54 protein-coding genes (1 of these 54 cut by a window edge) are annotated in these 57,487 nt (G+C 64.7%); 19 read left to right on the forward strand and 35 right to left on the reverse strand.

The genetic code is table 11. The features are described 5' to 3' along the window. The 5 genes from J7E83_RS16910 to pgl all read left to right on the forward strand — a co-directional run. Positions 1-289: transaldolase family protein (locus J7E83_RS16910; protein ID WP_285289364.1), on the forward strand; the 289-nt coding region annotated here is incomplete at its 5' end. A 6-nt stretch (positions 290-295) separates the two neighbouring features. Further along, entirely contained in the window at positions 296-1,930 is a 1,635-nt protein-coding gene (locus J7E83_RS16915; RefSeq protein WP_214964588.1) for a glucose-6-phosphate isomerase, read from the forward strand. Between the two features lie 15 nt (positions 1,931-1,945). Beyond that, positions 1,946-3,517: a glucose-6-phosphate dehydrogenase gene (zwf, locus tag J7E83_RS16920; protein ID WP_214964590.1), complete on the forward strand. Its 1,572-nt coding sequence runs from the start codon at positions 1,946-1,948 to the stop codon at positions 3,515-3,517. Continuing rightward, positions 3,514-4,455 carry a glucose-6-phosphate dehydrogenase assembly protein OpcA gene (locus tag J7E83_RS16925; protein ID WP_214964592.1) on the forward strand — a complete coding sequence of 314 codons (942 nt, stop codon included), beginning with the start codon at positions 3,514-3,516 and terminating at the stop codon, positions 4,453-4,455. The genes zwf and J7E83_RS16925 overlap by 4 nt, the downstream gene beginning before the upstream one ends. Beyond that, complete coding sequence (gene pgl, locus J7E83_RS16930) at positions 4,445-5,263, forward strand: 6-phosphogluconolactonase (RefSeq protein ID WP_214964600.1); 819 nt, start codon at positions 4,445-4,447, stop codon at positions 5,261-5,263. The genes J7E83_RS16925 and pgl overlap by 11 nt, the downstream gene beginning before the upstream one ends. Here pgl and J7E83_RS16935 read toward each other — a convergent pair. The 17 genes from J7E83_RS16935 to J7E83_RS17015 all read right to left on the reverse strand — a co-directional run bounded on the left by J7E83_RS16935 (position 5,216) and on the right by J7E83_RS17015 (position 24,668). Next, the gene (locus J7E83_RS16935) at positions 5,216-5,611 is read right to left on the reverse strand and encodes an RNA polymerase-binding protein RbpA (RefSeq protein WP_214964602.1); all 396 of its coding nucleotides are present in this window, start codon (positions 5,609-5,611) and stop codon (positions 5,216-5,218) included. The genes pgl and J7E83_RS16935 overlap by 48 nt on opposite strands. Before the next feature lie 108 nt (positions 5,612-5,719). Further along, positions 5,720-5,977, reverse strand: a complete 258-nt coding sequence (gene secG / locus J7E83_RS16940; RefSeq protein ID WP_214964604.1) for a preprotein translocase subunit SecG — start codon at positions 5,975-5,977, stop codon at positions 5,720-5,722. Positions 5,978-6,027: 50 nt separating this feature from the next. Continuing rightward, positions 6,028-6,843, reverse strand: coding sequence for a triose-phosphate isomerase (gene tpiA / locus J7E83_RS16945; protein WP_214964607.1), 816 nt, complete (start codon positions 6,841-6,843; stop codon positions 6,028-6,030). A gap of 86 nt (positions 6,844-6,929) precedes the next feature. Next, positions 6,930-8,156, reverse strand: a complete 1,227-nt coding sequence (locus J7E83_RS16950; RefSeq protein ID WP_214964609.1) for a phosphoglycerate kinase — start codon at positions 8,154-8,156, stop codon at positions 6,930-6,932. Positions 8,157-8,166: 10 nt separating this feature from the next. After that, a complete protein-coding gene (gene gap / locus J7E83_RS16955; RefSeq protein ID WP_214964611.1) occupies positions 8,167-9,177 on the reverse strand; it encodes a type I glyceraldehyde-3-phosphate dehydrogenase in 1,011 nt (336 codons plus the stop codon). Between the two features lie 263 nt (positions 9,178-9,440). Next, positions 9,441-10,067, reverse strand: a complete 627-nt coding sequence (locus J7E83_RS16960; protein WP_214964613.1) for a superoxide dismutase — start codon at positions 10,065-10,067, stop codon at positions 9,441-9,443. Between the two features lie 177 nt (positions 10,068-10,244). Next, positions 10,245-11,225: a DNA-binding protein WhiA gene (whiA, locus tag J7E83_RS16965; protein WP_214964615.1), complete on the reverse strand. Its 981-nt coding sequence runs from the start codon at positions 11,223-11,225 to the stop codon at positions 10,245-10,247. Positions 11,226-11,234: 9 nt separating this feature from the next. After that, positions 11,235-12,254, reverse strand: a complete 1,020-nt coding sequence (yvcK, locus tag J7E83_RS16970) for a uridine diphosphate-N-acetylglucosamine-binding protein YvcK (RefSeq protein WP_214964617.1) — start codon at positions 12,252-12,254, stop codon at positions 11,235-11,237. Next, positions 12,254-13,177: an RNase adapter RapZ gene (gene rapZ, locus J7E83_RS16975; protein WP_214964619.1), complete on the reverse strand. Its 924-nt coding sequence runs from the start codon at positions 13,175-13,177 to the stop codon at positions 12,254-12,256. The genes yvcK and rapZ overlap by 1 nt, the downstream gene beginning before the upstream one ends. 71 nt (positions 13,178-13,248) lie before the next feature. Beyond that, positions 13,249-15,255: an excinuclease ABC subunit UvrC gene (uvrC, locus tag J7E83_RS16980; protein WP_214964621.1), complete on the reverse strand. Its 2,007-nt coding sequence runs from the start codon at positions 15,253-15,255 to the stop codon at positions 13,249-13,251. Between the two features lie 42 nt (positions 15,256-15,297). Beyond that, complete coding sequence (locus J7E83_RS16985; protein WP_214964623.1) at positions 15,298-15,966, reverse strand: 1-acyl-sn-glycerol-3-phosphate acyltransferase; 669 nt, start codon at positions 15,964-15,966, stop codon at positions 15,298-15,300. Then, positions 15,953-16,669: an HAD hydrolase-like protein gene (locus tag J7E83_RS16990; RefSeq protein ID WP_214964625.1), complete on the reverse strand. Its 717-nt coding sequence runs from the start codon at positions 16,667-16,669 to the stop codon at positions 15,953-15,955. The genes J7E83_RS16985 and J7E83_RS16990 overlap by 14 nt, the downstream gene beginning before the upstream one ends. A 91-nt stretch (positions 16,670-16,760) precedes the next feature. Further along, positions 16,761-19,688, reverse strand: a complete 2,928-nt coding sequence (gene uvrA / locus J7E83_RS16995; RefSeq protein WP_214964628.1) for an excinuclease ABC subunit UvrA — start codon at positions 19,686-19,688, stop codon at positions 16,761-16,763. A 46-nt stretch (positions 19,689-19,734) separates the two neighbouring features. Further along, on the reverse strand, positions 19,735-20,115 hold the full coding sequence (locus J7E83_RS17000) for a GntR family transcriptional regulator (protein WP_214964629.1): 381 nt from the start codon (positions 20,113-20,115) through the stop codon (positions 19,735-19,737). Beyond that, positions 20,112-21,932, reverse strand: a complete 1,821-nt coding sequence (locus J7E83_RS17005; protein WP_251044002.1) for an ABC transporter ATP-binding protein — start codon at positions 21,930-21,932, stop codon at positions 20,112-20,114. Before J7E83_RS17005 ends, J7E83_RS17000 begins: the two co-directional genes overlap by 4 nt. After that, on the reverse strand, positions 21,929-23,695 hold the full coding sequence (locus tag J7E83_RS17010) for an ABC transporter ATP-binding protein (RefSeq protein WP_214964742.1): 1,767 nt from the start codon (positions 23,693-23,695) through the stop codon (positions 21,929-21,931). Before J7E83_RS17010 ends, J7E83_RS17005 begins: the two co-directional genes overlap by 4 nt. A gap of 193 nt (positions 23,696-23,888) precedes the next feature. Next, the gene (locus J7E83_RS17015) at positions 23,889-24,668 is read right to left on the reverse strand and encodes a trans-aconitate 2-methyltransferase (protein WP_214964630.1); all 780 of its coding nucleotides are present in this window, start codon (positions 24,666-24,668) and stop codon (positions 23,889-23,891) included. Positions 24,669-24,765: 97 nt separating this feature from the next. Between J7E83_RS17015 and J7E83_RS17020 the strand changes: the two genes are divergently transcribed. From J7E83_RS17020 to J7E83_RS17030, 3 genes are read left to right on the forward strand one after another with little or no spacing between them, the layout of a single operon-like run. After that, positions 24,766-27,312, forward strand: a complete 2,547-nt coding sequence (locus J7E83_RS17020; protein WP_214964631.1) for an RNA helicase — start codon at positions 24,766-24,768, stop codon at positions 27,310-27,312. Between the two features lie 19 nt (positions 27,313-27,331). Next, the gene (locus J7E83_RS17025) at positions 27,332-27,832 is read left to right on the forward strand and encodes a GNAT family N-acetyltransferase (RefSeq protein WP_214964632.1); all 501 of its coding nucleotides are present in this window, start codon (positions 27,332-27,334) and stop codon (positions 27,830-27,832) included. Beyond that, a complete protein-coding gene (locus J7E83_RS17030) occupies positions 27,825-29,207 on the forward strand; it encodes an alpha/beta fold hydrolase (protein WP_214964633.1) in 1,383 nt (460 codons plus the stop codon). Before J7E83_RS17025 ends, J7E83_RS17030 begins: the two co-directional genes overlap by 8 nt. On the opposite strand, the gene J7E83_RS17035 is transcribed toward J7E83_RS17030, so the two are convergent. From J7E83_RS17035 to coaE, 4 genes are all read right to left on the reverse strand, one after another. After that, on the reverse strand, positions 29,193-30,542 hold the full coding sequence (locus J7E83_RS17035; RefSeq protein ID WP_214964634.1) for an MFS transporter: 1,350 nt from the start codon (positions 30,540-30,542) through the stop codon (positions 29,193-29,195). The two genes, J7E83_RS17030 and J7E83_RS17035, sit on opposite strands and share 15 nt — an antisense overlap. A gap of 21 nt (positions 30,543-30,563) precedes the next feature. Next, entirely contained in the window at positions 30,564-31,592 is a 1,029-nt protein-coding gene (locus tag J7E83_RS17040) for a TerC family protein (RefSeq protein WP_214964636.1), read from the reverse strand. A 209-nt stretch (positions 31,593-31,801) separates the two neighbouring features. Then, the gene (gene uvrB, locus J7E83_RS17045; protein ID WP_214964638.1) at positions 31,802-33,901 is read right to left on the reverse strand and encodes an excinuclease ABC subunit UvrB; all 2,100 of its coding nucleotides are present in this window, start codon (positions 33,899-33,901) and stop codon (positions 31,802-31,804) included. Positions 33,902-33,972: 71 nt separating this feature from the next. Further along, on the reverse strand, positions 33,973-35,193 hold the full coding sequence (coaE, locus tag J7E83_RS17050; RefSeq protein ID WP_214964640.1) for a dephospho-CoA kinase: 1,221 nt from the start codon (positions 35,191-35,193) through the stop codon (positions 33,973-33,975). 22 nt (positions 35,194-35,215) lie between these two features. Here coaE and J7E83_RS17055 point away from each other — a divergent pair, with 22 nt between their 5' ends. Then, positions 35,216-35,917 (forward strand): YigZ family protein, encoded by a 702-nt coding sequence (locus J7E83_RS17055; protein ID WP_214964642.1) that lies wholly within the window; start codon positions 35,216-35,218, stop codon positions 35,915-35,917. Next, positions 35,901-36,410, forward strand: coding sequence for a GNAT family N-acetyltransferase (locus tag J7E83_RS17060; RefSeq protein WP_214964644.1), 510 nt, complete (start codon positions 35,901-35,903; stop codon positions 36,408-36,410). Before J7E83_RS17055 ends, J7E83_RS17060 begins: the two co-directional genes overlap by 17 nt. Before the next feature lie 190 nt (positions 36,411-36,600). Here the strand turns inward: J7E83_RS17060 and rpsA are convergent, their stop codons facing one another. Further along, on the reverse strand, positions 36,601-38,076 hold the full coding sequence (rpsA, locus tag J7E83_RS17065; RefSeq protein WP_214964646.1) for a 30S ribosomal protein S1: 1,476 nt from the start codon (positions 38,074-38,076) through the stop codon (positions 36,601-36,603). Positions 38,077-38,289: 213 nt separating this feature from the next. Next, the gene (locus tag J7E83_RS17070) at positions 38,290-39,585 is read right to left on the reverse strand and encodes a GNAT family N-acetyltransferase (protein ID WP_311379746.1); all 1,296 of its coding nucleotides are present in this window, start codon (positions 39,583-39,585) and stop codon (positions 38,290-38,292) included. Between the two features lie 155 nt (positions 39,586-39,740). On the opposite strand from J7E83_RS17070, the gene J7E83_RS17075 reads away from it, so the two are divergent. Together J7E83_RS17075 and J7E83_RS17080 are read left to right on the forward strand one after the other, a co-directional pair. Continuing rightward, the gene (locus J7E83_RS17075; protein ID WP_214964650.1) at positions 39,741-40,223 is read left to right on the forward strand and encodes an SRPBCC family protein; all 483 of its coding nucleotides are present in this window, start codon (positions 39,741-39,743) and stop codon (positions 40,221-40,223) included. Beyond that, positions 40,220-40,540: a metalloregulator ArsR/SmtB family transcription factor gene (locus tag J7E83_RS17080; protein ID WP_214964652.1), complete on the forward strand. Its 321-nt coding sequence runs from the start codon at positions 40,220-40,222 to the stop codon at positions 40,538-40,540. Before J7E83_RS17075 ends, J7E83_RS17080 begins: the two co-directional genes overlap by 4 nt. A gap of 72 nt (positions 40,541-40,612) precedes the next feature. Here J7E83_RS17080 and J7E83_RS17085 read toward each other — a convergent pair whose 3' ends face one another. Both J7E83_RS17085 and polA read right to left on the reverse strand, forming a co-directional pair. Further along, the gene (locus J7E83_RS17085) at positions 40,613-41,236 is read right to left on the reverse strand and encodes a DUF1349 domain-containing protein (RefSeq protein ID WP_214964654.1); all 624 of its coding nucleotides are present in this window, start codon (positions 41,234-41,236) and stop codon (positions 40,613-40,615) included. Between the two features lie 37 nt (positions 41,237-41,273). Beyond that, entirely contained in the window at positions 41,274-43,916 is a 2,643-nt protein-coding gene (gene polA / locus J7E83_RS17090; protein ID WP_251044026.1) for a DNA polymerase I, read from the reverse strand. A 214-nt stretch (positions 43,917-44,130) separates the two neighbouring features. Between polA and J7E83_RS17095 the strand changes: the two genes are divergently transcribed. Further along, positions 44,131-44,607: a hotdog fold thioesterase gene (locus tag J7E83_RS17095; RefSeq protein ID WP_214964658.1), complete on the forward strand. Its 477-nt coding sequence runs from the start codon at positions 44,131-44,133 to the stop codon at positions 44,605-44,607. A 31-nt stretch (positions 44,608-44,638) separates the two neighbouring features. Here the strand turns inward: J7E83_RS17095 and J7E83_RS17100 are convergent, their stop codons facing one another. From J7E83_RS17100 to J7E83_RS17130, 7 genes are all read right to left on the reverse strand, one after another. After that, a complete protein-coding gene (locus J7E83_RS17100) occupies positions 44,639-45,202 on the reverse strand; it encodes a dihydrofolate reductase family protein (RefSeq protein ID WP_214964660.1) in 564 nt (187 codons plus the stop codon). 56 nt (positions 45,203-45,258) lie between these two features. After that, positions 45,259-45,480 (reverse strand): hypothetical protein, encoded by a 222-nt coding sequence (locus J7E83_RS17105; RefSeq protein WP_214964661.1) that lies wholly within the window; start codon positions 45,478-45,480, stop codon positions 45,259-45,261. After that, positions 45,477-46,694: an inorganic phosphate transporter gene (locus J7E83_RS17110; protein ID WP_214964663.1), complete on the reverse strand. Its 1,218-nt coding sequence runs from the start codon at positions 46,692-46,694 to the stop codon at positions 45,477-45,479. Before J7E83_RS17110 ends, J7E83_RS17105 begins: the two co-directional genes overlap by 4 nt. A gap of 152 nt (positions 46,695-46,846) precedes the next feature. Beyond that, positions 46,847-47,356 (reverse strand): HAD domain-containing protein, encoded by a 510-nt coding sequence (locus J7E83_RS17115; protein WP_214964665.1) that lies wholly within the window; start codon positions 47,354-47,356, stop codon positions 46,847-46,849. A gap of 18 nt (positions 47,357-47,374) precedes the next feature. Further along, positions 47,375-48,058 carry a hypothetical protein gene (locus J7E83_RS17120; RefSeq protein WP_214964667.1) on the reverse strand — a complete coding sequence of 228 codons (684 nt, stop codon included), beginning with the start codon at positions 48,056-48,058 and terminating at the stop codon, positions 47,375-47,377. A 58-nt stretch (positions 48,059-48,116) separates the two neighbouring features. Beyond that, positions 48,117-49,367 (reverse strand): FAD-dependent oxidoreductase, encoded by a 1,251-nt coding sequence (locus J7E83_RS17125; protein WP_214964668.1) that lies wholly within the window; start codon positions 49,365-49,367, stop codon positions 48,117-48,119. Beyond that, positions 49,360-50,655: an aromatic acid/H+ symport family MFS transporter gene (locus J7E83_RS17130; protein WP_214964669.1), complete on the reverse strand. Its 1,296-nt coding sequence runs from the start codon at positions 50,653-50,655 to the stop codon at positions 49,360-49,362. Before J7E83_RS17130 ends, J7E83_RS17125 begins: the two co-directional genes overlap by 8 nt. Before the next feature lie 48 nt (positions 50,656-50,703). Between J7E83_RS17130 and J7E83_RS17135 the strand changes: the two genes are divergently transcribed. The 4 genes from J7E83_RS17135 (at position 50,704) to J7E83_RS17150 (ending at position 54,362) form a co-directional block, all read left to right on the forward strand. Further along, the gene (locus tag J7E83_RS17135) at positions 50,704-51,501 is read left to right on the forward strand and encodes an IclR family transcriptional regulator (RefSeq protein WP_214964670.1); all 798 of its coding nucleotides are present in this window, start codon (positions 50,704-50,706) and stop codon (positions 51,499-51,501) included. Between the two features lie 136 nt (positions 51,502-51,637). Then, complete coding sequence (locus J7E83_RS17140; RefSeq protein ID WP_214964671.1) at positions 51,638-52,771, forward strand: cupin domain-containing protein; 1,134 nt, start codon at positions 51,638-51,640, stop codon at positions 52,769-52,771. Beyond that, a complete protein-coding gene (locus J7E83_RS17145) occupies positions 52,768-53,604 on the forward strand; it encodes a fumarylacetoacetate hydrolase family protein (RefSeq protein WP_214964672.1) in 837 nt (278 codons plus the stop codon). The genes J7E83_RS17140 and J7E83_RS17145 overlap by 4 nt, the downstream gene beginning before the upstream one ends. Continuing rightward, on the forward strand, positions 53,604-54,362 hold the full coding sequence (locus J7E83_RS17150; RefSeq protein ID WP_214964673.1) for a maleylpyruvate isomerase family mycothiol-dependent enzyme: 759 nt from the start codon (positions 53,604-53,606) through the stop codon (positions 54,360-54,362). Before J7E83_RS17145 ends, J7E83_RS17150 begins: the two co-directional genes overlap by 1 nt. A 22-nt stretch (positions 54,363-54,384) precedes the next feature. On the opposite strand, the gene J7E83_RS17155 is transcribed toward J7E83_RS17150, so the two are convergent. After that, positions 54,385-54,816, reverse strand: coding sequence for a VOC family protein (locus tag J7E83_RS17155; protein ID WP_214964675.1), 432 nt, complete (start codon positions 54,814-54,816; stop codon positions 54,385-54,387). A 160-nt stretch (positions 54,817-54,976) separates the two neighbouring features. Between J7E83_RS17155 and J7E83_RS17160 the strand changes: the two genes are divergently transcribed. Then, the gene (locus tag J7E83_RS17160; RefSeq protein ID WP_214964677.1) at positions 54,977-55,597 is read left to right on the forward strand and encodes an L-threonylcarbamoyladenylate synthase; all 621 of its coding nucleotides are present in this window, start codon (positions 54,977-54,979) and stop codon (positions 55,595-55,597) included. A gap of 5 nt (positions 55,598-55,602) precedes the next feature. On the opposite strand, the gene ligD is transcribed toward J7E83_RS17160, so the two are convergent. Next, on the reverse strand, positions 55,603-56,625 hold the full coding sequence (gene ligD / locus J7E83_RS17165; protein WP_214964679.1) for a non-homologous end-joining DNA ligase: 1,023 nt from the start codon (positions 56,623-56,625) through the stop codon (positions 55,603-55,605). A gap of 97 nt (positions 56,626-56,722) precedes the next feature. Between ligD and J7E83_RS17170 the strand changes: the two genes are divergently transcribed. After that, positions 56,723-57,400: an alpha/beta family hydrolase gene (locus J7E83_RS17170; RefSeq protein WP_214964688.1), complete on the forward strand. Its 678-nt coding sequence runs from the start codon at positions 56,723-56,725 to the stop codon at positions 57,398-57,400. A gap of 8 nt (positions 57,401-57,408) precedes the next feature. Here the strand turns inward: J7E83_RS17170 and J7E83_RS17175 are convergent, their stop codons facing one another. Further along, positions 57,409-57,487, reverse strand: the end of a protein-coding gene (locus J7E83_RS17175) for an elongation factor G-like protein EF-G2 (RefSeq protein WP_214964690.1). The gene runs 2,102 nt beyond the window's last position; 79 of the gene's 2,181 nt are visible here — the last part of the coding sequence; its start codon lies beyond the right edge, outside the window; its stop codon occupies positions 57,409-57,411.

The following is a 57,487-nucleotide window of genomic DNA, read 5'->3' on the forward strand; positions in this document are numbered from 1 at the left end:
CCCGGACACCCTGTACGTCACGGAACTCGTGGCGCCGGGCGTCGTGAACACCATGCCGGAGAAGACCCTGGACGCCACATTCGACCACGGCGTTATCACCGGTGACACCGTCTCCGGGACGTATGCGGACGCCAACGCCACCCTGGACGCGCTTGACGCGCTCGGCATCTCCTACAACGATGTTGTGGCCATCCTCGAGTCCGAGGGCCTGGACAAGTTCGTGGCCAGCTGGAAGGAACTGCTGGCCGACGTCGAAGGTGCCCTCGCTTCCGCACGGAAGGCTTCCTAGTCCACGATGAGCACTCTCAGCTACGACGCCACCGGCGCCGCCCAGCAGGCACTCGAGCAGCACCTGCCCGTCCTCGTCAAGGACCGCATTGCCACCCGGATCTTCGCGAAGGACCATACGCTCTGGGGTCCCGATGCCGAGTCCGAGTCGGCTGTCCGCCTCGGCTGGGTGGAGGCGGCCACCGTCTCGCAGCAGCTAGTACCGGGAATCCTTGAGCTCCGCGATGCCCTGCGGTCCGAGGGCGTCACCCGGATCGTGCTTTGCGGCATGGGTGGCTCCTCGCTGGCCCCCGAGGTCATCGCCGGCACCGCTGGTGTCGAGCTGACTGTGCTCGACAGCACCGACCCAGACCAGGTCGCCGCTGCCCTTGCTGACCGGCTTGCCGAAACCGCCATCGTGGTTTCGTCCAAGTCAGGTTCCACGCTGGAGACTGACTCTCAGCGCAGGATCTTCGAGCACGCCTTCAATGAGGCCGGACTCGACGCGAAGAGCCGGATCATCATTGTCACGGATCCAGGTTCCCCGCTCGACAAGGCGTCCCGCGAAGCCGGCTACCGTGCAGTCTTCAACGCAGACCCCAACGTGGGCGGCCGCTACTCGGCCCTCACCGCCTTCGGCCTGGTCCCTTCGGGCCTGGCCGGCGTGGATATCCAGGCCTTCCTGGACGAGGCGGAGGAAGCGGCCGAGGTCCTGAACGACGACGCCCCCGAGAATATCGGGCTCGCCCTCGGAACGGCCCTCGGCGCAACGAATCCGCTGCGGAACAAGATCGTCATCGCGGAGGACGGTTCAGGGATCGTGGGCTTCGCGGACTGGGCAGAACAGCTCATCGCGGAGTCCACCGGCAAGCTCGGCACCGGGGTGCTGCCCGTTGTCGCTGGACCCTCATCCCCGGAGGTCTCCTCCGGTGCCGACGACGTCCTGGTGGTTCGGCTGGTAGCCGCCGATGCCGACGTCGAACTCGGCGAAAACGAAGTTGCCATCGCTGGTGGCCTGGCCACGCAGATGATGGTGTGGGAGTTCGCCACGGCTGTCGCCGGGCGCCTGCTGGGCATCAACCCGTTTGACCAGCCGGATGTGGAGGCTGCCAAGGTCGCCGCCCGCGGCCTGCTGGACGCACAGCCCGAACCGACTCCCGCAGCGTTTGTCGACGGCGCCATCGAGGTACGCGGCGGTGGCTGGCTCGGCGATGCATCCACGGCTGAGGACGCGGTGAACGCCCTGCTGGAGACTCTCGCAGGGGACGGCTACCTCAGCGTCCAGGCGTACTTCGACCGGCTCGCCTTTGCCCAGCTGGAAGGCATCAGGGATGAGCTGGCCGCGGTCAGCGGCCGTCCGGTCACCTTCGGCTGGGGCCCGCGCTTCCTGCATTCCACCGGCCAGTTCCACAAAGGCGGTCCGGCCATTGGGGTCTTCCTCCAGGTCACGGCCGCTCCCGCACACGACCTCGCGATTCCGGACCGTCCCTTCACCTTCGGGGAACTGATTTCCGCACAGGCGGCCGGTGATGCCCAGGTCCTGAGTGAGCACGGCCGTCCCGTGCTTCGTCTGCACCTGACCGACCGCGCCGCCGGCGTGGCACAGCTGCAGGGGATCATCGCAGCGCTTGCCACCCGGTCAGCATCCGTCACCGAAAGCTAAGGCACAACAGCAACCATGCCAGAAACCGAATACGGCAGGAAGTCCGCGACGCGTTCCGGAAGGTCGGGGCGTAATCCGCTCCGGGATCCGCGGGATCGTCGTTTGAACCGGATTGCCGGTCCTTCGTCGTTGGTGCTCTTCGGGGTGACCGGGGACCTTGCCCGCAAGAAGCTGATGCCGGCTGTTTATGATCTGGCGAACCGGGGGCTGCTGCCGCCGAGCTTCGCGCTGGTGGGTTTCGCCCGCCGGCAGTGGGACAACGAGGATTTCGCGGCGGAGGTGAAGGCCTCGGTGAAGGCGTATTCCCGGACTCCGTTTGATGAGGCGGTGTGGAACCAGCTCTCTGAGGGCATCCGTTTTGTCCAGGGTGAGTTTGATGACGACGGCGCCTTTGAGCGGCTCGGTGAGACCATTAAGGAACTCGACGACGTCCGCGGCACCCGGGGCAACCACGCGTTCTACCTCTCGATCCCGCCGAAGGCTTTCGAGCAGGTCTGCCGGCAGCTGTCCAAGCACGGCCTGGCCCAGGCTGACGGGGACAAGTGGCGCCGGGTGGTGATCGAGAAGCCGTTCGGGCATGACCTGGAGTCGGCGCGGCAGCTGAATGACATTGTGGAGTCGGTGTTCCCGCCCGACGCGGTGTTCCGGATCGATCATTACCTGGGCAAGGAGACGGTGCAGAACATCCTGGCGCTGCGTTTCGCGAACCAGTTGTTCGAGCCGTTGTGGAACGCGAACTATGTTGACCATGTCCAGATCACCATGGCCGAGGACATCGGCACGGGCGGCCGGGCGGGGTATTACGACGGTGTGGGCGCGGCCCGGGACGTGATCCAGAACCACCTGCTTCAGCTGTTGGCTTTGACGGCGATGGAGGAGCCCATTTCTTTCAACGCGGATGACCTGCGCGCGGAGAAGGAGAAGGTCCTGGCCGCGGTGAAGCTCCCGGATGATCTGTCTACGCATTCGGCGCGGGGGCAGTTCGCCGGCGGCTGGCAGGGCGGGGAGCAGGTTCAGGGGTACCTGGAAGAAGAGGGCATCCCGGCTGATTCGACCACAGAGACGTTCGCAGCGATCCGGGTGGACATTAACACCCGGCGCTGGAACGGCGTGCCGTTCTACCTCCGCGCGGGCAAGCGCCTGGGCCGGCGGGTGACCGAGATCGCCGTGGTCTTCAAGCGCGCCCCTAACCTGCTGTTCCGGGACCACGGCGAGGATGACTTCGGTCAGAACGCTGTGGTCATCAGGGTCCAGCCCGATGAGGGCGCCACGATCAGGTTCGGTTCCAAGGTCCCGGGCACGCAGATGGAAGTCCGTGACGTGACGATGGACTTCGGCTACGGGCACTCCTTCACCGAGTCCAGCCCGGAAGCCTACGAACGGCTGATCCTGGACGTCCTGCTGGGCGAGCCGCCGTTGTTCCCGCGGCACCAGGAAGTGGAACTGTCCTGGAAGATCCTGGACCCGTTTGAAGACTACTGGGCCGAGCAGAACGAACAGCCCGAGCCCTACGCCCCGGGCAGCTGGGGCCCTGCCTCGGCCGATGAGCTGCTGGCCCGCGACGGACGAACCTGGAGAAGGCCATGATTGTAGACCTGCCGGACACCACCACCTCCCAGATTTCCAAGAAGATCATGTCCCTGCGCGAGCAGGGCGGCGTGATCGCGCTCGGCCGGGTACTGACCCTGGTGGTGGTTACCAAGTCCGGGCTGGAAGAGGAAGCCATCGAGGCAGCCAACGAGGCCAGCCGCGAGCACCCCTGCCGGATCATCGTCCTGGCCGACGCCGGCGCAACGGCCCCGGACCGGCTGGACGCCCAGATCCGGGTCGGCGGCGACGCCGGGGCCTCCGAGGTCATCGTGCTGCGCGGCTACGGCGAGCTGTCCCACGAGAGCGAGTCCCTGGTCGCGGCACTGCTGCTCCCCGACGCACCGATCGTGGCCTGGTGGCCCCACGGAGCGCCTGAGAACGCCTGCGAAACCTCGATCGGGCGGATCGCGCACCGCAGGATCACGGACTCCGCCAACGAGGCCGATCCCCAGGCCGCGCTCGAGAACATCCGCGCCACCTACAGAGCCGGGGACACCGACCTCGCCTGGACCCGGCTGACCAACTGGCGGATCCAACTCGCGGCCGTCCTGGACCAGGTGGACCCCTCCCCCGTCACCGCCGTGGCCGTGGAAGGCGCCTCCGATTCACCCTCCACCATCCTGCTCGCGGCCTGGCTCACCCTGTCCCTGGACGCGCCGGTAACCATCGTCGCTGACCCCGCCGGCACCGGGATCCGCCGCGTACGGCTCACCCGGCCCGGCGGGGACGTGCAGCTGTTCCGCCCGGGACTGTCCGTCGCCGAACTCACCCAGCCAGGACAACCCGCCCAGCGCATCTCCCTCCCACGCCGCAGCCTCAAAGACTGCCTCGCCGAAGAACTCCGCCGTCTGGACCCCGACGAGGTCTTCGGAGAAGTGATTACTATTGGACTGCCACGTACCAATCTAAGGAGTGTCCGGCCCAGTGAGCGTTGACCCACGAGTAAGCATTCATCCTGATTCGTCCGTCCTGATGGCCGCCATCGCGGCCCGCCTCATCACCAAGCTGGTGGATGTGCAGGATAAATACGGGGAGGCCACGGTGGTGCTTACCGGCGGTACGGTCGGCATCGGCACGCTGAAGGCTGTTGCGGACTCTCCGGCGGCGCCGGCTGTGGAGTGGTCAAAAGTGAACTTCTGGTGGGGCGACGAAAGGTTCGTGCCCGCCAACGATCCGGACCGGAACACCGGGCAGGCGTTCGAAGCGCTGCTCTCGCACATCCCGGTGGATCCGGAGCGCATCCACCAGCCCGCGTCCTCGGATGATTTTGACACTCCGGAAGAGGCTGCAGACGACTACGCCCGCCGTCTGGGCGAGGCGGCCCAGGCAGAACATGCTGCGGACATGTCCGATGACCGGCCGGACAACCCGGGAATGCTTCCGCGGCTGGACGTCGTGTTGCTGGGCGTCGGCCCCGATGCCCACGTCGCGTCCCTGTTTCCCGAGCAGGGCGGGATCCGTGAAAAAGAGCGGATGGTAGTGGGGGTGCGCAATTCGCCCAAGCCGCCACCGCAGCGGATTTCACTGACACTGCCTGCCATCAATACTGCAGCCGAAGTCTGGATGGTGGTTGCCGGGGAGGATAAGGCCGGGGCTGTTGGCCTCGCGCTGGCCGGTGCGAACCCCGTCCAGGTGCCGGCAGCAGGTCCAAGCGGAACATCCCGCACTCTCTGGCTCATCGACGAAAACGCGGCCTCACGGGTCCCGCAGCAGCTCGTCCGGAAGGACGCCGCGGGCGCGTAACTTTTCCAGCGCTCCGGCCAGGACGTCCTCGGCGTCCTGGCCGGAGCGCCTTTCTTTGACGTATTCGAGATGGCTCTTGAAGCCCTCTTCCACAGGCTCGAGCAGCGCTGCCTCCTGACCGTCCCTGGACGCGGGAGTACCGCACCTGCGGCAATCCCAGACCAGCGGGATCTGGTTCTCCGGCAGCTTAAGAAAAACAGGCCGCGTCTCGTGTCCCCTGGCACACCAGTAGGAAACACGTATACGCGGCAGCCTCTCCCCCGGGAAATCGTCGGACTCGTTCCTGGGGCCGGCTCCTTCCGTGACACCCACACGGGTACCACGGAACCCTGACGCACTACGTACCATCGGCACTCCTGCTGCTTAAACTGGACTGTGGCTGTTGGGAGCCAACAGCCACAGTTTAGTTCGGAGTTTCCCTTCGCGGCAGTGCCGGCCCGGGATCAGTAGTAAGGGCTACGAGTCGCCCGCGCCTGTGAAGCGCATGATCAGGCCAAGGGCAATGATCACGATGCCCCACGTAACGCCGAGGATGATGGTGAACCTGTTCAGGTTGCGCTCGGCGACACCGGATGAGCTCAGGCCCGAACTCATGCCGCCGCCGAACATGTCCGACAGGCCGCCGCCCCGTCCTTTGTGGAGGAGGATGAGCAGAGTCAGCAGAAGGCTGGTGATACCCAGGAGAATCTGCAGAATGACATGAAGAACGTCCACGACGGCCTTTCAGAAGATTGGAATTACGGGAGTCTTGCGCTGCGTCCGGACTACTCCGTCAGCAGGTGACTCTCGAACCTGACAATACTAGCAAATTCGGCAGGGTCGAGGCTGGCCCCGCCCACCAACGCGCCGTCGACGTCCCGCTGGTTCAAAATCGCGGCCACATTGTTGGCCTTGACAGAGCCTCCGTAGAGCAGCCGGATCTTCGTTGCGACATCGTCACCGAAGATGGTGGAGAGTTCGGTCCGGATGGCTGCGCACATCTCCTGGGCATCTTCCGGTCCCGCCACTTCGCCGGTACCGATGGCCCAGACGGGTTCGTAAGCAACAACGAGTTCGGCGGCCTGCTCCGGGGTGAGTCCAGCGACGTCTGCGCGGAGCTGCGCGAGGGTGTGGTCCACATGGGTTCCGGCCTGGCGGATTTCCAGTCCTTCTCCAACGCAAAGCACCGGAGTCACGCCGTGCCTGTAGGCAGCCTTGACCTTGGCGTTGAGTACATCGTCGGCTTCGTGATGGACGGTGCGGCGTTCACTGTGCCCCACAAGCACGTACTTGCAGCCCAGCTTGCCGAGGAACTGGCCGGAAATGTCGCCAGTGTAGGCTCCGGAGTCGAACTGGGACAGGTCCTGGCCACCATACGCGATGTCCAGTTCGTCGCCCTGGACCAGGGTCTGCACGCCCCGAAGGTCGGTGAAGGGAGGGAAGACTGCCACCTCGACCCGGTTGTAGTCGTGCTTGGCGTCGGACAGGGTCCAGGCCAGCTTCTGCAGGAGGGTGATGCCCTGGACGTGGTCCATGTTCATCTTCCAGTTGCCCGCGATGAAGGGCGTGCGGTCAAAAGCGCCGTTCGTTGACGTAGTCACGTGTTCTCCAAAAGTATTTGATATATGTGCGGCCGGCAGGGCGCCCGCGGGCACCCTGCCGGCCGGAGACTTTACAGTCCGGATAGCTAGCGGTCCAGGACGCTCAGTCCCGGAAGTTCCTTGCCTTCGAGATATTCGAGGCTGGCACCTCCGCCGGTGGAAATGTGGCCGAACTCGTCGTCCGCGAAACCCAGCGTCCGTACGGCGGCGGCTGAATCGCCGCCACCCACTACGGTGAAGGCGTCGGCCGCGGTGAGGGCCTGGGCCACTGCACGGGTGCCGGCGGAGAATGCTTCGAACTCGAAGACTCCCATGGGTCCGTTCCAGAACACGGTCTTGGCACCCTTGATCCGGTCTGCAAAGGCGGCCGCCGATTCGGGACCGATGTCCAGGCCGATGCCCGAGGCGCCGAAGCTGCTGCCCTCGATGTTGTCCGCCGCTACGGTTTCGTGGGCGGAGTCGGCAGCAAACTTCGCCGCCACCACGACGTCGGTGGGTACAACGAATTCCGTGCCGGCCGCTGCGGCGCGCTGCAGGTAGTCCTTGACCACCGGGATCTGGTCCTCTTCGAGGAGGCTGCCGGCCACTTTATGGCCTTCTGCCGCCAGGAAGGTGAACAGCATGCCACCACCCACCAGAATGGTGTCTGCCTTGCCGATGAGGTTGTCGATGACCGCCAGCTTGTCCGAGACCTTCGAGCCGCCGAGCACCACGACGTAAGGGCGCTGGGTGTCAGCCGTCAGCTTCCGGAGCACCTCCACTTCAGTGCGCACCAGGTCGCCCTGGTAGGACGGGAGCCGGGTGGCGACGTCGTAAACACTGGCGTGCTTGCGGTGGACGGCACCGAAGGCGTCATCCACGAAGGCACCGTTGCTGCCCGTCAGGGCCACGAGCTCATCGGCGAATTCGCCGCGCTGGGCGTCGTCCTTGCTGGTCTCGCGGGCGTCGAACCGTACGTTCTCCAGAACGAGCACCTCGCCGTCCTGGAGGGAAGCAGCGAGCTCCTTTCCGGAGCTGCCCACGGTGTCCCCGGCAAGGTGAACCTTGAAGCCGGCGAGTTCCGCCAGCCGTGAGACGGCCGGCTTCAGCGAGTATTTTTCCTCCGGTGCACCCTTGGGGCGTCCGAGGTGGGCTGTTACCAGCACGCGGGCACCGGCGTCCGTGAGCTTTCCCAGGACCGGAAGCGAGGCCTTGATGCGGCCGTCGTCAGTCACTGTAGAGCCGTCGAGCGGTACGTTCAGGTCACTTCTGACCAGAACGTACCGCCCGCGGACACCTTCAGCGATCAGTTCGTTGAGGGTGTGAAATGTCATGTGTCTAACCCTAGCCCAGCTTGGATGCGACGAGCTCCGTCAGGTCCACCAGGCGGTTGGAGTAGCCCCATTCGTTGTCATACCAGGAAACAACCTTGACCTGGTTGCCGATGACCTTGGTCAGGCCGGAGTCGAAGATCGACGAGGCCGGGTCGCCCACGATGTCCGAGGAGACGATCGGTGCGTCTGTGTACGTGAGGATTCCCTGGAACTCGTCCGCTTCGGATGCCTTCTTGAGGGCGGCGTTGACTTCCTCCACGGTGGTCTCGCGTGAGACGGTCACCGTGAGGTCGGTGGCGGAGCCTGTGGGAACCGGAACGCGGATGGCGTAGCCGTCCAGCTTGCCCTTGAGCTCAGGCAGGACCAGGCCGATGGCCTTCGCAGCACCCGTGGAGGTGGGGACCATGTTGATGGCGGCAGCGCGGGCGCGGCGGAGGTCGTTGTGCGGGCCATCCTGGAGGTTCTGGTCCGCGGTGTAGGCATGGATAGTGGTCATCAGGCCGCGTTCGATGCCAAAGGTGTCGTTGATGACCTTGGCGAGCGGGCCGAGGCAGTTGGTGGTGCAGGATGCGTTGGAAATGATGTTGTGCGCTGCAGAGTCGTACAGTCCGTCGTTAACGCCCATCACGATGGTGATGTCCTCATCGGAGGCGGGAGCCGAGATCAGGACCTTCTTGGCGCCTGCGTCGATGTGCTTCTGAGCGGCGGCGGCCTTGGTGAAGAAGCCAGTGGACTCGATGACGATGTCAACGTTCAGGTCGGCCCAGGGAAGGTTGGCCGGATCGCGCTCGGCAAGAACCTTGATGATGTTGCCGTCAACAACGATGTTGCCATCCTTGACCTCAACAGTCTCTTTCAGGCGGCCGCCGACGGAGTCGTACTTGAGCAGGTGCGCCAGGGCCTCGGGGCTGGTGAGATCGTTGACGGCAACGATCTCTAGGTCGGCGCCCTGTGCGAGTGCTGCGCGGAAGTAGTTGCGGCCGATACGGCCAAAGCCGTTGATACCAATACGGGTCGTCACTTTTTCAGTCTCCTTGGTGCTTGTAGAAGCACAACTTAGTCGAGCAGGCGTTCAAGCCAACTAACAGATCCCGCACGCCATTGGGCAGAGATAATTACCAGATCGGAGGGCGACCAGCCACGTTGCTGAAGGCTAACCGCCTTCCGTGACCTATCTTACGTTTAACTGGGTCTGCCCCCGCAAGTGCGGGGGCAGACGGTCCACATTCCGGCCAAAATGCGGCTAAATGTGAAGTTTGTTACATTCGCGTGTACCGCAGATCACTACGGCAGGGTGATGAGGGCCGTCGCGCCGGAGCGGGCAGCATCGAAGCGCTTGGCAACATCCGCCCAGTTGACGATGTTCCAGAACGCCTTGACGTAGTCGGCCTTGACGTTGACGTAATCCAGGTAGAAAGCGTGCTCCCACATGTCCAGCATCAGCAGCGGCGTAGTACCGAGCGCCACGTTCCCCTGCTGGTCGTAGAGCTGCTCGATGACCAGGTTGCCACCAATAGGCTCGTAGGCCAGGAAGCCCCAGCCGGATCCCTGCAGGCCCAGGGCGGCGGCCGAGAACTGGGCGCGGAAAGCGTCAAACGAACCGAAAGCGTCGTCGATGGCCGCGGCCAGCTCACCCTCAGGCTTGTCGCCGCCGTCCGGGGACAGGTTGTTCCAGAACACGGAGTGGTTGACGTGGCCGCCGGTGTGGAACGCCAGGTCCTTGGACAGGCGGTTAATGTTGGCGAAGTCGCCCTTGTCACGTGCATCGGCCAGCTGGGCCAGGGCGTTGTTGGCGCCCGTTACGTAGGCTGCATGGTGCTTGCTGTGGTGCAGCTCCATGATCCGCGCCGAAATGTGCGGCTCAAGGGCTGCATAGTCGTAGTTGAGTTCTGGCAGTACGTACTCGGTCACAAAATCCTCCAATATCGTGGACGGTCTGTCCGGTTGGTAACTCTCGGATTGTGCATCCGGATGACAGGCACCCGGAAGATTGCGGTGGCGGAAACACCGGCGGCCAGGCCGCTACTGGCGCATAACCAGCAGTCCGGGCCGGGTATTCCGTCACATGGTTTGATTCTAGGGGCGCTGCTACTCGTCCAGCATTTCAGGCGTCACATTGGCGTCGGTGCCGGGGATCCCCAGGTCGATGGCGCGTTTGTCCGCCATGGCCAGCAGCCGACGGATACGGCCGGCGATCGCGTCCTTGGTCATCACAGGGTCAGCCAGTCGCCCAAGTTCATCCAGGCTGGCCTGCTTGTGTGCCACCCGCAGCTCACCGGCATATTTGAGGTGGTCCGGAACATCGTCGCCCAGGATCTCCAGGGCACGGTCAACACGTGCCCCGGCCGCGACGGCCGCTTGGGCGGAGCGGCGCAGGTTGGCATCGTCAAAGTTGGCAAGCCGATTGGCCGTGGCACGGACCTCCTTGCGCATCCGGCGCTCCTCCCAGACCATGAGGGCATCGTGGGCGCCCATGCGGGTCAGCAGCGCCGCGATCGTGTCGCCGTCGCGGATGACCACGCGGTCCACTCCCCTGACCTCCCGGGCTTTGGCCTGGATGCTGAGGCGGCGTGCGGCGCCCACCAGCGCCAGGGCCGACTCCGGGCCCGGGCAGGTGACCTCCAGTGAGGAGGAACGGCCCGGTTCCGTGAGCGAACCGTGGGCCAGGAACGCGCCGCGCCACACGGCCTCGGCGTCTGCGGCGGAGCCGTTCACGACTGCGGACGGAAGTCCCCGCACGGGCCGGCCGCGGCCATCGAGGAGTCCTGTCTGGCGGGCCAGGGCCTCGCCGTCGCGGACCACCCGCACCACGTAACGGCTCCCCCGGCGCAGCCCTCCCCCGGAGACCACGATAATTTCACTCTGGTGCCCGTAAACTTCGGCAATTGCCGCCCTCAGGCGGCGCGCTGTGGATGCCAGGTCCACTTCGGCCTCGATCACGATCCGGCCCGAGATGATGTGCAGGCCGCCGGCGAACCGGAGCATCGCGGAGACTTCAGCCTTGCGGACCGATGACTTCTTGATGTCCAGACGGGACAGTTCTTCCTTGACCGATGATGTCAGTGCCATGGCACCTTCCTAACTGTTCCCGAAAATGTCGTGGTACGCCGCTGCCAGACGCAATGGGTCATGGACAGGCCGGCGGCCCGACGCCCCTACTTTACCCAAGACAACCTCGGCACCGATCATCCCCGCTGCTTTCTCGAATTCCGGCCGGTCCGGCACCGACGCCGGGTCCGCGAGGACGACGTCGACGCTGAAGTCCGGCGCATACCGTCGCAGTGCCTGGAGGTGGTCCGCAGCGGACATCCCGGTGGTCTCCTTGGTGTCCATGGCCAGGTTCATGGTCAGGCAGCGCTTCGCCGGCGTGCTGGTCAAAGCCTGCCGCATTTCAGGGAGCAGCAGGTGCGGCAGCACGGAGGTGTACCAGGAGCCCGGCCCGAGGATGACCCAGTCCGCAAGTTCGATGGCCGTCAGGGCCTCGACGCAGGCCGGCGCGGCCTCGGGCAGGAGCCGGACCTGCTCGAGGGAACCGGCAACAGCGCAACGTGCCTGGCCGCGGATGGTCTGGACGGCGGCCCCGCCGTCAGGGGCGGTGACGCGGATATCGCCTTCGATGGTGAGCGGCACGGTGGACATGGGAAGCACCTGGCCGCGCGCGCCCAGCAGGGCCCCAGCCCATTTGAGCCCTGCCACGGTGTCCCCAAGCAGCTCCCAAAGTGTCACGATGAGCAGGTTCCCCATGGCGTGCTCGTCCAGCGACCCGCCGCTTCCCTTGCCGGGCTGGAACCGGTGCTGCATCACGTCACGCCAGGTACGGCCCCAGTCGGTGTCATCGCACAGCGCGGACAGCGCCATGCGGAGGTCCCCAGGCGGAAGGACGCCGTACTCCTCGCGCAGCCGCCCGGAGGACCCGCCGTCGTCAGCCACCGTCACAATGGCGGTGAGTTCCGAAGTGAGCAGCCTCAGGGCTGACAGTGAAGCGGACAGGCCATGGCCCCCGCCAAGTGCCACAACGTTGGGGCCCTTGTCCTGCTGGGCGCCTGCCGTTCCTCCCGAAGGAGGGATCAACGGCAGCGGCCCCGTCAGCATCCCCATTATTCGCGGCCCAGATCCCGGTGGGTGGTCGTCACGGTGACCCTGGGATATTGGGCCAGTATTTTGGAAAGCTCCATGGCGACCGCAACGGACCGGTGCTTGCCTCCTGTGCAGCCGACGGCAATCGTGGCATAGTGCTTGTTTTCGCGCCGGTATCCGTCCAGGACAGGCTCGAGAGCCAGCACGTAGCGGTCGATGAAATTCTTCACGCCCTCGGCCTCCAGGACGTACTCGCTGACGTCCTTGTCCAGGCCCGTGTGCGGGCGCAGCTGCGGCACCCAGTGCGGATTGGGAATGAAGCGGACGTCGGCCACATAGTTGGAATCAACCGGCAGGCCGTACTTGAAGCCAAAGCTCATGATGTTCAGGCGCAGGGCGACGGGCCCGGTTTCGCTGAACAGTTCCGTGATGGCGGTGGCCAGGCCGTGGACGTTATAGGCGGAAGTATCCAGTACGACGTCGGCGCTGTCCCGGAGTTCCTTGAGCAGTTCGCGTTCGGCTGCTATGCCGTCCAGGATGCGGCCGCCTTCCTGGAGGGGGTGGGGCCTGCGGCCCTGTTCGAAGCGGCGGACCAGGACGTCGTCGTTCGCATCGAGGAACAGCACCCGGAACGTGACGCCGCTGGCGGCCAAGGCTCCCAGGGCGGCACGGATGTCCGCAAACAGGCCTTTGCTGCGTACATCCATCACCACAGCCAGCCGAGGAATGGACTGCGGCGCATGCGACACGAGCTCGGCGAGTGTGCTCAGCATTTGCGGCGGCAGGTTTTCCACGACGTACCAGCCGTGGTCCTCCAGCGCGTCCGACGCTGTGCTTCGTCCCGCACCGGACATTCCGGTGACCACCAGCAGTTCCGCTTCGACGGGCTTGACGGGCCTGAGCCCGTCGTGCTCCGTCGGGGATTCCGCCGTTGAGTCTGCCATTAAATCCGCCCCGTTTCTGTCGTACTGTTGGCCAGCAACCGCATCCGCGGAAACCCCGTTCCTTACCCTAGCTAAGTTTCAATGATTTCGCCGGTGGCCATGTTCACAGCCGGGACAATGTCCGCTTGCGGGCCGTTGGCGCTGAAGTGCTCCACAATGGCGCCGGCCAGTGCAGGGCCGATGCCTTTGGCCGCAGAAAGCTCGTCCGCGGACGCCGCCTTGACTCCCTTAACGGAGCCAAAGTGGGCGAGCAGGGCTTTGCGCTTGGACTCGCCCAGCCCGGGGACTCCGTCGAGGGCAGACACGGTCATGGCCTTGCCGCGCTTCTGGCGGTGGAAGGTAATGGCGAAGCGGTGGGCCTCGTCACGTATCCGCTGCAGCAGGTAGAGTCCCTGCGATGTCCTGGGGAGGATGACCGGGAAGTCACTGTCCGGAAGCCAAACCTCCTCCAGCCGTTTTGCCAGCCCCACGACGTAGACATCATCGATGCCGAGGTCAGCCAGTGCCCGGGCTGCCGCATTGACCTGCGGCTTGCCACCATCCACCACCACCAGGTTGGGCGGGTAGGCGAACTTTGCCCTCGGAGCCGGCGTAGTGGTGTCCAGCACGGCGGCGTCGGCGGCTGCTGTCAGCGCCGCCTGGTGTCCGGCGAGTGCGGACGCCTCCACCTGGGCCACCTTGTCCTGCAGATAATGCCGGAACCGGCGGGTCAGGACGTCATGCATGGCGGCCGTGTCATCCGCCGCGGCCGCCCCGGTGACTGAGAACTTCCGGTAGTCGGACTTTTTCGGCAGGCCGTCCTCCACCACCACCATGGACGCCACGACGTTGGTGCCCTGGACATGGGAAATGTCAAAGCATTCAATGCGAAGGAGCGCCACCGGCAGGTCCAGTGCTTCCTGGAGTTCCTGGAGAGCCTGGGACCTGACGGTCAGGTCTCCAGCCCGCCGGGTCTTGTGAAGTTTCAGGGCGTGCTCGGCATTCTCCCGCACCGTGGACATCAATGCCGCCTTGTCTCCCCGTTGCGGCACCCGGATGTCCACTTTGGCTCCGCGCAGGCCGCCTAGCCACTGGGCCAGCTCGGTGGCGTTGCTGGGGGCAACCGGCACCAGCACTTCGCGGGGCAGCCTGCCGTGGCTGTCGCCGTCTTCGCCGTAGACCTGCTGGAGGAGGTGTTCCACGAGGTCGGGGAGGGTGGAATCCTCGACCTTTTCAACGACCCAGCCACGCTGGCCCCGGACCCGGCCGCCGCGGACATGGAATACCTGAACGGCGGCCTCAAGCTCATCCTCGTGCAGGGCAAAGACGTCGGCATCCGTGTCCTCGGCGAGCACCACGGCGTTGCGCTCGAAGACCTTCCGCAACGCTGCGATGTCGTCACGGAGCCGGGCGGCGTGCTCATAGTCGAGGGCGGCGACCGCCTCTCCCATCTGCTTTTCGAGTTTGGAGATGAAGCGCTTGGCCTCGCCGCCCATGAAGGCACAAAAATCCTCTGCCAGGGCCCGGTGTTCCTCCGGGGTCACGCGTCCGACGCAGGGAGCGGAGCATTTGTCGATGTAGCCGAGCAGGCATGGCCTGCCGCTGGCCTGAGCCCGTTTCAGCACACCGGGGCTGCAGCTGCGGACGGGGAAGACCCGCAGGAGCGTATCCATGGTTTCCCTGATGGCTCCGGCCGTGTAGGGCCCGAAGTACCGGGTGCCCTTCCTGCGGTCCCCGCGCATCACCTGGACCCGCGGGAGCTTCTCGCTCATGGTGAGCGCCAGGTACGGATATGTTTTGTCATCGCGGAAGACGACGTTGAAGCGGGGCTTGAATTCCTTGATCCAGGTATATTCGAGTTGCAGGGACTCCAGCTCACTGCCGACGACGGTCCACTCCACGCTGCTGGCGGCGTGGACCATCGCATAGGTTTTGGGCAGCAGTCCGGCCGGGTTCGCGAAGTAGGAATTCAGGCGTGAGCGGAGGCTTTTGGCTTTGCCTACGTAGATGACCCGCCCATGGGGATCGCGAAACCTGTATACCCCGGGGTTGGTGGGAATTTCACCCGTCTGGGGCCTGTAACTTGCTGGATCTGCCACGCTTCCAGTCTACTGAGACCGCAGGGACGCCAGTGCCACTGCCTACTCGGCTGCCTTGCTCTGGTTATAGCTTGTCGAACGCTCCTGGCCGCTGAGCTGCGCAATGGCGTCCATGATGCGGTCCGTCACCTGCCGCCGGGCGGGCAGGGAATGGTCCGGGCCCGTCTTCTCGAAGTAGAGGGGCTCGCCCACTTTCATGGTGAAGTGCTGCGGCTTGAAGCCCTTCTCGCCGGCTGGCTGCAGGTTCTCAGTGCCAATCAGGCCCACAGGGATCACCGGAGCTCCGGTGGTCAGTGCCAGCCATCCCACGCCGGTACGTCCGCGGTAGAGGACGCCGTCACGGGAGCGCGTGCCCTCCGGGTAAATCCCGATGCCCTTGCCTGACTCCAGGATGTCCAGGAGAGTCCTCAGCGCCTGGACGCTGGCCGCTTGTTCGCCGCGTTCCACCGGGATGGAGCCAACCGATTCGAAAAAGGACTTCATGAATTTGCCCTTGATACCCCCGGTGGTGAAGTACTCGGCCTTGGCGAAGAAAGCCACGGGGCGGGGCATGAGGGCCTGCACAATGACACTGTCAAAAAAGGAAAGATGATTGGGGGCCACAATGAACGGGCCGTCCTTGGGCACGTTCTCCAGTCCGATGACCGTAGGCCGGCACGTGCCGGCGATCAATCCGCGTGTAGTCCAGCGGACGGCGTCAAACAGTGCCATCGTTTTGCACCTCGCTCATTGCTGCGGCGTGGATGGCTTCCAGCCGTTCGATGGCTGCGACTAGATCAGCCGCGGAGTCAACGACAGTCACGGCCCCCGCATCCTGCAGCTCGCCGTCGGGGGCGAACCCCCAGGCCACGCCGATGCAGTCAAGTCCGTTGGCGATGGCACCCGCCACGTCCTGCGCACGGTCCCCCACCATCACGGCATGGTGGGTGGAGAGATCCCCCAGCGCGGCAGCGATGATGCCGGTCTTGCCGACGGGCCCTGCAGCGGCCGCGGACTCATCGTCCGAGGAACCCCTGATGGACTGGAAAAGGCCCACGATGCCGTGGTGCTCCAGCACGGTCCGTGCCAGTCCCTCCGGCTTCTGGGTGGCCACAGCCACTGGCCGGCCCGCTGCCGCGAAGCTGTCCAGGACGTCCTGTATCCCCGGGTAAAGCCGGCCCTGGCTGATGCCGGTCGCGAGGTAGTACTGCCGGTACAGGCCGATCACGTCATCAAGCACGTCCGCTGGAACCATCGCGACATTCAGGAGCGCATCGCTCAATTTCGGACCGATCATCGCGTCCAGCAGGTCCTGGCTGGGAACGGGGAGGCCAAGCTCCGTGAGGGCCGCTGCAATTCCGTCTGTTATTCCGCCGGCCGGATCGACAAGAGTGCCGTCCAGGTCAAAGATAACGGGCACTGTTGTTTGAGTCACCGGCTTAGTTTCTCACGACACCACTCATGCCCGAAACTCGCATACGTGTCTGGGAATACTTCAGGGAATACGTTGGCGCACGTTCGCGCCGTTAGCCCAGGATCTCGGCAAGGAAGGCCGCGGTGTGGCTTTCCTCAGATTTTGACACCTGCTCCGGCGTTCCTGTGGCGACGATCTGGCCGCCGCCCGACCCGCCGTCCGGACCGAGATCGACAATCCAGTCGGCGCTCTTGATGACGTCCAGGTTGTGTTCGATGGTGATTACGGTGTTGCCCTTGTCCACAAGTCCCTGGAGGACCATCAGGAGTTTCCTGATGTCCTCGAAGTGCAGGCCAGTGGTGGGTTCGTCGAGGACGTACACGCTGCGGCCGTTGGACCGCTTCTGCAGTTCCGCGGCCAGCTTGACGCGCTGGGCCTCCCCGCCCGACAGCGTCGTAGCGGGCTGTCCCAGCCGGACGTACCCCAGGCCGACGTCCACCAGGGTGTTCAGGTGCCGGGCAATGGGTGAGAACGCTGCGAAGAATTCGGCGCCTTCCTCGATGGGCATGTTGAGGACATCGGCGATGGTCTTGCCTTTGTAGTGCACTTCAAGGGTTTCCCGGTTGTAGCGCGCGCCGTGGCACACCTCGCAGGGCACGTAAACGTCCGGCAGGAAGTTCATTTCGATCTTGAGTGTGCCGTCGCCCGAACATGCCTCGCAGCGCCCGCCCTTGACGTTGAACGAGAACCGGCCCGGCAAATAGCCCCGCACCTTCGCTTCGGTGGTCTCGGCGAAAAGCTTCCGGATGTTATCGAACACGCCGGTGTAGGTGGCCGGGTTGGAGCGCGGCGTGCGGCCGATGGGGCTCTGGTCCACATGAACCACCTTGTCGAGATGCTCGAGGCCCTGGACGGACTTGTGCCGCCCCGCGACCTGCTTTGCACCGTTAAGCTTGTTGGCCAGCACCTTGTACAGGATCTCATTGACAAGGGTGGACTTGCCGGAGCCGCTGACTCCTGTCACGGCAGTAAACAGGCCCAGAGGGAAAGCGGCATCAACATTGACGAGGTTGTTCTCTCGTGCGCCCACCACCTTGAGCTCGCGCTTTTTGTCATACTTGCGCCGCTTTTTGGGGACATCGATCATCTTTCGGCCCGACAGGTAGTCGCCGGTCAGGGATGCCCTGTTTGCCAGCAGGTCCTTGTACGAGCCGGAGTGCACCACCTGGCCACCGTGCTCGCCGGCGCCGGGACCGATATCCACAATCCAGTCAGCCTCCTGGATGGTGTCTTCATCGTGCTCAACGACGATGAGTGTGTTGCCCAGGTCCCGAAGCCGGGTCAGGGTCTCGATGAGCCTGCGGTTGTCACGCTGGTGAAGCCCGATAGAGGGCTCGTCCAGGACATACAGGACGCCGACCAGGCCGGAACCGATCTGGGTGGCCAGCCGGATCCGCTGGGCTTCGCCGCCGGAAAGCGTGCCGGAGGGCCGTTCGAGATTGAGGTATTCCAGGCCCACGTCAAGGAGGAAGGTCAGGCGGGCCTGGATTTCCTTAAGTACCTGGTGCGCGATCTGCGCCTCGCGTCCCGTCAGGACCAGGTTGTTCAGGAAGTCGGCGCAGACCCGCATGGGCATCGCGGCGACGTCGGCGATCGACTTGCCGTTGATGAGCACGGACAGCGAAGCAGGGTTCAGCCGGGCACCGTTGCAGGCGGGGCAAGGGATCTGCCGCATGTATTCTTCGTAGCGGTCTCGGGCCCAGTCGGAGTCTGTTTCGCCGTGCTTGCGGTGGACGTACTGGATGGCGCCTTCAAAGCCGGTGCTGTACTTGCGCTCCCGGCCGAAGCGGTTGCGGTACTGGACCACCACCTTGTGGTCCTTGCCGTGCAGCACCGTCTGGCGCACGTCATTGCCCAGCTTCTCCCATGGCGTGTCCATGGCGAATCCCAGTTCTTTCGCCAGGCCCTCCAGCAGACGGTTCCAGTACTCAGTGGTGGCGGTGCCTAAGGACCACGGGGCGATGGCCCCCTCTGACAGTGACAGTTCCGGGTTGGGGACGATCAGTTCCTCGTCAACTTCAAGCCTGGTGCCAATGCCGCTGCAGGCCGCACAGGCGCCGAAGGGATTGTTGAAGGAGAATGAGCGGGGCTCGATCTCATCGATAGCCAGGGGATGTTCATTGGGGCAGGCGAGGTGCTCGGAGAAGGCGCGCAAACGGTCCGGAGCATCGGCGTCGAGGTCCACGAACTCGGCCACCACGCGGCCCTCGGCGAGGGACAGTGCCGTTTCGATGGAATCCGTGAGGCGCTGGCTGATGCCTTCCTTGACCACCAGCCGGTCCACTACCACCTCGATGGTGTGCTTGAACTGCTTTCCCAGCTTGGGGGCTTCGCTGAGCTGGATCAGTTCCCCGTCCACCCTGGCACGGGAGTAGCCCTTGGCCGTCAGCTCCTTGAAGAGGTCCACGAATTCGCCCTTGCGGCCCCGGACCACCGGAGCGAGGACCTGGAACCGAGTGCCGTCTTCAAGCTCCAGCAACTGGTCCACGATCTGCTGCGGCGTCTGCTTGGTCACCGGTTCACCGCACACAGGGCAATGCGGGCGCCCCACCCTGGCCCAGAGCAGGCGCATGTAGTCATAGATTTCGGTGATGGTGCCCACTGTGGAGCGGGGGTTCTTGCTGGTTGATTTCTGGTCGATGGAGACCGCCGGGGACAATCCCTCAATGAAATCAACGTCCGGCTTATCCACCTGACCCAGGAACTGGCGGGCGTACGCGGACAGGGACTCGACGTAGCGCCGTTGTCCCTCCGCAAATATGGTGTCGAAGGCCAGGGACGACTTACCTGATCCGGACAGGCCAGTAAAGACGATCATGGCGTCGCGCGGCAGGTCCAGGTCAACGTTGCGGAGGTTGTGCTCGCGCGCACCCTTGACCACCAGGCGGGACAGGTCAGGACGCGAGGGCTTGGCGGTGGCAGGCGCGGGGGTGACGGGAACGGAATCGACTGCTGTTTCTTCAGCTACGGCTTTAGGCACCCACTAATGCTAATCGAAAACTTCTTCGAATATCCATGCGGCGGCGCTACTCGGCGTCGTAGGCCGCCGCCAGCAGCTGGACAGCCTCTGCGAACGACACTCCCTGTGCCCTGGCAGCCGCCGCGTACAGGCCAGCAGCGACAGCGAGGGCGTCCGACCGTTCGTCCCGCGCGCGCACCAGCGTGCCCTTCCTGCCGCGGGTGGCCACCACACCGGCTGCCTCAAGTTCCTTATACGCACGCGCCACGGTGTGGGGAGCCACATCCAACCGCTCAGCCAGTGCCCGGACTGCCGGCAGCCTGGTGCCCGGCGGCAGGGCCCCGCTGTCCGCGAGCTTGATCAGGTGCAGTCGCAACTGTTCAAACAGCGGCACCGTGCTGGCCAGGTTCGGCTTCCAGGCGCCCGGAAAGTCCTCCACGCTGCTCATATTCCGGCTTCCAGGGCCCCTGGCTTGCCCGTGCGTCCGGCAAACTGGGCGGTGTAGAGGCGGGTGTAAAAGCTGTTTGCAGCCAGCAGACTCCGGTGGTTTCCCTGCTCAGCGATGCGTCCATGATCCATGACCAAGATTAGATCAGCGTCGCGGACCGTGGACAAACGGTGGGCTATCACGAAACTCGTCTTCCCTTGCCGCAGCCGCTGCATGGCCTGCCGGATCAGCACCTCGGTCCGTGAGTCCACCGAACTCGTGGCCTCGTCCAGGATGAGGACGCTGCGACCCGCCAGCTGCGCCCGCGCGATGGTGACCAGCTGGCGCTGTCCCTGGCTAAGGGGATCCCCACCGTTATCCAGAATGGTGTCATAGCCGGCGGGCAGCGACCTGACGAAGTGGTCCACATGGCTGGCCTCCGCGGCCGCAACGATTTCCGCGTCACTTGCTCCGGGCCTGCCATATTCGATGTTTTCCCTGATGCTTCCGGCGAACAGCCAGGCGTCCTGCAGGACCACGCCGAAGCCCGCACGGAGGGCCTCCCGGGGAATGGCTGCGATATCGGTGCCGCCCATGGTGATCCGTCCCGAGTCCACTTCGTAGAAGCGCATGAGGAGATTGACCGCCGTGGTCTTTCCGGCACCGGTATGACCGACGATTGCCACCGTCCGGCCCGGATCAACGGCAAATGAGAGGCCGCTGACCACGGGGACTGATGGCTGGTACCCGAAGGTGACATCCTCGAAGACGATGCGGCCTCCGGGCTCCGCCGCGGAACCCGCTGCTCCTGGTTCCGCCCGAATCTCCTCAGCGTCCAGGAGTGCGAATACCCGCCGGGCAGATGCCACACAGGACTGCATGACGTTGAGCATGCCGCCGATTTGCCCGACAGGCTGGGTAAAGAGCCGGCTGAACTGGATGAACGCCTGGATGCCGCCGATGGTCATGGCCCCCGCAGTGACCTGTAATGCGCCAACTACGGCAACGGCGATGTAGTTGAGGTTGGAGATAAGGACCATCAGCGGCTGCACCATACCGGATGCATACTGCGCCTTCGCCGATGCCCTGGCGAGCCGGTCGTTGCTGGCTCCGAAAACGGCGGCAGCCTGTTCCTGGTGCCCGAAAGCCTTGATGACCTCATGCCCGCTGATGAACTCTTCGACGTGCGCATTCAACTCGCCGGTCTCCGTCCATTGCAGGGCGAACTGTGCCTGCGAGATGCGGGCCACCAGGACGGTGATCAGGGTGGATAACGGAACCGAGGCCAGGGCAATGGCGGCAAGGAGCGGGGAGATCCAGAGCATCATGGCCAGGGCGCCGCACAGCATCAGGACCGACATTATGAGCTGGGTGAGGACCTGGTTGAGTGCCTGCGAGATGTTGTCTATGTCATTGGTGGCCCGGCTGAGTACATCTCCCCTGGACTGTTCGTGGAAGTACGAGGACGGGAGCCGGTGCAGCTTGTCCTGCACTGAGGCGCGGAGGCGGTACATGAGGCCGTGGACGGAACTCGCTGCCAGCGAGCCTTGGATCCAATTGAAAAGTGAGGCCCCGACGTACATCAGCGCGACTGCGGCCAGGAGCCTTCCCAATTTCTGCTCGTTGAGGAGTCCGCTGAAGACACCGGCCACGACGACGTCGGTGGCGTCGCCCAGATATTTCGGCGCGGCGACATTCAAGGCGGCAAAACAGCAGGTGACCGCGACGGCGACGAGCATCTGCCATCTGAACGGCCGCAGCAGTCCGAGCAGCCGCCGGGCCGTGGGCCAAAACATTCCCGCAGCCGCAGCCGCATCCTCGGACAACGGCGGCGTCATGGCAAATCCTCCAGCGCCAGCTGAGACTCCGCAATTTCCCGATACGTGGGTGAAATCTCCAGCAGCTCACGGTGGGTGCCTTGCGCCACGAGGCGGCCGTCGTCGAGCACCAGGATCAACCCGGCGCCGGCGACGGTCGCAATCCTTTCGGCCACGACAATGACGGCCGCCTCGTCCAAGGCAGCCTCCAAGGTCTCCCTCAGGCGGGCGTCGGTGGCGTAGTCCAGCGCCGAGAAGCAGTCATCAAAGAGGTAAAGGGGGGCGCGCCGAAGCAGCGCCCGCGCAATGCACAACCGCTGGCGCTGCCCGCCGGAGAAGTTCGTCCCGCCCTGTCCCACCGGAGCCTGGAGGCCCAGCGGCAGTTCACGGACAAAACTGGCCGCCTGAGCCGTCCCCAGTGCCTCCCACAGCTCGTGGTCCGTTGCCCCCGGTGCAGCGATTCGCAGGTTGTCCGCGATGGTTCCGGTGAAAAGATGGGAGCGCTGCGGAACCACAGCCATGTTCCCTCGCAGGGCATTCAAAGGGACGGACCGGACGTCCTGGCCGCCGACCGTGATCCGCCCGGACGTTGAATCCAGGAAGCGCGGCACCAGATTGAGGAGGGTCGACTTTCCGCTGCCTGTCGAGCCCACGATCGCGGTCGTGGTGCCGGGCACGGCGGTGAAGCTGATGTTCTCCAGCACCGGGCTTTCAGCGCCGGGATAGGTGAAGCCCACATTATGGAATACAACGACTCCGCCGTCGAAAAACTGTCCCGCGCGGCCGTCCGGAAGTCCGGCGTCGTGACCATCTGCCCGGGTACGGCTTTGGTCCTGCCCGTCCCGTACAGAGGGCACCGTGTCCAGCACGGCCCCGATCCGTTCCGCGCAGACGGCCGCCCGTGGTGCTGTCATGAGCACGTACATGGCCATCATGATGGCGAGCAGAATCTGCAGGATGTAGGCGACAAAAGCGGTCAAGGCTCCGATCTTCATCTCCCCTGCCTGGACCCGGTGGCCGCCAAACCAGACAACTGCCACTGAGGAGAGGTTCACCACGATCATGATCGAAGGCAGCATGGCGGCCACCACCAGGGCGGACTGCAGGTTGTTCCCGGTCAGGCTTGCATTCATCCGGGCAAAACGGCGGGTCTCGTGGTGTTGCCGGCCAAAGGCCCGGATCACATTAGCCCCGATAATCTGTTCGCGGAGGACGCCCCCGGTCCGGTCAAGGAGTTCCTGCCCTTCCCGGTACAACGGCACCAGGCGCCGGACGATGAGGTACATGATGAGGAACAGGGCGGGCACGATGATAATCACCACGGACGAAAGCGCGACGTCCTGCTCCAGTGCCAGCACCACTCCGCCGACGCCCATGGCGGGTGCGGCCACCAACATGGTGAACACCAGGACGGCGAAGGACTGGATTTGCTGGGTGTCGTTGGTGGCGCGCGTAACGAGGCTTTGGGTGCCGAATACCGCCACCTCCCGGGATGACAGCGACTGGATCCTGGCAAAGAGCTCCCGCCTGAGCTGACGGCCCAGCTGCATGGCCACAACGGCGCCCAGATACCCGGCCGAAATCGCCGCTGCTGCCTGGAGGGCTGCGATGCCGGCCATGACTGCGCCAAGGCGCAGGATCGCGGGGGTATCCCCAGCCACGATGCCGTCGTCGATGATGGCTGCATTGACCGTGGGCAGCAGGAGGTTGCCGGCGGTCTGGACCAGCTGCAGGAGGACAATGGTTGTCACGGGTGCCTTGTAGCCGGAAAGCAGCCGGAGCATCAAGCCAAAAAGCACCACACCTCCTCGAAGAGTTCGGGAGGCCCATCACGGCCGGGCTTAGCGCCTCCCCAATGGCCGCTCCGTCATTGTAAGCCACCTCACATTCAGTTTCCCGTCACACGGCATGACTCGCGCCGTAAAACCCCTTCCGTTTCCCCAATCCGCAAAGACGCCCATCGAATCGGCCCTGGCTCTAGGCCTTCTTGCGAGCGACGGCGAAGATCCTGCGGAACGGAAACACCGTCCCGTGCCTTCCCCTCGGATAGGCGATTTTCAGGGCCGCTGCGTATTCCGCCTGGAAGACCAGCGCGTCCTCCTCGGAAAGCGCTGCCAGCACAGGCCGCAACGCTGTTCCGCGCACCCACTCCAGAACCGGATCCGGTCCGGGCAGGATCTGCTGGTAACTCGTCTCCCACGCGTCGGCCAGGCATCCCGTGTCCAGCATGATGTTCAGGTATTCGGCCGGCTCGCCCACAGAATCCCCGCCCCGCAGGACCCCCTTCAGCTTGCCTGCCCAGCGTGGCGAGTCCGCCAACTCCCGCATCAGGACGTGGGAGGCCGAATTGAAGTTTCCGGGGACCTGCACGGCGAACCAGGCACCGGGCCTGAGGGCCTCCAGCCATCGGGCCAGCAGGTCCTGATGCCCGGGAACCCACTGCAGGGCAGCGTTACTGACCACCACGTCCGTGTCCGCGGAAGGCATCCAGTCCGCGATATCCGCGAGCTCAAAAGCCAGCCGCGGCTCGTCACTGGACTCGGCCGCGGCTTTGGCGAGCATCTCCAGTGAGGAATCAATCCCCACAACATTCGCGTGCGGCCAGCGCCGGGCAAGCGTGGCCGTCAGGTTGCCCGGGCCGCATCCGAGGTCCACCACCTGGCGCGCGCCCTCGGCATGGACGCGGCCGGTCAGGTCAAAAAACGGCCGGTCCCGGTAGTCGCCGAACTGGACGTACTTTGCTGGGTCCCATTTCACATCTGTCTCCACGGTCTGGTGCTATCTCCGGTACCGCGAAGCCTAACCCGGCCATGCACGGTTATCCGGCACCGGTTGGGCACTAAGCTGGAAATCAATGAAACTCGTTGACCAGCTGCCTGTCATGTCCGCACCAGGCCTTTCAGGCGCCGGCACCGACCCGGACGCGCTGTACACCCAGTTCCTGGAGTGGACCGAAAGCCGGGGGCTGGCGCTGTACGCCGCCCAGGACGAGGCCATCATTGAGCTCGCGAGCGGCGCAAACGTCATCCTGGCCACTCCCACGGGCTCCGGAAAGTCGCTCGTCGCCATCGCCGCGCACTTCCAAGCCATGGCCCGGGGCCAGCGCAGCTACTACACAGCCCCAATCAAGGCACTGGTTTCCGAAAAGTTCTTTGCGCTCTGCGAGATCTTCGGCGCCGAGAACGTCGGGATGATCACCGGGGACTCCGGTGTCAACCAGGATGCTCCCATCGTCTGCTGCACGGCCGAGATCCTGGCCAACATCGCCCTCCGAGAAGGCGTAGGCGCCGACCTTGGCACAGTCATCATGGATGAATTCCATTTCTATTCCGATCCGCAGCGTGGCTGGGCCTGGCAGGTGCCGCTCCTGGAACTGCCGCAGGCCCAGTTCCTCCTGATGTCCGCCACGCTGGGCGACGTGAGCCGGTTTGAGGACGGGATCACGGAACTCACGGGCCGCCCCACAACCACCGTGAGTTCGGCCGAGCGGCCCATACCGCTGCACTACTACTACCACCAGACGCCGGTCCACGAAACGCTGGAAGAACTGCTCTCCACGAAGCAAGTCCCCGTCTATGTCGTGCATTTCAGCCAGATCGAGGCCATTGACCGCGCCCAGACCCTGATGAGCATCAACGTCTGCACCCGCGAAGAAAAGGACAAGATCGCGGAGCTCATCGCCAACTTCCGTTTCGCCGCGGGCTTCGGCAAGACCCTCAACAGGCTGGTCCGGCACGGTATCGGCGTCCACCACGCCGGCATGCTCCCGAAGTACCGGCGCCTGGTGGAGCAGCTCGCGCAGGCCGGCCTGCTCAAGGTCATTTGTGGGACTGACACCCTCGGTGTGGGAATCAATGTGCCCATTCGCACCGTGCTGCTCACAGCCCTCAGCAAGTACGACGGCGTCCGCACCCGGCTGCTCAACTCCAGGGAGTTCCACCAGATTGCTGGCAGGGCGGGCCGGGCCGGGTACGACACTGCGGGAACGGTCGTGGTCCAGGCTCCGGAGCATGTGATCGAAAACGTTAAGGCCATGGCGAAAGCCACTGCCAAGTTTGGCGACGACCAGAAGAAGCTCCGCCAGGTGGTCAAGAAGAAGCCACCGGAAGGATTTGTCTCCTGGGGCGAGCCCACGTTCAAACGCCTGGTGGAATCGGTACCCGATCCCCTGGGCTCCAGTTTCACCGTGACGCATGCGATGCTGATGAACCTGATGGAGCGGCCGGGTGATCCGTTCGCCGCAACGCGCCGCCTGCTGACCGAGAACCACGAGACCAGGTCCTCGCAGTTGCAGCTCATGAAGAAGGCCCTCGGCATCTACCGTGAGCTGCTGGCAGCCGAAGTGGTGGAACGCATCCCCGCAGACCAGCAGGGACCGGACGGACGCACAGTGCGGCTGACCGTCCACCTGCAGGCCAATTTTGCGCTCAACCAACCGCTGTCCCCCTTCGCCCTGGCTGCGCTGGATCTGCTTGATCCGGAGTCGCCGTCGTACGCCCTGGACGTGGTGTCCGTCATCGAGGCAACGCTTGAGAAGCCCCGGCAGATCCTTTCCGGCCAGCAAAAGAAGGCACGTGGCGAAGCCATCGCGGCGATGAAGGCTGATGGGATCGAGTACGACCAGCGCATGGCCATGCTGGAGGAGGTCACGTACCCGCAGCCGCTGGCGGAGATCCTGGGCGAAGCCTTCGAGGTCTACCGCAAGGCGGCACCGTGGGTGGGCGACTTCGAGCTGGCCCCGAAGTCCGTGGTCCGGGACATGTACGAAAGAGCCATGAACTTCGGCGAATTTGTCCAGTTCTACGGCCTGGCCCGCTCCGAAGGGATTGTGCTGCGGTACCTTGCTGACTGCTTCAAGGCGCTCCGCCAGACGGTGCCGCAGGACCTGCTCCGGGAGGACCTTGAGGACCTCATTGCCTGGCTCGGTGAGCTGGTGCGGCAGGTCGACTCAAGCCTTCTTGACGAATGGGAGGAGCTGACTTCCGGCGCCGCGCCCACGCCGCATGACGCGCCGCCTCCGCCCCCGCCATCGTTGACCTCCAACATCCGCGCCTTCCGCGTCATGGTCCGCAACGAGATGTTCCGCCGCGTGGAACTGTTCGCCGACGAGAACGCATCCGCGCTGGGAGAGCTCGACGGCGGCGCCGGCTGGGACGCCGACCGCTGGGAGGACGTTCTGGACGAGTACTTCGACGAACACAACGACATCGGCACCGGACCTGACGCCCGCGGGCCAGGGCTGCTGATCATCACCGAAGAGCCCGGCGTGTGGAAGGTCCGCCAGATCTTTGACGATCCCGCGCGCAACCATGACTGGGGAATCTCGGCGGAAGTGGATCTGGCCGCTTCCGACCAAACAGGCACCGCCGTGGTCCGCGTGACCGAGGTCAACAGGCTCTAGCCGCTTGTAAACTCGGATAATGAGTGTAATCCGCCCTGCAACAGCGCAAGACGTTCCTGTGATCCTCCAGATGATCCATGACCTGGCCATCTACGAAAAGGAACCGGACGCCGTCCGAAATACCCCCGAGAGGCTTGCCGAGGCGCTGTTCGGCGAGAACCCGCGGGTGTTCGCCACGATGGCGGAAAATACTGCCGGGCTTGTCCAGGGCTTCGCGCTCTGGTTCCTGAACTATTCCACCTGGGAAGGCGTCCACGGCATCTACCTGGAGGACCTCTACGTCAGCCCCGACGCCCGCGGCGAAGGCCACGGCAAGGCACTCCTGCAGCACCTGGCGGCCACCGCCGTCGACAACGGCTACGCGCGGGTCGAGTGGAGTGTCCTGGACTGGAACGAGCCGTCGATCAACTTCTACCGGAACCTCGGCGCGTTCCCGATGGACGGCTGGTCGACGTTCCGGCTGACGGGCCCGGAGCTGGAACACTTTGGCAGCAATGCGCCAGCGGTCATCCATGGCTGAATCAGCCGCACCCACGACGGCGGCACGCCCGGCACCACCCGGACATACGGTCAATGCACGCCACGAGTTCCGCGGAATGCGCACGGCGGAGCACTATTTCACCGTTCCGTTGGATCATTTTAGTCAGGACGAGGCCTGCAGCAATGACGCAGCGGGCCAGGACGGTGAAACCATCACCGTCTTTGCGCGCGAATACGTGTCTGCCTCCCACACTCCCGAGGAGGCGGAGGACCTTCCGTGGCTGCTGTTCCTCCAGGGCGGCCCGGGCGGCCGCGGCAACCGGCTTGCTTCACTGGGCGGCTGGAGCAAGGCTGCAGCCAAAGACTTCCGTATCCTGATGCTTGACCAGCGCGGAACCGGTCTCTCCTCTCCGATCGACCGGAACACCCTGCCGCTGCGTGGCACCCCCGAGGAGCAGGCCGCGTACCTGGAGCACTTCCGGGCTGATTCAATCGTTGCCGATGCAGAACTCATCCGCCAGGCATTGGGCTCCGGACCCTGGAGCATCTACGGCCAGAGTTACGGCGGGTTCTGCGCGCTCAGCTACCTGTCCTTCGCGCCTCAGGGGCTCAGGGAGGCACTTATTACTGGCGGATTGGCGCCGCTTTCCCGCCCGCCAGAGGACGTGTACAGGGCCACCTTCAGGCGCGTCGCGGCGCGGAACGCCGAGTACTTCAGCTGGTATCCCGAGGACCGCCTGACAGTGGAGCGGATCGCCAGCCACCTGCGGTGCACGCCCGAGTTCCTTCCCGACGGCGCGCAGCTCACCGTGGAGCGCTTCCAGATGGTGGGTGCGTTCCTGGGCGGAAACACCAGGGTCGACGGCCTCCACTATCTCTTGGAAGATGCTTTCACGCGAACCCCGCAAGGCTGCAGGCTCTCCGACGCCTTCCTGGAACAGGTCCAGGGAATCGTGTCCCGCCAGGCCAATCCGCTCTACGCACTGTTGCACGAATCCATCTATGGGCAGGGCGAGGCGACGGACTGGGCGGCCTGGCGGGTGCTGCGGGAGTACCCGGAGTTCCGCCCTGAGGCGGAGCCGCTGCTGCTGACCGGTGAGATGGTGTACCCGTGGTACTTCCAGCAGGATCCTGCCCTGCGTCCGCTGCGGGAAGTGGCAAGTTTGCTGGCCGCCAAGCCAGATTGGAAGCCGCTCTACGATTCCCTCCGCCTTGCCGCGAACAGCGTGCCTGTGGCCGCGGCCGTCTACAGTGACGACATTTACGTTGACCGCAGCCTTTCACTGGAGACAGCCGCTGCGGTCCGGGGACTGCAGGTGTGGGAAACGGGAGACTTCCACCACGACGGCATTGCCGACGACGGCGAGGCGATCTTTGGCCGGCTGCTGGGCATGGTGCGTTCAGCCCGTGGCTGACGGGCCGACCGGGCGTTCGACCGGCGCCGTATAAACCCAGACCACAGCCACCACCAGGGCAGCGATGGCCAGCGCGAACATATTCAGTCCCTGGTAGCCGATCCAGCTCATCACCAGACCCGATGTGCCGGCGCCCACCGCGCCGGCGGCGCTCATGAGAGTGTCCGAGACACCCTGGACCAGCACACGGTGGTCCGCACCCACGCTCTCCGCCAGCAAGGTGGAACCCGAAATGGTGGCGGCAGACCAGCCGAGACCCAGCAGCACCAGTCCGGTGGTGACCAGTGCAGAGTGTGCAGCGCCGAATCCCGCACAGCACGCCGCCGCCAGGATGAGCCCGTGCCCCAGGATCATGGTGAGGGTTCTGCCTGCCCTGTCCGTGAGCCAGCCCATCACCGGGGAGAGCGCATACATCCCGGCAATATGCAGCGAGATCGTGAAACCTATCAGCACAAAAACGTCCGTGCTGGCCATATGGGTATGGCCTGTCCCATCGGCAGTCAGCGGGCCCTCGCTCAGGAGCTGCAGGTGCAGTGGGGTCATGGACATGACAGCGGCCATGCAGGCATGCGCCGTGACGATGCCCAGCAGGGCCAGGCCTGCCCCCGGGGATGACCGGATGGCTGCCAGGCCCCGGCGGAGGGAGCGCCGGCGAGGACCCGGCAGAATGGGCGCGTCACTGCTCCCGGCGTGGGCCTGCCGGATGGCGACGGCATGGAGCAGCGGGTCGGGGCGGAGGCCGATCAGCAGCAGGAGGGCCGCGAGAGCGAGTCCCGCTACCGAGAAAATGAAGGGGCCCGCGATGGCGGGCAGGCCCAGGGCTTCCCCTACTGCCGCGCCAGGCCTGATCAGGTTCGGGCCGGCAACGGCTCCGGCGGTGACGGCCCAGACCACGATGGAAAGGGACCTGCCCCGGTGCTCCGGCTCCGCCAGGTCCACGGCCGCAAACCGCGCCTGGAGGTTGGCAGCTGTGCCGAGCCCCAGGAGGGCGGCCCCCGCCAGGAGCACTGGAAACAATGCGGAGACGGTTGCCGCGATCACCAGGACTGCGCCGAGCATGCCTGACAGCACCCCCGTGACCAGGCCCACCCTGCGGCCGCGCCGTTCGGCGAGACCGGCCAGCGGCATCGCCGCAACCGCGGTGGCCAAGGTCATGGTGGTAGTGACAGAACCGGCCCAGGCGTTGGAGCCCGAGAGCTGGACCGCGAGGAGGGACCCCACGGAAAGACTGGCGCCGCTGCCCATCCCGCTGAGGAGTTGCGCAAGGCTGAGGATTAAGACAGTACGGCGCTGGACCCTCTGGGGGTCCAGCGCCGTAGTGGTAAAGGAAGTCACGCTCCGAGCATAGCCAAAAGACTAGTCGGCGTCGCTGAGACTCTTCTTGGCGTCTTCCTCAAGGCGTGGATCGAGTTTGGACTCCTGCGCCTTGGAGCTGGCCAGGCTGGCGATCACGGCGATGATGATGGTGCCGATGATCACGCCGAGGGAAACGTAGGTGGGGATCTCCGGAGCCCACTCGATGTGATGGCCGCCGTTGATGAAGGGCAGCTCATTGACGTGCATCGCATGCAGGACCAGCTTCACACCGATGAACGCCAGGATGACGGACAGTGCGTGCTTGAGGTAAACAAGCCGGTTCATCAGTCCACCCAGGAGGAAGTACAGCTGGCGGAGACCCATGAGCGCGAAGATGTTGGCGGTGAACACGATGAAGGCGCTCTGGGTCAGGCCGAAGATGGCAGGAATCGAATCTACGGCGAACAGCAGGTCGGTCATGCCGATCGTGACAAAAACAATGAGCATCGGGGTGAAGACCTTCTTGCCGTTCACCACGGTCCGCAGCTTGCCGCCGTCGTATTTGTCCGACATTGGAATCACCTTGCGGAGCTTCTCGATGATTGGGTTTTCTTTGTCCTCTTCGTCTTCGCCCTCATCCTGTGCCTGCTTCCAGGCGGTCCAGAGCAGGAAGGCGCCGAAGATGTAGAAGACCCAGCTGAACTGTTCGATGACGATGGCGCCCAGCATGATGAAGATGCCGCGCAGGATGAGCGCGATGACGATACCCACCATGAGCACTTCCTGCTGGTACTTACGCGGTACCGAGAAGCGGGCCATGATGATGATGAAGACGAAGAGGTTGTCGATGCTCAGGCTGTATTCGGTGACCCAGCCGGCAATGAACTGGCCGCCGTACTCCGGGCCGGTGAACAGGAACATCGCCCCGGCGAAGACCAGGGCCAGGGTCACGTAGAAGGCGACCCACAGGCCGGCCTCCTTCATGGAAGGTTCATGCGGGCGGCGGAGCACCAGGAGCAGGTCAAGAGCGAGGATGATGCCGAGGACGACGAACGAGCCGACCTCGAACCACAGGGGAAGTTCGAGCACAGGAAAGCCTTTCGCAGGGTACAGAGAAGCGGTGTAAGTCTCTCCGGCCAGCCTGTGCACTTGGTGCTGAAGTGGTGGCCCGCTACGCCCGGCCAGGCAACCATGCCTGGCGTGTTGACGATCGTAGCGCTCGGGATACTCCCCTACGTGACATTAACTGTACCCCAGCAGCAGCGGTGCGCGCCGCACGCCATTCTCTGTGGACCCGGTCAGGCGTGTCCGGCTGCCTGCATCTGGCGGAGTTCCTTCTTGAGTTCGCTCACTTCATCACGGATCCTAGCAGCCACCTCGAACTGGAGTTCCGCGGCCGCACCATGCATCTGTTCGGTCAGCTGCTCAATGAGGCCCACGAGGTCCTCAGCAGGCGCCGCCGCGAGGCCGTCCGCCCTGACCTGGGCGGCACCCTTCGCGCCGGACTTCCCCCGCTTGGCTCCCTTCGCAAGCCTGTTGTTGTTGAGTAGCTCCTGGGTGTCGGCGTCCTCCCTGGCGAGCTGGTCCGTGATGTCCGCGATCTTCTTCCGGAGCGGCTGCGGATCCACCCCGTTTTCGGTGTTGTACGCGACCTGGATGACTCGGCGCCGGTTCGTTTCGTCGATGGCCTTGGCCATGGAGTCGGTGATGCGGTCAGCGTACATGTGGACCTGTCCCGACACGTTGCGGGCCGCACGTCCGATGGTCTGGATCAGCGACGTGGCCGAGCGCAGGAAACCTTCCTTATCGGCATCAAGGATGCTGACCAGTGAGACTTCCGGCAAGTCCAGGCCTTCCCGGAGCAGGTTGATGCCAACCAGCACATCGAAGCTGCCCATCCGGAGTTCGCGGAGCAATTCCACGCGCCGCAGCGTGTCCACATCCGAATGCAGGTACTCCACCTTGATGCCATGGCCCAGGAGGTAGTCCGTGAGGTCCTCGGCCATGCGCTTGGTCAGGGTGGTGACCAGGACCCTTTCGTCCTTTTCAACGCGGGTCCTGATCTCCCCGAGGAGGTCATCGATCTGGCCCTTGGTCGGTTTGACCACCACTTCCGGATCGATGAGGCCCGTGGGACGAATGATCTGCTGGACGAAGCCGTCCGCCTTGCCAAGTTCATACTTGCCCGGCGTAGCGGACAGGTAGACCGTCTGGCCGACGCGCTCCAGGAACTCGTCCCATTTGAGCGGTCGGTTGTCCATGGCGGAGGGAAGACGGAAGCCGTGGTCCACCAGGGTCCGCTTGCGGGACATGTCACCTTCGTACATGGCCCCGATCTGCGGCACAGTGACGTGGGATTCGTCGATGACCAGCAGGAAGTCGTCCGGAAAGTAGTCGATAAGGCAGTGCGGGGCGGTGCCGCCGGCACGGCCGTCAATGTGCCGTGAGTAGTTCTCGATGCCGTTGCAGAAACCCATCTGCTGCATCATCTCAAGGTCATAGGTGGTGCGCATCCGCAGGCGCTGGGCTTCCACCAGCTTGTTCTGGCCCTCCAGCATGGCCAGACGTTCGGCCAGCTCGTCTTCGATCGCCGTGATGGCGCGTCCCATCCGTTCCGGCCCCGCCACGTAATGCGACGCAGGGAAGACGTACATCTCGGTCTCCTCCCGAAGGATCTCACCGGTGACCGGATGCAGGGTGTAGATGTTCTCCACTTCGTCCCCGAAGAACTCGATGCGCAGGGCGAGTTCCTCGTACATGGGGATGATCTCCACGGTGTCGCCGCGGACCCGGAAGGTGCCGCGGTGGAAGTCCATGTCATTCCGGGTGTACTGCATGGAGACAAACTTGCGCAGGAGACGGTCCCGGTCCATCTGCTGACCCTTGCGGAGCGTGACCATGCCGGCAATGTACTCTTCCGGTGTACCCAGTCCGTAGATGCAGGATACGGTGGCCACCACGATCACGTCCCTCCGGGTCAGGAGGGCGTTGGTGGCCGAGTGGCGGAGCCTTTCCACTTCCTCATTGACGGAGGAGTCCTTCTCAATGAAGGTGTCCGTCTGCGGAACGTAGGCTTCAGGCTGGTAGTAGTCGTAGTAGGAGACGAAGTATTCCACCGCGTTGTTGGGCAGCAACTCGCGGAATTCGTTGGCGAGCTGGGCGGCGAGCGTCTTGTTCTGCACCATAACCAGAGTGGGCCGCTGGACCTGTTCAATGAGCCAGGCCGTCGTGGCGCTCTTACCGGTACCGGTGGCACCCAGCAGGACCACGTCCTTTTCACCGTTCCTGATGCGCTCCGTCAGCTCCGCGATGGCGGCCGGCTGGTCACCGGCCGGCTGAAATTCGCTGATGACTTCGAAGGGAGCTACAACGCGGTTGATCTCCTGTGCAAGGCTCATGAATCTAATCTACAACCGCGGGCCGACAGTAAGAGTCTCCATCCGGTGGGCCGGGCTGCAGTCACGACGGGTCAGGATTCGTACGACGGCGGCGACCACCCCGAGCGGGCGGCCCACAGTTCCATGGGTTCTTCGGCTGCCGCGAACCAGGGCTCCTTGTCCGCTGCATACCCTGCCGTGGAAGTCTCGTGCGAGTGCAGTTCGGCAAGGTGGCGTTTCAGCGCGAGGTAGTCCCCCCGGGCGGCCGGTTCAGCACGGAGCCAGTCCCGGAGGCAGAGAGCGAACCGCCATCCCGGCGAACCCGCTGTCCGGACGTGGAGGTTGACGGGCCGGCCCGGATCCGCGCTGGCATGGAACCGCTTGACCCAGCCGGCGCCGTCCGGATGGGACGCCTTCGGCACATCTGAGGTGATGCCCGGGACACGGGGGAACCCGGCGGAGCCCAGGGCAGTTTCAAGCCCTTCAGCGGCGGCCACGTCCCGGACCGTCAGCTGCAGGTCAATGATGTCCGTCGCATCAAGGCCTGGTACGGAGGTTGATCCGATATGGTCCAGGCCGAGGAGCACGCCTTCGCCGGCACCCTGGAGGGATGCCCGGATCCGGTCCATCAGCCGGCGGGCTTGGTGCGGCCACTCGGGTCGCGCCGGCTTGAGCACCGGGCCGGTCCTGGCCGCTGCCACGCCGGCTTCAAGGTTCCCGGCGAACGGCACCAGGCGTTCCGTCCACAGCAGGTCCACCTGCTTCACAAGCTGGTCCAGGGTACCGGAATTCTCCAGGACCGCGTCGGCGGCTGCCAGCCTGGCTTCGCGGGAGGCCTGCGCCGCCATACGGGACCGGGCCTCATCCGCGGACATCCCACGGGACTCCAGCATCCGCTTGATCCGTAGATTGTCCGGGGCATCGACGACGAGCACCAGGTGGAAGTTGCTGCCCTGGCCTGTCTCCACGAGAAGCGGAATATCCTGGACCACGATGGCCCCCTCTGCCGAGGAAGCGATGATGCCGGCCGCGGCTTCGCGGACCAGCGGATGAATGATCCCGTTCAGCACAGCCAGGCGCGACGGGTCACCGAAAACAACGGAACCAAGCTTTGCCCGATCCAGCCTGCCATTGCCATCCAGCATGTCGCTGCCGAAGGCTTCGACGACGCCGGCCAGCCCCGGCGTGCCCGGCTCGACAACTTCCCGGGCCAGCGCATCAGCATCCACCACGACCGCACCGAGCCCGGCAAGCCGTGAGGCAACCACTGACTTCCCTGAGGCGATGCCGCCCGTCAAACCGATTTTCAGCACCCCACCAGCCTAAACTGAACCGGTGGCAGATTCGGCGGAGGACCAGGACAGCAGGACGACGGCCTACACCACACTTGCCGTGGGTCCGGACTTTCGCCATGAGATCGAGATCAAACGGTCGAGGTTCATCACTGTCCTGCGCCGGGCAGAGAGCGAGGATTCCGCCCGGGAACTCGTGGCCGGGCTGCGCCGCGAGTTCCACGATGCGCGCCACCACTGTTCGGCCTTTGTCCTGGGGCCGGACCGGGACATCCATCGTTCCAACGACGACGGCGAACCCTCCGGCACGGCGGGCATACCTATGCTGGAGGCCCTCCTGAAAAGGGAAACGGCGCCCGGGATGACGGACCTCAGTGACGCCAGCGCCGTCGTCGTCCGTTACTTCGGCGGAATCCTGCTCGGTGCCGGAGGGCTGGTGCGCGCCTATTCCGAATCTGTCTCCTCGGCGTTGGATCTCGCACCTCTGGTCCGGCGCCGTCGCCTGCGGATCTGTTCGGCGGCGGTCCCCCATGCTGCCGCGGGACGTTTGGAAAACGACCTGAGGGCGGCCGGATTTGTTATGGCGGAAACGGGCTATGACGCCCATGAAACTGTCCTGCGCCTGGCACTGCCCGACGATCCGGCGGACATCTCCGCTGCCACCGAACGCCTGTTGGCCTTTACGTCCGGAAGCGCACACCTCACGCTTGGTGGAACGGAGTGGATCGATGTCCCCCTCCCCTGATGTCGCGCTTGTGGATGTCAATGAGGCCATCCTGGAGCAGCTGCTGGTCCTGGCCGTTGAGGATGCGTCCCCTGACGAGGTGACCCCGCCGTTGGGCACCGGGCCAGGGTGGGACGCGGAACGCACTGCCTGGTTCTACGCATACCACCGCGCCGCTGTGGGCCTTGACGGTCCGGCACAGGAGAAAAGCTGGGCCGTCTTGTGCGACGGCAAGGTTGCCGGGTCCATCCGGCTCAAACGCACCGCTTCGCCAGATAATGCAGGGGAAGCCTCCGCAGAGACGGGCATCTGGCTGGGACGGCACCACCGCGGACGTGGAGTCGGGACCGCCGCTTTGCGCCTTGTCCTGGAGGAGGCACGCGGTGCAGGCATGGAGCGGGTGGTGGCCAGCACCATGGCGGGGAATCTTGGCGCCCGGGGCATCCTGGCTTCGGTGGGTGCCGTCCTGATGTTCGAGGGCGACGGCACCGTTAGGGCCGGCGTCGACCTTTAGCGGCCAGCCAGACCGGATTGCGTAACTTTAGCGGCCCACCCAGTGTGCACAGCCCGGAATACCAGGGCTGGCCCCAGCTACTCGGGCTATAAATTACGCATTTCCGTCCAGTGGGCCTGGCGTTAAGCACAACGGGCCCCTGCTTTCGCAGGGACCCGTTGTGTTGGCCCGGAAGCCGGGCCAATGGCGACTAAGCGCCGGTCAGCTTCTCACGCAGTGCTGCAAGAGCCTCGTCCGAAGCAAGCGTGCCTGCACCGGTCTCGGCAGCAGCCGGCTCGGAGGAGTAGCTTGTGGTGCCGGAATCGCTGTCACCGGACGTTGCAGCTGCAGCGTCGTCGGCAGCGTGCTGGGTAACCTGCTTCTTGTGTGCTTCCCAGCGGGTCTGGGCGTCAGCGTACTGCTGCTCCCAGGCTGCACGCTGGTTCTCGTAGCCTTCAAGCCACTCGTTGGACTCCGGGTCGAAGCCCTCCGGGTACTTGTAGTTGCCTTCTTCGTCGTACTCAGCGGCCATGCCGTAGAGAGCCGGATCGAATTCGGTGCTCTCGGCGTCGACACCCTCGTTGGCCTGCTTGAGGGACAGCGAAATACGGCGGCGTTCGAGGTCGATGTCGATGACCTTGACGAACAGCTCGTCACCAACGGAGACAACCTGCTCGGCCAGCTCAACGTGGCGCACGGCGAGCTCGGAGATGTGGACCAGGCCTTCGATGCCGTCTTCGACGCGAACGAACGCACCGAACGGAACGAGCTTGGTGACCTTACCCGGAACAACCTGCCCGAGGGCGTGGGTGCGGGCGAAGGTCTGCCACGGGTCTTCCTGCGTAGCCTTGAGCGACAGGGAGACACGCTCGCGGTCCAGGTCGACCTCGAGAACCTCGACGGTGACTTCCTGGCCGACTTCGACGACCTCGGACGGGTGGTCGATGTGCTTCCAGGACAGCTCGGAAACGTGGACCAGGCCGTCTACGCCGCCCAGGTCCACGAAGGCACCAAAGTTGACGATGGAGGAAACGACGCCGGGACGGACCTGGCCCTTTTCCAGCTTGTTGAGGAACGTGGAGCGGACCTCGGACTGGGTCTGCTCGAGCCAGGCACGGCGGGACAGCACAACGTTGTTGCGGTTCTTGTCCAGCTCGATGATCTTGGCTTCGATCTGCTGACCGATGTACGGAGCAAGGTCGCGCACACGGCGCATCTCGACGAGGGATGCGGGCAGGAAGCCGCGCAGACCGATGTCGAGGATAAGACCACCCTTGACAACCTCGATGACGGTACCGGTGACGACACCGTCTTCTTCCTTGACCTTCTCGATGTCGCCCCAGGCGCGCTCGTACTGAGCACGCTTCTTGGAGAGGATCAGGCGGCCTTCTTTGTCTTCCTTGGTGAGCACCAGGGCTTCGACCTGATCGCCAACGGAGACGACGTCTCCGGGATCAACGTCGTGCTTGATGGAAAGCTCGCGGGAGGGGATGACACCTTCGGTCTTGTAACCGATGTCGAGCAGAACTTCATCGCGGTCGACCTTGACGACGGTACCTTCGACGAGGTCTCCGTCGTTGAAGTACTTGATGGTGGCGTCGACTGCTGCGAGGAAGTCCTCAGCGGTACCGATGTCGTTAATGGCGACTACGGGGGTACCGGGCTTCTCGGTGGAGGTGATGGTCATGTAGTAGGGGCTCCGTTGTGGATAGTTAGTCGGTCAGGTAAAACCACCATGCCCGCGTTATGGAACGCAGGCACGGGCATCGGCACACCGCGCGGATGTGCCGGGTCATCCTGATTTTGTGGATTAGTGTTTCTCTAACTGCAGAGAAACGTGCACGTAGTACACGCCCGTTTATTCTAGTCGCAGCGGCCAACGTCGGTCAAAAGCGCCTGCTCAGAAGTGGGTAAGGCAATGGGTGGGCCGCTCCACCGCAAACATCTGCCGTGCCTTGAACGCCGCACCGTGGAAGTTCTCACGGATCCGGCCGGCTGCCGTGAGGGTTACGGGACAGACGGCGCCCAGGTAGATCGATGACAGCGCCGAGACGTCCAGGGTCAGGTCCGCCTTCCCCTGCGGCGTCTCCGTCACGACGGCCTTGCCGCCGCTGACTTCCAGGGCAAACGTTCCAGCTGTCAGGTCGAGCGGATCGAGCACTTCCAGGACCAGCCGTCCGTCCACTGGATAATGCCTTGCCTGCAGGGCCTTTGGGACATCCAGGATACGCAGCCACAGCATGTCCCTGCTGTCGGAGGAGTCGATGCAGCGGGGGTCCCCGAGCGCCCAGGTGAGCGGGTCATCCAGCGGCGCCTCCTCCCAGGTCACGCGCTCGACGAGGTCAATGGCCCCCAGGAACTGCCAGAGCTCCAGGTAGGCCTCATTGGTGGCGGCTACCAGGTCCACCACCTGGACGGTGTAGGGCGTGGTGTCCCAGCCGAGGAACTTGTAGGACACATACCCGTCGACGTCCCCATCCGGCCCGTAGTGCAAAGCCACCTTGACGGCGGGATCTTCCTTGCCGTCCCGCCCGAGGGAACCTGACGCCACCTGGCGGTACCACTCCTGCCGCCCGATGGAGCCAGGGGTCTGCCGGTGCACCCGGTCGAAGATGTCCGGGGCCAGGTCCAGCAGCACCTTGGGCTCGGCGATGTCCACGGTACCCACTGCCGCGTGGCTGATGCCGAACCGGGCCGTGGTGTCTACCTTCACGGTGCGTTCAAAGCTTGCCACGCCGTAGCCGAACCGTCCGTAAATTGTTCCTTCCGATGCGGTCAGGGCAGCCATCGCCAGACCGTCCTTGCGGGCCAGTTGCAGGTCCTCGGACATCATGCGCCGCAGCAAACCCCTGCGTCGGTGGGGGGTGCGTACAGTCACGGCGGTGACCAGCTGGGCTTCCAGCATTCGCCCGAATCCGATGTTAAGGGTCTTGCGCAGCGTGCCGAAGGTGGCGACGGGCACGGCGGACGGCAGCGATCCCGCGGCCACTTCACGGGTCTGGTAGGCACCGGTAAACATGCGACGGTCTGCGCTGTAGGTGTCAAGGGATTTTGCTACATGCTCAGGAGTCCGTGTGGATTCGTGGAAGCCGAAGGCAACGGCCTTGAGCCACGATTCGGCCTCCGCATAGCCCGGTTCGCCCATTGATACCGCGCCGAAGCGCCGGATTTCGTAGTCCCCACTCAGATCATCCACACCGCTGAGCCTAGCCAATGCGCGGCAGGGATGGCCAGCGCGGACCCATCTTGCGGGTGGGACGTGCTGCATCCAACTGCAACTCATTGGTTGCATTCTGAGCGATCGCATGCAACCATGAAGTTGCACCATTCAAACTGAAGGGAAAGATGACAATGACAACTACCGCAAACCAGCCCTCCGTCGTCGACATCGGCGAATTCGTCGTGAAGCGCACCATTAGTGTCGCGGCACCCATCGAAAAAGTCTGGGCCGCTGTTACGGAGCCCAAGCACATCGCGCAATGGTTCGGTCAGGGGGCTGAGCTCGACGAGGTAGCGGTCGGTGGCCGCGGCCTTTTCTCCTTCGAGGGCTACGGCGATGTCCCGGTGCGGATCGAGGAGCTCGATCCGCCGCGGATGATCGCCTACCGGTGGAGCAATGAGTTGAACAACGTGGATGATCCCAGCCAGCTGGACCCCGAGCACTCGACGGTGTTCAGGTTCACCCTGGAAGCCGTCGACGGCGGCACACAGCTCACAGTCGTTGAAGCTGGCTTCGGCGCCCTTGCGGACCCAACCGGCAGCATGGAGAGCCACCGCGGGGGCTGGGACTCGGAATTGGACGAGCTGGCCGCGTACCTCGAGGGAGGGTCGTGACCACAACCGGCACCCTCGTTCCGGTATTTGCCGCGCTCGGCGACGAGACCCGGTGGAACATCCTGGCGGCGCTCGGCGAGGGCGACGCTTCGGCGTCGGCCCTCGCGGCCCGGTTCCCGGTCACCCGCCAGGCAATCGCCAAGCACCTCACAGTGTTGCAGGGGGCCGGACTCGTCGAATCCTTACGGGTTGGCCGCGAGCTGCGTTACCGGGTGCTCGGCGCGCAGTTGAGCGAGACCGCGAGAAAGCTGGACCGCATCGGCGCCGAGTGGGATCGGCGACTGGCAGCGATCAAGCGCATTGCCGAGGATCTGTAGCCCGCGCAGAGTCCCGCAGGGTGGGGTCAGGCCGGTGGCCGGTATCGGCCACCGGCCTGACCCCAGCGGCGCCTAGGAGCCGTCCCTGACCTCGGTCAGCGTCTTCGTGTCGAAAGCGATGTTGCTGAATGTCGCCGTCGTTCCATCCCCCGACGGAGACTGGGCCACAAATCCTATTTTCACTGTTTCCGGGGCCGGATCACCCAAGGCGAAATAACGGACCATGTTCCAGCGTTCGCCGTCGGTTGAGGCGTGCAGGGCGAAGGCCGGGCCCAGGCGGGAGATCCGCAAGTACGTGCCCGAACCGTCGATCGGCCAACTGTCGCAATCGTCTGATTTGCCGTCCCTGGTGACCACTGAGACCACCCGCGTTGTTCCACTTGGATCCAGCTCGGCACAGAGTTTGAACCAGTTATCCGGGTCGACATAGCCAATCAGCACTCCGGAGTCGAAGTCGCTGACAAACACGGGGCTCACGAAGGCGCTCAGCCGGAAGTCGCCGCTGATGGGTGCAACAAACCGCTCTGCATCGGCCGTGCCTGGCGCCCCGACCGGGTCAAGGAACATATCGGCCCCGGCGTCAGCGGTCAGGACCAGCCGCTTCCCGTCAAGGAGCGGACTGGTCTTCGATGGCGGCCCTTCGCCGACCAGGGGGAAAGGCAGGGATACGATGTCCAGGGTTCGAGGGTTGTTCACCAGCCAACCCTATCCATTCCGCCTTGTTCCACCAGGCCTAGTGGCCGGCGTCGTACCACGTGGTGCCGACGCCGATCTGGACGTCCAGGGGCACACTGAGGTCCGCAGCCGAGCCCATCTGTTCGGTCACGAGCCTTTCCACGGCTTCCCGCTCTCCGGTGGCCACTTCAAGCACCAGCTCGTCATGCACCTGCAGGAGCATCCGTGACTTCAGTCCCTGGACCTGCAGCTCATGATGCACGCCAAGCATGGCCCGCTTGATGATGTCCGCCGCGGAACCCTGGATAGGCGAATTCAAGGCGATGCGCTCCGCGTTTTCGCGAAGCTGGCGGTCGGTGCTGGTGAGGTCCGGGAGGTAGCGGCGGCGGCCCTCGATGGTGGCCGTGTAGCCGTCAACGCGTGCCTGGTCCACTACGCCGCGCAGGTAATCGCGGACAGCGCCGAACCTGTCGAAGTAGTCCTTCATCAGGGTCCGGGCCTCGTCCACCGAGATCTCCAGCTGCTTCGAGAGCCCGAAGGACGTCAGGCCGTAGGCCAGGCCATAGGACATCGCCTTGACCTTGGACCTCATGGCGCTGGTGACCTCCTCGGTAGGCACATGGAAAATGTTGGAGCCCACGAAGCGGTGGAGGTCCTCCCCCTCCTTGTACGCCTGGATCAGTCCCGCGTCCCCCGAGAGGTGAGCCATGATCCGCATTTCGATCTGCGAGTAGTCAGCGGACAGCAGGCACTCATAACCGTCACTGACCACAAAGATGCCGCGCACACGCCGGCCTTCCTCGCTGCGGATGGGGATGTTTTGCAGGTTGGGGTTGTTCGAGGAGATACGGCCCGTGGCAGCAACGTTCTGGGCGTAGGTGGTGTGGATCCGGCCGTCTTCGGTTACGGATTTCTTGAGCGTCTCAAGCATCTGGCGCAGCTTCGAGGATTCCCGGTGCGCCATCAACTGAACCAGGAATTCGTGTCCCGTCTTTTCCAGCAGGTTCTTCAACGACGCCGCGTCGGTGGTGTAGCCTGATTTGATCTTTTTCGTCTTGGGCAGCTGGAGTTCGTCGAATAGGACTGTCTGCAGCTGCTTGGGCGAACCCAGGTTCACCTCGTGGCCGATCGCGGCGAAGGCGAGCTCCTGAGCATTGTCAATGACCTTAGCGAGATCGGCCAGCTGCTCGTCCAGGCGTGGCATGTCGATCGCGATTCCGGCCAGTTCCATGTCTGCAAGCACCCGGCTGACCGGAAGCTCCAGGGTGGAGAGCAGGTCCGCGGCCTTGCGTTCCGCCAGTTCCGATTCGAAGAAACGGCTCAGGGCCTGGACCACAGCGGCCGCCTGGACCAGTGCCCCGGCAGCGGCGGCGTCGTCGCCGTCGAACGACAGCTCGAGCTGGCCGGCCTTCGCGGTCTCGGAGGAGATGCTGATATTGAGGTGGTGCTGGGCCAGCTCGGCGAGTTCGTACGTGCGGCGGTCCGGCTGGATGAGGTACCCGGAAACTGAGGTGTCGTCCACCACCCCTTCCAGGGCCAGGCCACGGCTGGACAGGGCCTTCAGGGCAGCCTTGTAGCCATGCAGGACCTTCGGGGCCTGCCCGTCCCGCAGCCAGTCCGCCAGGACGTTCTCGGCTGCGGCGTCCTGGGCGGCGAGGTCGATATAGACGGCGGCGCCGTCACGGACGATGGCCACCGCGGCGGCGTCTTCGCCGATCCTGCCGGGCACCAGGTCAACGGCGACGGCGGAACGCTGCCCGGCTCCTGCCTCAAGGAACGCGCTCAGTTCGGCTGAACCGGAGGGCGTCACGTAGTCCGGTACGTCTATGGTCTCCCGCTCAGCGGACTCCACTTCGTCGCTGCCGTAGAGGGCGAAGAGGCGGGTACGGATGGTCTTGAATTCCAGCTCGTCGAACAGCTGCTCCAGGGCGGCCTGGTCCGGACGAGGTTCCGCAAGGTCGTCGAGGGTTACCGGGAGCTCAAGATCGGTGTGCAGCCTGTTCAGCCGCCGGTTGCGCTTGACGTCCTCGACGCTTTCGCGGAGGGCATCCCCAACCTTGCCGCCGATCGCGTCGACGTTTTCCAGGACTCCTTCGAGCCCGCCGTAGAGGTTGATCCATTTGGCTGCCGTCTTCGGCCCCACCCCCGGGATGCCTGGGAGATTGTCCGCCGACTCCCCCACCAGCGCGGCAAGATCGGAGTACTGCGGCGGTGTCACAAAATACTTCTCCTGGATGGCAGCAGCGTCCAGCCGGGGAATATCGCTGACCCCCTTCCGGGGATAGAGCACAAAGACGTTGTCGGTGATGAGCTGGAACGCGTCGCGGTCGCCCGTGACGAGCAGTACCTCATAGCCTGCCTTCCCTCCCATGGATGCGAGCGTTGCCAGGATGTCGTCCGCTTCGTAGCCGGGCATCTTGATGGTCTTGATGCCCCATGCGCCCATGACCTTGTCGATGAGGTCGATCTGGCCGCTCATCTCGCGGGGCGTCTCGTTGCGGCCGCCCTTGTAATCGCTGTACTCGGCCTTGCGGTGCGTTGTCTCGTCCGAGACATCGAAGGCTACGGCGATGTGGGTGGGCTTCTGTTCCTTGATCAGGTTGATGAGCATGGACGTGAATCCGTGGATCGCGTTGGTGTGCTGCCCGTTGGCGGTGGAGAACTTGTCCGCCGGGAGGGCGAAGAACGCGCGGAAGGCCATGGAGTGCCCGTCCAGCACCAGGAGGCGCGGCTGGTCCGTCAGGGGAACGACGGGAGCTTCCGTGGCTGAAACCGATCCGCCGGCTGGCGGTGGAACCGTCACATCCTGCAGGGCAGCGTCATCCTGCAGGGCTGCGTCGTCCTGGAGGACGGCTGTTTCGGACGGAAAGGGGGCCGGTTTGGTAGTTTCACTCACAGGTGCCAGCCTAGTTCCCATGATGGACAATTTCACGCCGGGCCCCTTCACCGACGAGCTGCGTACCGCCGGCATTCCGGACCACCTCCACGATTGGCTGGGCGCATTTGGCGTCGGAACCCTGGTGGTGAAGATGGGGATCCGCTTCCTCGAGATGAGCCCGGAACGGACGGTCGCCACCATGCCGGTGGAAGGCAACACCCAGGTCGCAGGCATCCTGCACGGCGGCGCACACGTGGTGCTGGCTGAAACCCTGGGATCCTTTGCTGCGGGCATGCACGCAGGGGCAGGCCGCCACGCCCTGGGCATCGAGGTCAGCGCCACCCATCACCGCGCCATTGCCGGCGGAACCGTAACGGGGACGTGCACTGCCATCCATCTGGGACGCACCGTGGCAACGCACGAGATCGTCATGACCGACGAAAAGGGGCGCAGACTGTCCACCGCACGGATCACCAACCTGCTGCGAGACAACGACGCCACTGCGGCGGGCTGATTGCCGGGTCCAAATTCAACCGGCGGCGCCTTCAGGCGCCGGCTGCACCGGCCTTCGAGCTAAACGCATAACGCAGTTCCACAATCCCCCGTCCCAAGGTGCGCGAGGCGGTCAACTCAAGTGGCGGCGTCGGGCCTTCCAACGGCAGCAGCCGCTTTCCGTCCCCAAGGACCACCGGGATGACTGAGACGATGAGCTCGTCCAGCAGCCCGGCGTCGGCGAACTGGGCGGCCAGGTTGCCGCCGCCCACCACCCACACGTTCTTGCCCGCGGCGTCGTCCTTGAAATCCTGGACAAATTCGCGGACGTGGCCGCGCACGAAAGTGACGTCCGATCCGGGCGGTGCGGCATGCTCATGGCGCGTGAAGATGTAACAGCGCGTTGAAGGGTAGGGCCAGTTTTCCGGCTCGTGCTCCATCAGCCAGGCGAACGTTTCCCCGCCCATAACGATGCAGCCCACGCCGTCCATGAACGACTCGTAGCTTTCCTTGCCACCCTCGAAGCCGTCAAACTGCAGGAGCCAGGCCAGGTCATCGTTCGCGGTGGCAATGAAACCGTCGAGGGATGAAGCCACAAAGTACTGGATACGGGACATGAGTCCAGCCTAGCCAAGGGCCTGGGCGGTGCCCAGAAGCTGAACCCGCCGCCGGGCTACTTGCTGAAGTACGGGATGATCAGGTACAGCCCGTACAGCACGGCCAGGCCGCACAACCCGAAGCAGACGTACGCCAGTGACCGCGTCAGCCGCGGCGAGGCCTGCTCCGCGTCGCCGGCAATGGCCGTAAGCCGGACGGCGAATGAGTACAGGACCACCACGGTCACTGCGGCGACCAGGGTTGCGCCGCCCACTGTCAGGAGTTCCAACCACTTCATCGCTGAGTATCCTTCGGCTTGTTCGCTTTTGCCCTGGCCCGGGCAAGGGCTTTCTTCTTGGCGAAGCGGACGGCCTGCCCGGCTTCCTCGACCTCCACGGCATTGTGGTGGCCCACGTCCGACTTACGGGAATAGAAGAACATGAACAGCACGGCGGCGGTGCCGACGACGGCGGCGATCACCACACCCACCACGCCCGTCTTGACGAGCAGCGCCGTGAGCGCGCCGACGATGCCGGCAGCGGGGAGCGTGAAGAGCCATCCCAGCGCGATCTTGCCCACCATGTTCCAGCGCACGGTGGTGCCCTTGCGGCCCATTCCCGAACCGATGACCGAACCTGAGGCCACTTGAGTGGTAGAAAGCGCGAAGCCCAGGTGCGAGGACGCGAGAATGGCGGAGGCCGTGCTCGTCTCGGCGGCGAAGCCCTGTGCCGGCTTGACCTCCGTGAGCCCCGATCCCATGGTGCGGATGATGCGCCAGCCGCCGGCATACGTGCCGACGGCGATCGCCAGGGCACAGGCGGCAATAACCCAGAGCTGCGGACCGGTGCCCGTGGGCTGCGTGCCTGCAGCGATCAGGACCAGCGTGATGATGCCCATGGTTTTCTGCGCGTCGTTGGTGCCGTGGGCCAGCGCCACGAGGCTGGACGTGAAGATCTGCCCGGTGCGGAAACCGCCGCGCTTCTGGGTGAGCTTACTGCCCGTCTCCGGGTCATGACGTGCGGTCAGGGCATAGGCGAGACGTGTGCAGATGTAGGCCACAGCGCCAGCAATGACCGGCGCAAAAACAGCCGGCAGGATGACTTTCTGAAGCAGGACCTCCAGATTCACGGAGCTGAAGCCGATGCCCGCAATAGCTGCGCCGATCAGCCCGCCGAAGAGGGCATGGGATGAGCTCGACGGGAGCCCTTTAAGCCAGGTGATCATGTTCCACAGAACGGCCCCCATCAGGCCTGCAAAAATGATGTCCGGGGTGATCTGGACACCGCCGGACCCTTCCCTGATGATGCCGCCGGAGACAGTCTTGGCCACCTCCGTCGACAGGAAGGCGCCCACCAGGTTCAGAACGGCCGCGAGCGCCACTGCAGTCTTCGGTTTGATGGCACCGGTGGCGATGGGCGTAGCCATCGCGTTGGCGGTGTCATGAAAGCCGTTCGTGAAGTCGAAAAATAGTGCCAGTGCGATGACCAGCGCCACCATTAAGGTGATATCCACCTGTTGCCCAATCTGCAGAGTCGACGTTCAGCAGTTTCTTTCTCCGCCTGTCTTGCACAGCATAATTCACCCGGTGTTCGGGTGGAATGACCTGTGGTTGTTTACAGAACCGGCTTGAAACCTTATCGATCGTACGCGTCCCGGGCATGAGGTCAAAACACCGGCTGTTCCAGGAATGACCGGACAGAGGAGAGCTCACGGGGCGAGATTCCCCGCCGCGGATCGGGGGACACGAGGAGTATGCGCCGGCCCAGGAACCTGGCCCATGCTTGGGCCTCCTGTTCAAAACGGAGCTGGTCGTCAATCCACACCAGGGCGTCGGGACCGGAGGCAGCCACGTCTTCCTGGATTGCGCGAAGTTTCCACCAGCCTTCTCCCGTCGTTTCGCCGTCGGCGGTCAGGTAGGGCCAGTGGCCGGCGTGGAGGTCAATTGCCGGGCAGAGATATTCCGGCGCCAGGTCTTCCCAGCTGGTGAGCCACACGCACCGCAGCCCTGCCCGACTGGCAAGGCTGTTCAATCCGTCAACCAGCTCCTGCGCGAAGGCCACGGAGAGCAGCCCGGCGTTGGCGAACCGCCACTCAGAGCCCCACTCGCTCTCGCCTACGGGACCGAATGGACAGACCACGCCGTCCACGTCCAAGTAGAGGGAAGCCCTGGTCATGGCCACTGCCCTGGCGGGTCAGCGCTGAGGGAAGTCCGAGGAATGGCCGGTGTCCAGCATCGGCGCGACCCTTTCCTCGAGGGCGGCTACGGTTGCGTCCGGGAGGACGATGAGACCGTCAAGTTCCCGGCGGGCTCTCTTGTACGCGGCCTGCCGCTCGGCCGGTGTGGCGGCGTCATTTTCAGCGAGCCGCAGCAGTTTCCGGGCGGTAGCCAGCCGCTCACGTTCCGGCCCGGAAAAGTTGGTGTCCCTGATCCGCCGGGCTTCCCGCTCGGCAACTGAGAAGGCCACTTCAAAACTGTTGACTGCTGCCCGGTAGGCCTCAAGCCTCGAGGGGGCGGCCAGGTCTTTGGCCGAGGGAGGCCGCAATCCGTCCGCCTCCCGCTTGGCCCGCAGGAAGGCCACGGTCAGCGGTTCGCGGACATCAGTCATGAGCGGAAAATCGATGAGCTTGCCGACGTCCAGTTCATAGTCCAGCCACCGCCGGTTCACCGCATCGTGGGCGGACATGAGCGACTCCACCTCGGCAAGGGCCACCTGTTCGGCCTGCACCGAATGGTTCCGGAGCCGGTAAAGCTCCACCCTCCGCTGGTGCCGGCGTTCAGTGGCCTTTTGCCACGACCGGGCCCAGCCGCCCATCAGGCCGCTCAGGGGGAAGACCAACCACCAGTTATGGGCCAGGAAATCGAAGAGGGGCTGCACGCTTCCATCGTCGCACCGCGTGCAGCCCACCTCAAGGACGGGCCACACCGTGAGGGCCTCAGGCCGAAAGCAGCGCGGTCCGCGTATCGCTGGGCTTTGCCGGTGTTCCCGGCTGGTCCACGCCGTAGAGCCAGTCGTTGTACTGGTAGTCGCCGTCCTTCCGGCTCTTGAAGAGCAGGTTCCGCAGGGTCCGCGATAGTCCGGAGACGTGCCAGGACTCGCCCCAGATGCGGGCCGTGCGCTGGACGCGGGCGGTTCGGGCGGCGCGCCGGGCGTTGAACTCTCTGATTGCCCTGTCCCAGGCGCCGGTGTCCACGCCGCCGTCGGTGAAGACAGTCCCGCGGCTGACATCCTGGAGAACAGCTGCGTCTTCGAGAGCCTGGCAGGCACCCTGGGCAAGGTACTGCAGCATGGGGTGTGCGGCATCGCCCATCAGGACCAGCCTGCCGGCCACCCAGTTTTCGATCGGGTTCCGGTCGTACATAGGCCAGCGGACGCCCGTGGCCAGGTTCTTGAGGGCGTCCTGGACCGCAGGCACGCAATCCTTGTAGGCGGCCTCCAGCTCATCCACGCCGCCGTATTGCTCCTCGCCCCGCTCAAAGGAAGGGGATTTGAAGACGGCAACAGTGTTGAGCAGTTCGCCTTTGCGGAGCGGGTACTGCACCAGGTGGCAGTCCGGGCCGAGGTAGACGATGACGTCCTCGAGGTCGGCCGTGGGAGTTTCCGCGGTGATGGGAACGGTTCCGCGGTAGGCAACGTACGACGACGAGACGGGGCCGTCCTGGGCAACAGCGGACCGGAGGGTGGACTTGAGCCCATCGGCGCCGACCACAACGTCGGCCTCATACACTTCGCCGCCTGCCGTGTGTGCTACGCCGCGGCCGTTCACCGTTTCCACTGACTCCACCATGACGTCGTTGACGAGGCGGACTCCGGCGTCCTGGCAGGCCTCGAGGAGCACCCGGTGCAGGTCGCTGCGGTGAATCACGACGTAGGGCGCGCCGTAGCGCTCCACGAACTCGCCGCCGAGCGTCTGGCGGGTCAGCTCCTCACCGGTAACCGCGTCGCGGAACACCAGGTGCTTGGGTTGGACGCCGACTTCGAGCGCCTTCTCCAGGAGGCCCCAACGCTTGAGGACACGTGAAGCGTTGGGTGCCATCTGCAGCCCTGCGCCGACCTCGCCGAATTCCGGGGCACGCTCGACCAGGGTCACGTCGGCACCGTTCTCGCGGAGGGCCAGGGCGCCGGCCAGGCCGGCCATTCCACCTCCGATAACGAGGACATCGGTGGACACTTTGGGGTCAGACATTGTTGTCTCCTACTCCGGTTGGGGTTTTGGACGTGATTTTGATGCTGATGGCGCCGAGCAGGATGGCTGCGACGGCGGCTGCCGCGGCGAAGGCGAGGAAGTTTGAGCTGACGCCCAGTCCGGCTGCCAACAGCAGCCCTCCGGCCTGCGGCGCCGCAACGGCGCCGATCCGGCCAACGCCGAGCGCCCAGCCGAGGGCGGTGCCCCGGAGGTGCGCAGGGTAGTGGCTGGCCACGGCCGCGATGACCAGACACTGGGTGCCGTGCGTTCCGACTCCGGCCAGGACCAGCATCAGGTAGACCACCGTGACTGGCGGCCCGGCGACGAGGACCCCCAGGGCGACGGCGGCGACGGCGGCTGCCGCTATGGCGGCCGGCACCGGTCCAAAGCGGGTACCGGCCCAGGCAGTGATGACGGAGCCGGCCACCGCACCGAGGTTCAGGGCAAGTGCAAAGGTCAGGGCCGATCCTAGGTTGTATCCGGCCAGCTGCATCAGGTTGGGCAGCCACGTACCCAGCCCGTACCAGGCGAAGAGCGTCACCAGCGTGGCGAAGGCATACAGGAGGCTCATGCCAAGGAACGGGGCCCGGAGCAGGGAACCGAAGCCGGCAGGTTCCTTGGCCTGGTCACCGGCACGCACCGGGGACAGTGTCTCGGGCAGGTAGCGAAGACCCAGCGGAATGACAACGAGCAGTGCCAGGACCGCGATGAGGAACATCGCAGGCCAGCCGAAAGCGGGAATGAGCGGAATGCCCGCCGACGCTGCAATCGAGCCACCGATCGGAACGCCGGACATCATCAGGGTGGCAATGGTGGACCGCCATTTTGCGGGCACCAGTTCGGCCACCAGCGCGTTGGCCGACGGAACCAGCCCGCCCAACCCAATGCCGGCCAGCAGCCGTAGTCCGCCGAAGACGGGGGCGTTCGGAGCAAAGGCGCAGAGGATGGTAAAGATCGAGAACACGATTGCGCATCCGAGGATCGTCCGGCGGCGCCCGAAGGCGTCGGACATCCTGCCGGCGAAGATGGCGCCGATCATCATGCCCAGGAAAGCCATGGAACCGACGGTGCCGGCGGTAGCTTTGGTCAGCCCCCAGCCAGTGTCATTGATGAGCGAAGACTGCACGGTGCCATAGACAATGAGGTCATAGCCGTCAAAGACGACCAGAAGCCAACAGACAAGGACTGCAATAGAGGACTGCCTGGTGAACCGGGAGTTGGCCGCGGCCGGACGGGTCACGCCGTCGAAGGGCCGCTCCGGCGCTGCAGCGGAAGTTAGGTGATTCATTCCTCCACTGTCGTGGACCCCACACGGACCGGCCCATATAATTCTGTCATGCAGAACTTGCCGGTCCACAAGAAGCCCGCGTACTCCATCGAGGCGGTAGACAACGCATTGCAGCTGCTGCAGCTGTTGCGCGATGGCGGGAGCCTGCGTCTCAAGGATGCAGCCCGGGAGCTCGGCGTTGCGCCCTCCACCGCGCACCGGCTGCTTGCCATGCTGGTGTACCGCGGCTTTGCGGTCCAGGACGAGTCCCGGCGGTACGTGCCTGGACCCGCGATGGGCGGAGGACCGGCAGGCGTCAGCTGGACCCGCCTGCTCCGGGAAGTGGCCCGGCCCCACATGGAGCTGTTGTGCTCCCGCGTCAATGAAACCGTCAACCTCATGATCCGGGTGGGAACCAAGGTCCGGTTTCTTGAGACAGTGGAGAGCACCAGCGTGCTCCGCGTGGGTGACCGGCAGGGAACGGTCCTTCCCGCCAACAAGGCTTCCGGCGGCAAGGCGATGCTGGCCGAACTGGAGCCCGCCATGATCGAGCAGCTGTTCCGCAGCCAAAACGCGGGGATCGGCGGTGACAACATTCCCGACGCCGAGTACCCCGCCTTCCTGCGCGAACTGGATATGGTCCGCAGCAACGGCTTTGCAGCCAACTTCGAGGGCACCGAAGAGGGCATCAGCGCCTTGGGCATGGCCTTGCGCAACCGAAGAGGCGAAGTGATTGGGGCGCTGAGCGTTGCCACCCCCACGGGCAGGTTCCGTGGACTGTTCGACGCCGGACTCGTTGGCGTCATGCTGGAGACCCGGCGACAGCTGGAGATCGACATTGCGGCGAACCCGGCAGAGGAAGACTGACAGCCAGCCCCTAACCTGGCGGGGCGCAAGCCGTCGCACAAATTCTGGTGTACAGAATTTGATGGGGATTTAGTTGAAGTTGTTCCTAGAGTCTGTGGTACGCCCTATCGCTATCCGCACTCACCGAGGAGGCCCCGTGTCCATCAGCGCCGGGAACACGACCCACGATTCAGTTGCCGCAGGCCTTGCCGTTCCGGAGCCGACGCGTGAAGAGGCCATGCAGCTTGAGCAGCTGTACCGGGATTTCGAGAGCGGCAACCTGATCCCGTTGTGGACGGAGATCGCGGATCTGATGCCGATGGTCCCCTCCCCCAAGGCCGTGCCTCACATCTGGCGTTGGAGTGACCTCTACCCGTTGGCCGCCCGTGCCGGAGATCTGGTTCCGGTGGGCCGCGGTGGGGAGAGGCGGGCCATCGCGTTGGCGAACCCGGGCCTGGGTGGTACTCCGTATGCGACGCCGACCTTGTGGGCCGCAATCCAGTACCTGGGCGCCCACGAGACGGCGCCGGAGCACCGGCATTCACAGAACGCCTTCCGCTTCGTCGTTGAGGGCGACGGCGTGTGGACGGTGGTCAACGGCGATCCCGTGGCGATGCGCCGCGGGGACTTCCTGCTGACTCCGGGCTGGAACTTCCACGGCCACCACAACGACACCGACCAGCCGATGGCCTGGATCGACGGGCTGGACATCCCGTTCGTGCACTACGCGGACGCGGGGTTCTTCGAGTTCGGCACTGAACGAGTCACTGATGAGGCCACCCCCGACATTTCCCGGTCAGAGCGGCTGTGGGCACACCCGGGCCTGCGGCCACTGTCGGGCCTTGATGACACAACAAATTCGCCCATCGCCGCGTACCGGTGGGAACACACCGACCGGGCTCTGGCCGAGCAGCTGCTGCTGGAGGATGAGGGCCACCCGGCGACTGTGTCCCAGGGCCACGCCGCCGTCAGGTACTCGAACCCGACCACGGGCCGGGATGTGATGCCGACCATCCGGGCGGAGTTCCACCGGCTCCGCGCCGGCGCCTCGACTCCGGCCCTGCGGGAGGTTGGGTCCAGCGTCTGGCAGGTCTTCGAAGGCACCGGCACCGTGGTGCTCAACGGCGAGGCCAAGGAACTGGCCAAGGGCGACCTGTTTGTCGTCCCCTCCTGGACCGAATGGTCCCTGCAGGCCGGAACGGAATTCGATCTGTTCCGGTTCAGTGACGCCCCGATTTTTGAACGCCTGAACTTTAACCGCACCTATATCGAAGGACGCAACACCCGATGAGACTCCTCACCCTCCGCCTTCCCGCACGGGAGACCACAGAGACCGTGGCGGTCCGCCAGGACGGCGGCACCCTGACCGAGATCGACGGGTTCGCCGACGTCGGGGCCCTGCTGCAGGACCCCGCCTGGGCAGAAAAAGCGCAGGCTGCCAGCGGCGCCACGCACCCACTGGACGGCGCGGACCTCGCCGCCGTCGTGCCCTCTCCGGGGAAGATCATCTGCGTGGGCCACAACTACCGCAACCACATCAAGGAAATGGGGCGGGACGTCCCGGAGTACCCCACCTTGTTCGCCAAGTACGCCGAGTCCCTGATCGGGCCCCACGATGACCTGGCCCTGCCGCAGGAATCAGACACGGTGGACTGGGAAGCCGAACTCGCCGTGATCATCGGCAAAAAGGGCCGCCGGATCAGCGAAGCCGACGCCAAAGACCACATCGCCGGGTACGCCGTGCTGAACGACGTGTCGATGCGGGACTACCAGTTCCGCACCGTCCAGTGGTTGCAGGGCAAAACCTGGGAGAAGTCCACCCCGTTCGGGCCCGCCCTGGTCACCACCGACGAATTCAGTGCCGGCCCGCTGATGACCTCCGCCGTGGACGGCGAAACCATGCAGCAGACCCCCACCTCCGACCTCGTGTTCACCCCCGAATTCCTGGTCTCCTACATCTCCACGATCATCACCCTGAACCCCGGCGATGTGATCGCGACCGGCACCCCCGGCGGAGTGGGCCACGCCCAGGACCCCAAACGCTACCTCCAGGAAGGCCAGCTCCTGCTGACCACCATCGAAGGCCTGGGCCAGCTAAGCAACCGGGTCATCAAGGAAGCCTGATGGCCGCCCGCACCGACCAGACGGGGGACCCCAAACTGCTCGAGCAGCTGCTCCAGGCCCGTCGCGGCACCGCATTCTTCGCCCGGAAACTCAACGAACTCACCGACGCCGATCTGGACGGCGCATCGCTGCTCCCCGGCTGGACCCGCCGCCACGTCGCGGCGCACATCGGCTATAACGCCCGCGCGATCGCGCGGCTCATCGACTGGGCCGCGACCGGGGTCGAGACCCCCATGTACGCCTCCCCGGAGGCACGAAATCAAGAAATCGAATTCGGCGCCACGCTTTCCCCAATCGCTCTCCGGAACCTGTTCGACCACTCCGCCGTGCACCTGAACGTCGAATGGCGGGACCTGCCCCCCGATGCCTGGCACCACAAGGTCAAAACCGCCCAAGGCAGGGTCGTCCCGGCCGAGGAAACCGTCTGGATGCGCACCCGCGAAGTCTGGGTCCACGCCGTCGACCTCGACAGCGGCGCCACCTTCGAAGACATCCCCGCACCAGTACTCGAACGGCTCCTCAAGGACATCACCACAGCCTGGGCAACCCGCGGCACCGACGCCGGGCTCCTGGTCCGGGTGTCTGGTCAGGAGGCAAGGCAGGAATCTGGCGATTCCCGTGCCGATGGACCGGTGGCTGTTTCGGGCCGCCTCGCCGGTGTGGTCCAGTGGGCCACGGGCAGGGGCACCACGGGCGTCACCGCCACGGAGCGAAGCGCCCCGTTGGACGAAATTCCGGCAGCGCCGAAGTGGATCTGAGCCTCTGGGCCGGCCTAACTGGCTAAGAGGTGGGGGGTGCCTGCCCGCTGTTGACATTGACCAGCCACGCGACGCCGAACCTGTCGGTGCACATGCCGAAGATGTCCCCCCAGGGGGCCTGTTCCATCGGGACCGTCACGGTGCCGCCGTCGCCGGCCAGCTTGTCCCAATAGCCGCGCAGTTCACCCTCGTCGTCGCCGCTGAGGGAGACCGAAATGGTGTTCCCCGGCGTGTAGTCCATGGAGTTGGGGGTGTCCGCCCCCATCACCACCAGGCCCTGGGTGGTGGTCAGCATGCCGTGCATGATTTTGTCTGCCTCCGCGGGGTCCTCGCTGGCCTGGAACTCACCGAACGTGCTCAACGCCAGTTCACCACCGAAAACCGTCTGGTAAAAGTTCATCGCCTCCCGGGCGTTGTCGCGGAAGCCAAGGTAGGGATTAAGCGTCGTAGGCATGGCCTGTTCTCCTTGTTGTGCGGGACGGAAGGGGGAAGGACAGTCAACATACTGCCGCAAACAGGTCCTCGTTGATAGGGGTCATGGCAGCGGGTTTAGTTCGACGGCGGGCGGCCTGCCTTGCGTGCGCTATCCCCCTGCGGGCCGTAGGCTCGTGGGCATGGCCAGATACTTTGACGTTCACCCTGAAGACCCGCAGCCGCGCGCCATCACACAGGCCGTGCGCATGGTCCTCGACGGCGGGCTCATCGCGTACCCCACGGACTCCTGCTATGCACTAGGGGCGCAGTTGGGCAACAAGGACGCACTTGACCGGATCCGGACCATCCGCAAACTGGACAGCAAGCACCACTTCACGCTCGTCTGCAAGGACTTCGCCCAACTGGGGCAGTTTGTGAACATCAGCAACGACGTCTTCCGCAGCATCAAGGCTGTCACGCCCGGCAGCTACACCTTCATCCTGCCGGCCACCAAGGACGTTCCGCGCCGGCTCCTGCACCCGAAGAAGAAAACGGTTGGCGTACGCATCCCGGATAACCGGGTGGTGCAGGCGCTGCTGGCCGAGCTGGGCGAACCGCTGCTCTCCAGCACCCTCCTGCTTCCCGATGAAGAAGATCCGCTGACCCAGGGGTGGGAGATCAAGGAGCGGCTCGAGCACGAGGTGGATGCCGTGATCGATTCCGGCGACTGCGGGGCCGAGCCCACCACTGTGATCGATTTCTCGAGTGGTGTGGCCGAGGTGGTACGCCGCGGCACCGGTGACCCGTCCCGCTTCGAATAACCTGGCTAGTCCTGCTTGCGGGCCCGGCTTGGCTGCACCCGCGGTGGTTCCCCGGGCATCTTCGGATAGTCGGGCGGGAAGGGCATCTCAGCCAGGCCATTCTTGACGTCCCGCTCCCACCATTCCAAGAGGGCATCGATGGTACCGGGGTTTGCGTCCATGCCAGCCCACGGATCCCCCACCGTCTTGAGGCGTTCGGGCACCGTGAGGATGGTGAAGTTCTTGGGGTCGACGCTGCCCAGCTCGTCCCACGTGATAGGGCAGGACACCGGTGCGTGGGGCAGGGCCCGGGGGCTGTAGGCGCCGGCGATGGTCCGGTCACGGTTGGCCTGGTTGAAGTCCACGAACACCCGCTGGCCCCGTTCTTCCTTCCACCACGCAGTGGTGACTTTGTCAGGCATCCGCCGTTCGAGCTCCCTCGCCGCGGCGATCACCGCGTGGCGGACGTCCAGGAACTCCCGAGTGGGTTCAATGGGTGCGTAGACGTGAAGCCCCCGGTTTCCGGACGTCTTGATGAAGGTGTTCAGCCCTGCCTCCGCCAGCACCTCTTTCAGCGCCACTGCGGCGGGGACGGCATCGTCGAAGTCCGTCCCGGGTTGCGGATCCAGGTCGATGCGCAGCTGGTCCGGATTATCTGTGTTTTCTGCGCGTGAAGGCCACGGGTGGAACACGACGGTGTTCATCTGGACCGCCCATACGGCCGCGGCGGGTTCGTCCAGGACAAGCTGCGGGTGCGAGCGCGCACTCGGATAGACCACCTTCACTGACCTGACGAAGTCAGGCGTTCCCTTGGGCGGGTTCTTCGAGAAGAACATCTCTCCGTCGATGCTGTCCGAGTACCTCTGCAGCGAAACGGGCCTGTCTCCGTTTGCAGCGATGAAGGCCTCCCCTACTTCGGCAATGTACCGGGCCAGGTCCAACTTGGTGAGCCCCAGTTCCGGCCACATGACCCTGCTGGGACTCGAGATGCGCATCTCGCGCTCGCCCTGGGGGCCCTGGACAGAGAGTGTGGTGTGTTCGCTCGCCATGGAGACAACCTACCCCGCGCCGCCCGTCGCGTCAGTACCTTGGCCGTTCGGAGGCCCGCCAGGGAGGCCCGCCAGGGCGATCCGGCATCATTGAGTCATGACCGTTACCGAATCCCCTGTCACTATCACTGTCGGCGATCTCGAAGTCTCCGCGGCTTATGGCCGGCCGGACAATCCCTTCGCCACGCTTGTGGTGGCGCACGGAGCCGATACGGGCATGGAACATCCGTTCCTGGGCGGCTTTACCCGCGCACTTAACGACGACGGCGTTGCCACGTTGCGCTTCAATTTCCCCTACCGCGAAGCGGGCAGGAAGTTCCCGGACCGGCCGCCGGCTGCCATCGCAGCCTGGCGGGCCGCCCTTGATGCTGCCGCCCGGCTGGGTGAAACCCACGGAGACAAAGGTCCCGTCTGGGCAGCTGGCAAGTCCTTTGGCGGGCGCATGGCGTCCATGGCCGTAGCAGAAGGGATGGACGCCAGGGGGCTGGTCTACCTCGGGTATCCGCTGCACCCGCCGGGAAAGCCGGAGAAACTTCGGGATGAGCACCTGTACGGGCTGACGGTGCCTATGCTGTTCCTGCAGGGCACCCGCGACACCTTCGCCACCCCGGAACTGATGGAGGGGGTGGTTTCCCGGATCGGTCAGTCCGCCGTGCTGGAGTGGGTGGACGGCGGTGACCATTCCTTCGCCGTCGCAGGAAAGAAGCGCAACGCAGAGGAGATCGGCGCATCACTGGCTTCCCCGGTCGCGCGCTTCATGCGCGCCCACGGCTGATGTGGAGATCAGGTGTTGGCGGCACCCGCGGTCGCGCTCGCAGGCACCGGCTCGTGGCGCAGGTAGCTGCGCCGGAAGTGGCCGGTT

This window comes from Arthrobacter sp. ISL-48 (genome assembly GCF_018613805.1).
Classification (GTDB): Bacteria; Actinomycetota; Actinomycetes; order Actinomycetales; family Micrococcaceae; genus Arthrobacter.

What these genes read in the sequence shown, in the direction of transcription:
- J7E83_RS16915 (WP_214964588.1), top strand. Translation starts at nt 296, where the DNA reads ATGAGCACTCTCAGCTACGACGCCACCGGCGCCGCCCAGCAGGCACTC.
- zwf (WP_214964590.1), top strand. Translation starts at nt 1,946, where the DNA reads ATGCCAGAAACCGAATACGGCAGGAAGTCCGCGACGCGTTCCGGAAGG.
- J7E83_RS16925 (WP_214964592.1), top strand. Translation starts at nt 3,514, where the DNA reads ATGATTGTAGACCTGCCGGACACCACCACCTCCCAGATTTCCAAGAAG.
- J7E83_RS16935 (WP_214964602.1), bottom strand. Translation starts at nt 5,611, where the DNA reads ATGGTACGTAGTGCGTCAGGGTTCCGTGGTACCCGTGTGGGTGTCACG.
- J7E83_RS16950 (WP_214964609.1), bottom strand. Translation starts at nt 8,156, where the DNA reads ATGACATTTCACACCCTCAACGAACTGATCGCTGAAGGTGTCCGCGGG.
- whiA (WP_214964615.1), bottom strand. Translation starts at nt 11,225, where the DNA reads ATGGCACTGACATCATCGGTCAAGGAAGAACTGTCCCGTCTGGACATC.
- yvcK (WP_214964617.1), bottom strand. Translation starts at nt 12,254, where the DNA reads ATGGGGATGCTGACGGGGCCGCTGCCGTTGATCCCTCCTTCGGGAGGA.
- rapZ (WP_214964619.1), bottom strand. Translation starts at nt 13,177, where the DNA reads ATGGCAGACTCAACGGCGGAATCCCCGACGGAGCACGACGGGCTCAGG.
- J7E83_RS16985 (WP_214964623.1), bottom strand. Translation starts at nt 15,966, where the DNA reads ATGGCACTGTTTGACGCCGTCCGCTGGACTACACGCGGATTGATCGCC.
- J7E83_RS17000 (WP_214964629.1), bottom strand. Translation starts at nt 20,115, where the DNA reads ATGAGCAGCGTGGAGGACTTTCCGGGCGCCTGGAAGCCGAACCTGGCC.
- J7E83_RS17005 (WP_251044002.1), bottom strand. Translation starts at nt 21,932, where the DNA reads ATGACGCCGCCGTTGTCCGAGGATGCGGCTGCGGCTGCGGGAATGTTT.
- J7E83_RS17010 (WP_214964742.1), bottom strand. Translation starts at nt 23,695, where the DNA reads ATGCTCCGGCTGCTTTCCGGCTACAAGGCACCCGTGACAACCATTGTC.
- J7E83_RS17020 (WP_214964631.1), top strand. Translation starts at nt 24,766, where the DNA reads ATGAAACTCGTTGACCAGCTGCCTGTCATGTCCGCACCAGGCCTTTCA.
- J7E83_RS17025 (WP_214964632.1), top strand. Translation starts at nt 27,332, where the DNA reads ATGAGTGTAATCCGCCCTGCAACAGCGCAAGACGTTCCTGTGATCCTC.
- J7E83_RS17030 (WP_214964633.1), top strand. Translation starts at nt 27,825, where the DNA reads ATGGCTGAATCAGCCGCACCCACGACGGCGGCACGCCCGGCACCACCC.
- uvrB (WP_214964638.1), bottom strand. Translation starts at nt 33,901, where the DNA reads ATGAGCCTTGCACAGGAGATCAACCGCGTTGTAGCTCCCTTCGAAGTC.
- J7E83_RS17060 (WP_214964644.1), top strand. Translation starts at nt 35,901, where the DNA reads ATGTCCCCCTCCCCTGATGTCGCGCTTGTGGATGTCAATGAGGCCATC.
- rpsA (WP_214964646.1), bottom strand. Translation starts at nt 38,076, where the DNA reads ATGACCATCACCTCCACCGAGAAGCCCGGTACCCCCGTAGTCGCCATT.
- J7E83_RS17075 (WP_214964650.1), top strand. Translation starts at nt 39,741, where the DNA reads ATGACAACTACCGCAAACCAGCCCTCCGTCGTCGACATCGGCGAATTC.
- polA (WP_251044026.1), bottom strand. Translation starts at nt 43,916, where the DNA reads ATGGCCTTCCGCGCGTTCTTCGCCCTCCCGGCGGACAAGTTCTCCACC.
- J7E83_RS17095 (WP_214964658.1), top strand. Translation starts at nt 44,131, where the DNA reads ATGATGGACAATTTCACGCCGGGCCCCTTCACCGACGAGCTGCGTACC.
- J7E83_RS17100 (WP_214964660.1), bottom strand. Translation starts at nt 45,202, where the DNA reads ATGTCCCGTATCCAGTACTTTGTGGCTTCATCCCTCGACGGTTTCATT.
- J7E83_RS17105 (WP_214964661.1), bottom strand. Translation starts at nt 45,480, where the DNA reads ATGAAGTGGTTGGAACTCCTGACAGTGGGCGGCGCAACCCTGGTCGCC.
- J7E83_RS17115 (WP_214964665.1), bottom strand. Translation starts at nt 47,356, where the DNA reads ATGACCAGGGCTTCCCTCTACTTGGACGTGGACGGCGTGGTCTGTCCA.
- J7E83_RS17125 (WP_214964668.1), bottom strand. Translation starts at nt 49,367, where the DNA reads ATGTCTGACCCCAAAGTGTCCACCGATGTCCTCGTTATCGGAGGTGGA.
- J7E83_RS17130 (WP_214964669.1), bottom strand. Translation starts at nt 50,655, where the DNA reads ATGAATCACCTAACTTCCGCTGCAGCGCCGGAGCGGCCCTTCGACGGC.
- J7E83_RS17135 (WP_214964670.1), top strand. Translation starts at nt 50,704, where the DNA reads ATGCAGAACTTGCCGGTCCACAAGAAGCCCGCGTACTCCATCGAGGCG.
- J7E83_RS17145 (WP_214964672.1), top strand. Translation starts at nt 52,768, where the DNA reads ATGAGACTCCTCACCCTCCGCCTTCCCGCACGGGAGACCACAGAGACC.
- J7E83_RS17150 (WP_214964673.1), top strand. Translation starts at nt 53,604, where the DNA reads ATGGCCGCCCGCACCGACCAGACGGGGGACCCCAAACTGCTCGAGCAG.
- J7E83_RS17155 (WP_214964675.1), bottom strand. Translation starts at nt 54,816, where the DNA reads ATGCCTACGACGCTTAATCCCTACCTTGGCTTCCGCGACAACGCCCGG.
- J7E83_RS17160 (WP_214964677.1), top strand. Translation starts at nt 54,977, where the DNA reads ATGGCCAGATACTTTGACGTTCACCCTGAAGACCCGCAGCCGCGCGCC.
- ligD (WP_214964679.1), bottom strand. Translation starts at nt 56,625, where the DNA reads ATGGCGAGCGAACACACCACACTCTCTGTCCAGGGCCCCCAGGGCGAG.
- J7E83_RS17170 (WP_214964688.1), top strand. Translation starts at nt 56,723, where the DNA reads ATGACCGTTACCGAATCCCCTGTCACTATCACTGTCGGCGATCTCGAA.